Raw genomic sequence first — 48,011 nt, 5'->3', positions numbered from 1 at the left:
GGGCAACCGGCCCGCCCCGGCGGGGCTCCCCCCGCCCCGGCCGCGCTTGGGCGCGCGGCGCCCTGCCCGTTTCTGATCCATCGACATGGCGCCCCCCGGCACGCTGCATCGAATTCATGGAACCACAATCGATCAACGGCGTCATGACGACATGACGTCCAACTGGCGCATCCGGCGTTTGTGGTGCCGGTTTCGGGCGTAGATGGCGCCGATGACGCAGGCCCAGCCGGCGCCGAGCATGACGTAGGACAGGGTGAAGGCCCAGTCGCCCAGGCCCGGCGTCCCCTGACGGGTCAGCAAAATCAGCATGGCCGCGCCGACCACCAGCGCGAGCCCGCCCGCGCGCAGGGGCCGTGCGACAAGGCGCAGCTCCTTGCGGTACGCGGCGCGGCCTTCGTCGCTGTCGAGGTCGGGCGCAGGCATCAGGCGGGGGCCTTCTCGACCGGCGCCGGGTCGCTGTTGGGCAGTTTGGCGATCGGCTGGGCGGCCGAACCGTCGTACAGTTTCGGATCCAGCAGGGTCTTGGCCCCGCCGGCCGGCTCGGACGTGGCGCGCCCCTGATAGGAGCCCGGCTTGGGCGTCTTGCCGGCGGCGAAGTCGTCGATGATCTGGGCCAGGGACTCGGGCGTCAGGTCCTCGAAATAATAGTCGTTGATCTGGGCCATGGGCGCGTTCGAACAGGCGCCCAGGCATTCGACTTCCTGCCAGGTGAAGCGGCCGTCGGCGGACAGATGGTCCTTGGGACCGATCTTCTCCTTGCAGACCTTCATCAGCTCATTGGCGCCGCGCAGCATGCAGGGCGTCGTGCCGCACACCTGGATCAGGGCGGTCTTGCCGACCGGCTCCAGCATGAACATGGTGTAGAAGGTCGCGACCTCCAGCACCCGGATGAAGGGCATGCCCAGCAGTTCGCCGATGGCGCGGATGGCGGGCTCGGAGACCCAGCCTTCCTGCTTCTGGACCAGCCACAGGATCGGGATCACCGCCGACTGGCGACGGCTTTCCGGATACTTCTTGATCCACCATTCAGCCTTGGCCGTCGTATCGGCCGAGAAGGCGAACGAGGCCGGTTGTTCCTTGGCGAGACGACGAACGCTCATCGGTCCACTTCTCCGAAAACGATGTCGAGCGAGCCCAGGATGGCGGAGACGTCGGCCAGCTGGTGGCCGCTGTTGATCCAGTCCATCGCCTGCAGGTGACGGAAGCCCGGCGCCGAGATCTTGACGCGATAGGGTTTGTTGGTGCCGTCAGACACCAGATAGATGCCGAACTCGCCCTTGGGCGCCTCGACCGAGGCATAGACCTCGCCCTCAGGCGTCTTGAAGCCTTCGGTATACAGTTTGAAGTGATGGATCAGGGATTCCATCGACCGCTTCATCTCGCCGCGACGCGGCGGAACGATCTTGTTGTCCTCGAGCATCACCGGTTCGCCGGGGCAGTTGCGCAGCTTGTGGATGCACTGCTCCATGATCCGCACCGACTGCTTCATCTCCTCGATGCGGCAGAGGTACCGATCCCAGCAGTCGCCGTTCTTGCCGACCGGAATATCGAACTCCAGCTCGGCGTAGCACTCATAGGGCTGCGACTTGCGAAGATCCCAGGCGATGTCGGAGCCGCGCAGCATGACGCCGGTGAAGCCCCAGGCCAGGGCCTGTTCCTTGGACACCACGCCGATGTCGACGTTGCGCTGCTTGAAGATGCGGTTTTCGGTGACCAGGCTCTCGATATCGGTCAGGGCCTTGGGGAATTCGTGGCACCAGCGACCGATGTCGTCGATCAGGTCCATCGGCAGATCCTGGTGGACGCCGCCGGGACGGAAATAGTTGGCGTGGAGACGCGCCCCGCTGGCGCGCTCGTAGAAGACCATCAGCTTTTCGCGCTCTTCGTGGCCCCACAGCGGGGGCGTCAGGGCGCCGACGTCCATGGCCTGCATGGTCGCGTTCAGCAGGTGGTTCCCGATCCGGCCGATTTCCGAATAGAGCACCCGGATCAGCTGGGCCCGGTAGGGAACCTCAACGCCGAGCAGCTTCTCGATGGCCAGGCAGAAGGCGTGTTCCTGGTTCATCGGCGCGACATAGTCGAGCCGGTCCAGATAGGGCACGTTCTGCAGATAGGTGCGGGCCTCCATCAGCTTCTCGGTGCCGCGGTGCAGCAGGCCGATGTGCGGATCGACGCGTTCGACGATCTCGCCGTCCAGCTCCAGCACCAGCCGCAGCACGCCGTGCGCGGCCGGGTGTTGCGGGCCGAAGTTGATGGTGAACTTGCGGTCGTCCATGTCCTTGGCGTGCGCGGTGCGGTGATCGACCGGCATGTCCTCGAACGGATCGACAGCGCCGTTCACGGGCGCGGTTACGGGGGCTCCGTCAGCCATCAGCCCTTCACTCCAGCCTTTTCGTCGCCGGGAAGCACGGGCGCCGGGTAGTCGGCGCCTTCCCACGGCGACAGGAAGTCGAACGTCCGGAATTCCTGCGTCAGCTTGACCGGCTCATAGACGACCCGCTTCTGCTCTTCGTCGTAGCGGACCTCGACATAGCCCGTCATCGGGAAGTCCTTGCGCAGCGGATGGCCTTCGAAGCCATAGTCCGTCAGCAGACGGCGCATGTCCGGATGCCCCGAGAAGATCACGCCGTACATGTCGTAGGCTTCGCGCTCGAACCAGCCGGCCGACGGATAGACCCCGGTCACGGTGGCGACGGGCTGGACCTCGTCGGTCACGACCTTGACGCGGACCCGGGCGTTCCGGGTCATCGACAGCAGGTGATAGACGACCTCGAACCGCTCCTCGCGATCCGGATAGTCGGCGCCGCACAGATCCAGCAGCTGCTGGAAGCCGAACTGGTCGCGCAGCGCCGTCATGACCTCGACGATCCGTTCGCGCGGCGCCAGCAGGGTCAGTTCGCCGAAGGCGACCTGCGCCTCGACGCCCAGAGCCCCGACCATCTCGGCGCCCATCGGCGTCAAAGCGGCCTCGAACCGTTCTTGAACAGCCAGCGAGCTCATCGGTCGATGGTCCCCGTGCGGCGGATCTTCTTCTGCAGCTGCAGCAGGCCGTACAGCAGGGCCTCGGCCGTCGGCGGGCAACCCGGGACATAGACGTCCACCGGCACCACGCGGTCGCAACCGCGAACGACGCTGTAGCTGTAGTGATAATAGCCGCCGCCGTTGGCGCAGCTGCCCATGGACACGACATAGCGCGGGTCGGGCATCTGGTCGTAGACCTTGCGGATGGCCGGGGCCATCTTGTTGGTCAGGGTGCCGGCCACGATCATCAGGTCCGAGTGACGCGGGCTGCCGCGCGGAGCCATGCCGAAGCGTTCGACGTCGAAGCGCGGCATCGACATCTGGATCATCTCGACGGCGCAGCAGGCCAGGCCGAAGGTCATCCACATCAGCGAGCCGGTGCGCGCCCAGGTGATGACGTCGTCCAGCGAGGCGGTCAGGAAGCCGCGCTCGCCCAGCTCCATGTTGACCGACTCGAAGAACTTGTCGTGGATCTTGGGGTCATACCCCTCGACCATCGAACGCGCGGCCGAATTGGCGGGAACCAGGGGCCCCGCCGAAACGCCGGGCAGCGGCGAGGAAGGCGCGACTATTCCCATTCCAGGGCTCCCTTCTTCCATTCGTAGATGAAGCCGATGGTCAGTACGCCCAGGAAGACCATCATCGACCAGAAGGCGAAGATCATTCCGGCGTGCGACAGGTCGAACATCGACACCGCCCACGGGAACAGGAAGGCGACTTCCAGATCGAAGATGATGAACAGGATCGACACCAGATAGAAGCGCACGTCGAACTTCATCCGGGCGTCGTCGAAGGCGTTGAACCCGCACTCATAGGCGGACAGCTTCTCTGAATCGGGGCTCTTGGGCGCCAACAGCATCGGCAGGGCGATGAAGAGCACGCCGATGAAGGCGGCGATGCCGGCGAAGATAATGACCGGCAGATATTCGAGCAGAAATGCGTTCATTCAAAGAACCTCGGCCGCCGGGGAGAGGCGGGATTCGGCGCTTCTTAGACCCAACGTTCGCGAGGTTCAAACCCCTGCGTCCATTGGTTTTTTGTTGAGAACGGATCGCAAGTTCCCGGGCCATATGTCGCAGCCCCGACGCTTGCGGTTCTGGCCCCTTCCCGGCCCTACTGCCGCCTTGAAATCCCAACCGAAAGTCATCCGCATGAGCCTGGGCGCCCGTGTCCTGAACACCGTCGAGCGGGTCGGGAATCGCCTGCCCGATCCTGTCTTCCTGTTTCTGTGGCTGATCGCGGGCCTGATCGCGCTGAGTCTGGTCGGGGCCGGACTGGGCTGGTCGGCGGTCAATCCGGTGACGGGGGACCGTCTGGTCGCGCAAAGCCTGCTGTCGCCCGAAAATCTGGAGCGGCTGATCATCGGCATGCCGCGCACCCTGGCGGACTTCCCGCCGCTGGGGATCGTCATCACCATCATCTACGGCGCGGCGGTGGCCGAAAGGACCGGGATGTTCTCCACGGCGATTCGCGGCGCGCTTCTGAATGCGCCCCGCGCCATATTGACGCCGGTCGTCGTGATCACCGGCATGGTGTCGCACCATGCATCCGACGCCTCCTATGTGGTGGTGATTCCCTTGGCGGCGGTGATTTTCGCGGCGGCGGGGCGTCATCCCCTGGCCGGCCTGGCTGCAGGCTTCGCCGCCGTGTCGGGCGGTTACGCCGGCAATCTGTTCCCCGGCGCCAGCGACGCCCTGATCCTGGGCATCACCGAGCCCGCCGCCCACCTGATCGATCCGTCCTATTCGGTGAACATCGCCGGCAACTGGTTCTTCATCGTCGGGGTGGTGTTCGTCTTCACGCCCATCGTCTGGTTCCTGACCGACCGGGTGATCGAGCCCCGGCTGGGCAAATGGACCCCGTCCGAAGGCGTCGCCGCCCCCGCGACCTCGGAAAAGGAGCCTCTGACCGCGGCCCAGAGACGCGGTCTCCAATTCGCCGGCCTGGCCCTCCTGGCCATGATCGGTCTGTGGACCCTGATCACCCTGCTGCCGGGCTCGCCCTTCGTGGACCCCGACGCCGACCCGGAGCAGAGGTTCAATCCCCTGTACCGTTCGCTGGTCGCCTTCTTCGCCGTGGTCTTCTTTGTCACGGGCGCGGCCTTTGGGGCGGGATCCGGCTCGATACGGTCCCATCGCGACCTGGTGCGGATGATGCGTGACGGCATCGCCCAGCTGGCGCCCTATATCGTCCTGGCCTTCTTCGCCGCCCATTTCGTGGCCATGTTCAACTGGTCGGGCCTGGGGCCGATCCTGGCGGTCAACGCGGCCGCCGAGCTGAAGAGCCTGGCCCTGCCCGCGCCCCTGCTTCTGATCTGCGTCGTCCTGGTGTCCTGCTTCTTTGACCTGTTCATCGGCTCGGCCTCGGCCAAATGGTCGGCCCTGGCCCCCATCGTCGTGCCGATGTTCATGCTGCTGGGCATTTCGCCGGAGATGACGACGGCCGCCTATCGCATGGGCGATTCGGTGACGAACATCGCCACGCCGCTGATGAGCTATTTCCCGCTGATCCTGACCTTCGCCCAGCGCTGGGATCCGCGCTTCGGCCTGGGCTCCCTGATGGCGACCATGTTGCCTTACGCCGGGGCCTTCCTGGTGGCCGGCCTGACCATGGTGGCGGCCTGGGTGGCCTTCGACCTGCCGGTGGGGCCCGGCGTGGGCGTTCATTACGAGCCGCCCGCCCCGGCCGTCGCCGCTCAGGAGCCCGCCACGGGCGGCCTGTCGGGCCCGCACAGCCCGCCCCAGGCGGCCGCAGTCCCTCCGTCCACGCCCCTTCCGCGCTGAGGCGGGTCTTTCTCGGAAAAGGCCGCTTGACGCGCTGGGTCAGCCCGCCTAAACGACGCCCCTCGCCGGGGCGCACAGCCGCTTCGGCCGGGAAACGCGGGTGTAGCTCAGTTGGTTAGAGTGCCGGCCTGTCACGCCGGAGGTCGCGGGTTCGAGCCCCGTCACTCGCGCCACTCTTTCTAGAAATAGACAGAGTGGCGCTACCGCCTTCCCTTCATAGTTTTCGAAACAACTCAAAAGTTTCGACCTGATACGCGGGTGTAGCTCAGTTGGTTAGAGTGCCGGCCTGTCACGCCGGAGGTCGCGGGTTCGAGCCCCGTCACTCGCGCCACTTCTTCCAGACGAAGAAGTGGCGCGCCGCCCCTCATTTCCCGACTATCTTCAGACCTGACGCGACGGCCCGGATATTCGCGTCCAGATATCGACCCGAAATCACGACGTAACGCGTCAGTGAACGGCGAACGCCTCTTCGGGCTGAACAAAGGCGGCCTCGCCCGTCAGTTCGCCGTAAACCATGCACAGGTCCTCGAACACGCGGCTCCAGGCGAACTGGCTGACGGCCTTTTCGCGGGCGGCGCGGCCGATGGCCTCGATGTCGCGCGCAAACAGGGCCTCGACCGCCTGGGCGTAGGCGTCGGCGTCGGCGCTGGTCGCCAGCTGGCCGACCGTGTCATCCACAGTCTCGGCCACGCCCCCGGCGTTGACGCCCACGACCGGGCGGCCACAGGCCATGGCCTCCAGCACGATCAGACCGAAGGGCTCCTTGTCATTGGCGTGGACGAAGGCGTCGCAGCTGGCGATGATCCGCGCCACCGCGCGCGGATCCTTCTCATAGGGCATGGAGATCACCCGGTCCTCGGCGGGCATGCCTGAACCCGCCCCGACCAGGACCAGATGATAGGGCGCGCCCAGTTTCTGGACCGCCTCGATGAGAATATCGACATTCTTCTCCTTGGCGGGACGGCCGGCGAAGCACAGCAGGCGGGCGTCCTCGCCCAGGCCCAGTTCTCCCAACAGCCATTTCCGATCCCGGCGTTCGGGTCGGAAGGTGTCGATCTCCACCCCCAGGGGCCGGATGACGATATTGTCGACGCCCGCCTCTTCCAGTCGACGGGCGATGAAACGGCTGGGCGAGATGACGCGGTCGAACTGGGAAAACAGGCGCGCCCAGCGTTTCTCAACCGGCTTCTTGGCCCATTCGCCGAAATGCAGCGCCGCCAGCCCGGCGGGATCCGAGTGACAGAAGCCGACGACCGGACACCCGACCCGCTGGCCGGCCTCCAGCGCGCCCTGACCCGGCGTGTAGGGGTCGCCGGCCTCGATGATCGACGGCTTCATCGCCGCGACCCAGGCGCTCCAGCGCTTGACCGAACTGGGCCAACGATAGCCATCGCCGAACGGCAGTTTTGTCGCCCGCAGTTGCACGATCCCGTCGGCCCGCGCCTTGTGCCGCGCGCCCGGCACGATAAGCGAATGGCTGACGCCCGACCGATTCTCCTCGATCCAGGCCTTCTTCGACAGAAGATAGCGCTTCACCCCGCCCGAGCGCGGCGCATACAGCATGGTGGTGTCCACCAGCCTGGGCCGGTCGTCCATCGACGCCAGCTTCAGCGCTCTCAATGTGTCGGCGACCTCGACGTCCAACCCCGGAATCAGCCGGAGTTCGCTTTCGTGAACGTCGAGGTCGGTCAGTGTCATGAAGAGGTTCTCGCCGGGTCTGGGCTAACCAACGCCGGGGGGCGTGGGTTGGATGCGTCGCGGTGAAACGCGGTGGACCGTTCTTCCGCCCGTAAACCCCGCCGTCGGAAACCTCAATACCTCTGAGCCAAAACCTTCCGCACCCCACCTAATAGACCGCGAAATCAGCCCCTTATCCAAGCTACGGTTGCGACACGCTCTTGCAACAGACTGGACACGGCCTTGCATTCGCCTCAAATTCGATAAACTTGGGCACGGTTAGCGTCGATCCTGTAAAGGACCGTCTGCTTCGTGATCGCGTGACCATCAGGGGTTTTCTTCCGAATGCGTATTCTACTCGCGACCGCCGTAGCGATCGCCCCCTTGCTGGCTGTTACGGGCGTTCAGGCCGAGGTCGTCGTCTCGACAGCCCGCACCACGCCGATCCAGACGTCCAACGCCACCGGCACCGCGGCTGACAATGTCCGCATCGCCAGCGGCGGCTCGATCGCCGTCACCTCCGGCGCAGCGATGACGCTAGATTCGAACAATACGGTCGATATCGACAGCGGCGGCTCCATCACCATGGCCAAGGCGGCCGACGGCGCCACGGGCGTCCTAGTGAACGGCGGCAATACCGGCTCCGTCACAATGGGCGGAACGATCAACATCACGGACAGCCAGGAAACGGCGGACATCAAGGACACGGACGGCGACGGCGACCTTGACGGGCCGTTCGCCACCGGGACCGGCCGCTACGGCGTTCGGGTCACGGGCGCCTCGCCCTTCGTCGGCAATGTCCTGGTCGAATCCAGCGGCTCGATCTCCGTGGAAGGCAACAACTCCTACGGCCTCGCGGTCGAAGCGCCCCTGACCGGCAAGCTGCAGAGCCTCGGTACTGTGCGCGTCGTCGGCGACAACAGCGTCGGCATCCGCACGACCGGCCCGATCTCGGGCAATGTCGACCTTGCGGGCTCGGTGTCCGCGACCGGAGCCGGCGCCTCGGGCGTGTCGATCGAAGGGGACGTCGGCGGCGCCCTGAAAATCCATTCGGCCGTGACGACCACGGGCTACCGATACACCTCCCCGCCCCCCGTCCGCCCGACGACGGGCACCTACGACAACGCCTCGACCATATTCCTGGACGAACTGGACGCCGACGATCTGTTGCAGGGCGGTCCGGCTGTGCGCGTGGCCGCCAATGTGGCCGGCGGCGTCCTGCTGGATACGGGCCCGGCCTATTCCTCGGCCGGGATCGACGGCGACGACGACAAGGACGGCGTCAAGAACGGCGACGAGGATGACGACGGCGACGGCGTCAAGAACCGCGACGATGCGGATCGCGACGGCGACGGCGTGCCGGACGCCAGCGAAACGACCGCCTCCCTGACATCGGTAGGCGGCGCGCCCGCCCTGCTCATCGGCTCCGCGACCAATGCGGTGACCCTCGGCGCCGTAGGCGCCGGCGACGCCGCCTATGGCCTGATCAACCGCGGCTCCATCACCGGGACCGGCGTCTATTCCGGCGTCGAATCGCGCGCCCTGCAGCTGGGCGTGGCCGGCGGCCAGACCGTCACCGTCGCGGGCGGGGTGCGCAACGAAGGCGGAATCGCCTCCACGGCCGTGGACGCCAACGCCACCGCCATCTGGATCGGCTCCGGCGTCACCGCCCCGGCCATCTCGAACACGGGCAACATCCAGGCCGTCGCCTCCGGCAAACAGGCCCACACGGCCACGGGCGTGCTCATCGGCGCCGGCGCCAATGTCGGTTCGCTGACGAACACCGGCAATATCGTGGCCTCGTTCGGCGGAAACCACGGCGCCGCGACGGTCATCCGCGACCAGTCCGGCACCCTGACCCAATTGAGCAACGCCGGTTCCATCATCGGCTCGCTGTCGGCGGACTCCACCGACACTACGGCGATCGACGGCACGGTGACCGCCATCGACCTGACGGCCAACACCAGCGGCGTCACGGTTCGTCAGTACGGCATCCCGGCCGCCGCCGGCAGCACGGCGACCGATACGGACAAGGACGGGGTCCCTGACGCCAGCGAACCCGTCATCGTCGGCGCGGTGAAATTCGGTTCGGGGGCGGATGCCTTCAACGTCGAGAACGGCACGGTCATCGGCGACATGTCCTTCGGCGCCGGCGCCGACCGCCTGTCCATCAGCGGCGGCGCGGCGGTGAGCGGCGCTGTCACCGACAGCGACGGGGCTCTGGACATCAACGTCTCCAAGGGGACGCTGAACGCGACCCAGACGACCGCTACTTCCATTTCCAGCCTGAACGTCGGGGCCGAGGGCGTCCTGATCGTCGCCGTCGACCCTCAAGGCGATCGCGCCGGCGGATTCAACGTCAGCGGCGCCGCAACCCTGGCCACGGGCGCGCAACTGGGCGTCCGCTTCTCGTCCCTTCTGGAGTCGCCGGAGCGGTTCAGCGTGATCAAGGCCGGCGCCCTGAACGTCGGGGACATCAACCAGAGCCTGCTGACCGATAATTCCCCCTATCTTTACGTCGTTCAGGCGGGTGTCGATCAGGCCGCAGGGGAAGTCTACGTCGACGCCCGTCGCCGCACCGCCCAGGAGGCCGATCTGATCCCCGTCGAGGCCTCGGCCTTCGACGCCGTCTATGCCGCCCTGGGCAGCAATGAGACGATCCGGAACCTGTTCCTGAGCCAGACGACCCGGGACGGCTTCATCGACGCCTATGAGCAGATGCTGCCGGACCACTCGGGCGGGCCTCTGATGTCCCTGTCGGCCGGCGTCGACGCGGTGACCCGCGCCCTGACCGGCCGCAACGCCTCCGCCGCCCCCGGCGAGACCAGCGCCTGGGTGCAGGAGATCAACTTCTACGCCGACAAGGACAAGACCGATTCCTACGGCTTCCGCTCTGAAGGCTTCGGCGTCGCGGGCGGCGTCGAAAAGGGCACCGGCGCGGGCGCCTTCGGCCTGACCGCCGCCTTCACCTCGTCGGACATCAAGGACCCCGAGTCCGAGGCCGAGGAAGTTCTGTCGGCCAACCTGCTGGAGCTGGGCCTCTACTGGCGTGCGCAGGGCCAGTACTGGACCACCTGGGCGCGCGCGGCCGGCGGCTACGCCAGCTTCAACGCCGACCGGTCACTGGTCGCCAACGGCGTCTATCTGAACAACAAATCCGACTGGCACGGCTGGACTGCAGCCGCAGCCGGCGGCGCCTCCTACGAGCGCAACTACGGTCGCCTGAACGTCCGTCCCGAGGTGTACGCCGAGTACTTCCGCCTGTCGGAAGGCGCCCGCTCCGAATCGGGCGGCGGCAGCGGCTTCGATCTGGATATCGACTCGCGCGACAGCCACATCTTCTCGGCCGTTGCGGCGATGAACGTCGGCTACGGCTTCGGCAAGGACGGCTGGATCCGTCCGGAACTGCGCATCGGCTATCGCCAGAACCTGTCCGTCGACGCCGGCGAGACCATCGCCCGCTTCGCCAGCGGCGGCCCGGACTTCGTCCTGTCGCCGGACGGGGTCGAGGGCGGCGGCCTGATCCTGGGCTTCCGCATGAACCTGGGCAACGACCTGGGCATGCTGTCCCTGACGGGCGACGCGGAACTGCTTGAGGATTACGTCCGCTATTCGCTGCTGCTGCGGGCCAGCTTCCGGTTCTGACCGGGGCGATCGCCAAAAGACAAAGGCCGCCGGATCGCTCCGGCGGCCTTTTTGTTTGGTAGGCGGCGACGGGTTCGAACCGCCGACCCTCTCGGTGTAAACGAGATGCTCTGACCAGCTGAGCTAGCCGCCCAAGAAACCGAAGTGGAAACCGGAGCGGGGCTTATGCCCGTTGGGCTTCAACCGTTCAAGGCGCTTTTCAAGCCTTCGCCGGGGCGAAAGCGCGCGGTGCGGGAGGCGGGCCGGGCCACGGCCTGACCTGTCTGGGGGTTGCGGGCGACGCCGGCCTTGCGATCGACAGGGGTGAAACTGCCGAAGCCGATCAGCTTGACGTCCCGACCCTGGGTCAGGGCTTCCACCACGCCGTCGGTGAAGGCTTCGAGCGCCGTCTTGGCCTGATCGCGGCTGATGTTCGCGGCCGTCGCCATACGGCCGATAAGTTCGGCTTTCGTCATGTCATCCTCCCAAGCGAACCAGTAAAGGGCGGATCGGCGGTTGCGTCAAAAGCGAAAACGCCGCCGACAGGCGTGTCGGCGGCGTTTCGTCTGCGACCTAGGTCGCGGTTCAGTGACTGACGGTCGCTGCAGCGCCGTCAAGCGGAGGCACGGGCGCGGGCAGAGGATCCGTCGCCTCATCCCATTCGACCGGTGTCAGGGGACCGGTCAGGGCCCAGTGCAGGGCCTCGTCCGCCGTGGAGATCGGCACGATTTCGAGCGCCGATTTGACGTTGTCCGGCACGTCCGCCAGGTCCTTCTCGTTCTCCTGCGGGATCAGCACCGTCTTGACGCCGGACCGCAGGGCCGCGAGCAGCTTCTCCTTCAGACCGCCGATGGCGGTGACCCGGCCGCGCAGGGTGATCTCGCCGGTCATGGCGATGTCCTTGCGGATCGGGATGCCGGTCAGGACCGAGACCATGGCCACGGTCATGGCGGCGCCGGCGGACGGGCCGTCCTTGGGCGTCGCGCCGTCCGGCACATGGACGTGGATGTCGGTCTTCTCGAACACCGGCGGCTTGACGCCGAAGGCCAGGGCCCGCGACCGCACATAGGAGGCCGCCGCCGAAATCGACTCCTTCATCACGTCCTTCAGGTTGCCGGTCACGGTCATGCGGCCGCGGCCCGGCATCTTGATGGCCTCGATGGTCAGGATGTCGCCGCCGAACTCGGTCCAGGCCAGACCGGTGACGATGCCGACCTGATCCTCCTCGTCCGTCTCGCCATAGCGGAACTTCCGGACGCCGGCGTATTCAGCCAGCTTCTCGGCGTCCACCGTGATCGACGTGACCTTGGTCTTGGCCATCTCGCGCACGGCCTTGCGAGCCAGGCCGCCCAGGGCGCGTTCCAGCGACCGCACCCCGGCCTCGCGGGTGTAGTAACGGATCAGGTCGCGGATCGTGTCTTCCGGCACGATCAGTTCGTCGGCCTTCAGCCCATGGTCCGTCAGCTGTTTGGGCAGGACGTGACGCTTGGCGATCTCGACCTTTTCGTCCTCGGTGTAGCCCGAAACCCGGATGATCTCCATCCGGTCCATCAGCGGCTGCGGCATGTTCAGGCTGTTCGCGGTCGTCACGAACATGACCTGGGACAGGTCGTAGTCCACCTCCAGATAGTGGTCGCCGAAGGTCGAGTTCTGGGCCGGGTCCAGCACCTCGAGCAGGGCCGAGGACGGGTCGCCGCGCCAGTCGGACCCCAGTTTGTCGATCTCGTCCAGCAGGACGAAGGCGTTGGTGGTCTTGGCCTTCTTCATCGACTGGATGATCTTGCCGGGCATGGAGCCGATATAGGTCCGGCGGTGGCCGCGGATCTCGCTTTCGTCGCGCACGCCGCCCAGCGACATGCGGACATATTCACGCCCGGTCGCCTTGGCGATGGACTTGGCCAGCGAGGTCTTGCCGACGCCGGGAGGGCCGACGAGGCACAGGATCGGCCCCTTCAGGCTGCCGGTGCGGGCCTGGACCGCCAGATATTCGATGATCCGTTCCTTGACCTTCTCCAGGCCGAAGTGGTCCTCCTCTAGGATCTCCTCCGCCTTGACCAGATCGATCGGCTTCTGCTTGGCCTTGCCCCACGGCACGGACAGCAGCCAGTCGAGATAGTTCCGGACCACGGTCGATTCCGCCGACATCGGCGACATGTTGCGCAGCTTCTTGACCTCGGCCTCGGCCTTGGTGCGAGCTTCCTTGGACAGGCGCGTCTTACGGATGCGCTTCTCCAGGTCCATGATCTCGTCGCGCGCGTCGTCGGTCTCGCCCAGCTCGCGCTGGATCGCCTTCATCTGCTCGTTCAGATAATATTCGCGCTGGGTCTTCTCCATCTGGCGCTTCACGCGCGAGCGGATCTTCTTCTCGACCTGCAGGACCGAGATTTCACCCTCCATCAGGCCATAGACCTTCTCCAGCCGCTTGGGCACGTCGAAGGTTTCCAGCAGGCCCTGTTTGTCGATGATCTTGACCGACAGGTGGGCGGCCACCGAGTCCGCCAGCTTGGAGGCGTCGGTGATCTGGGGGATGGAGCTGAGGGCCTCGGGCGGGACCTTCTTGTTCAGCTTCACATAGTTTTCGAACTGTTCGACCACGGCGCGCAGCATGGCCTCGGTCTGGGAGGCGTCGCCCGGCTCGTCCTCGATCTCGACGGCCTCGGCCTCGAAATAGTCCTCGCGGTCGGTGAAGCGGGTCAGGCGCGCCCGGCCCTTGCCCTCGACCAGAACCTTGACGGTGCCGTCGGGCAGTTTCAGCAGCTGCAGCACGCTGGCCAGCACGCCGATCGGATAGATGGCGTCGGGCGACGGATCGTCGTCGACGCTGTTCTTCTGGGTCGCCAGAAGGATCTGCTTTTCGCCCTTCATGATCTCGTCGAGGGCCTTCACCGATTTCTCGCGGCCGACGAAGAGCGGCACGACCATATGCGGGAAGACGACGATGTCTCTCAGCGGCAGGACGGGCAGGATCTTTGTTTCAGTCATGATGCGTACTCCTGGGCCATTGATGATCTCCGGCCCGCCGCCACGGTCGCCCGGACAAGAGGTCCGACCAGCGCATGACAGCCCGTCGATTCCGACGGCGTTCGGATGAGTATGTGGTTTGAAAGAGCCGTGGTTCAAGCGTGGCTGGCGAACGGCCCACACCTGCGTGGTTTGGACGCCGCACGCACATGCGGAATTGGCCTTGTCCTCGCCGTTCTCACGGCGAAGTTCGGGGAGGGCGTGGGACGCCGGGTCTGCACCCGGTGTTTTGGATTTTAAGTACCGTTTCGGCGCAGTCGTCGTCCCACGCGGTCGTTTTCCACACGCGCTCCGGCTGGCGGCCCTATTCTTCGAGCCTTGCCGGATCGGCGGGCCGCCTTGCGACGGCTTCGCCGGGGCGGACATGCCGACAAGGATCGACAGCGGCCCGCTTTCCTAGGCGTGCGGCGAGCAGGAGGCGGCATCCATCGCCGCCCCTAAGGACCCCGGCGGTCTCCTCCCCACCGGCTTCATCGCTCGACCACAGCCCCGCCGCCGTCAGGGCGCTGGATCCGACGCCCTCCCCATCGGCGGGGATGAGAGGATGATACGGGCGCCGGCGGGTATGGCGGGGAAGTTGGGGTGAGAATCTTTTAGGGCGTTGAAATCGTTCGATTCAGACCAGCGTCATTGTGACAGTTGGCCTAGGTTGTCGATCATCACTTTCGTCATTCCGGGCGGAGGGCCGCTTGGCCCGCAGACCCGGAACCCAGCGGCGCGCGAGAGCGCGAACCTGTCGCGGATTAGGTCGTCCGGCATTGTGCGGCGGATGGATTTCGCCTTTGGCGCCGCTGGGTTCCGGGTCTCCGCTGCGCTTCGCCCGGAATGACGAAAGAGGGAGGGCGGCGAGGTGAATGTAGCGCTTTACGTCCGCATTACGCCGGCCCGCGCTTTCGACATGGCGGCTTTACGGGGTTTGGGCGTCTTCTGGTCGGCGAAGGAGAGACCATGAGCCGTTCACATCTACTGGTGGAGTCGCTGAAACGATCCGCCGACAAACCGTCCACACTGAAGATGGCCTGGACCGTCATCGGCGCTCTGTTCGGTGCGCCGATTCACCGGGGGCCGTCGCGATGATGCAGGGCCATCTGGAAGGCGGGGCCGCCGAGCCGGTCCCGCCGCGACGATACAGGGTCGTGGCACGCGCGGCCGGATGGGCCGTCGCGGTCAACGGCGTGGCGACCCGTCCCCTGCCTGATCGGGCCGCAGCCGAACGGCTTGCGGCGCGGCTGCAGGCCGAGGCCGATCGGTTGAACCGCGACCAGCACAGGCGGGCGCAATGATCGCCGCCCCTCCCCCTTCGCCGCCCGCTGTCGAAACCTTGACGATCCAGCCCGCGAACGGCCGCTGGCTTGTCACCTCGAGCGACGGTTTGTTCGAGGGCGTCTTCACCGACGCCAAGAGCGCCGTTCAGTGCGCCCGGGCCGAGGCGGAAGCCCATCCCGGTCATATGCTGGTGCTGGGCGGCTGATCAGATCTTCCCCCGCTTGCGGGGGAAGTGTCGCGTCGTGGCGCGAAGCGACACGCGTGACGATGGGGGAAGTCTTCTTCCAGCAAGCCAGCCTCCCCTCTCCGACCCTGGTCCGCTGCGCGGACGCCGGGCCACCTCTCCCGCAAGCGGGAGAGGGTCTGAGCGGAGACAGAAAAAGGGCCGGAGCGTTGTCGCTCCGGCCCTTCATTTCAGTGCGAAGGCGATGCCCGATCAGGCGGCGCCGTCGGCCTTCTTCTTGGAGGCTTCGGAATAGATCAGCAGGGGCTGGGCCTTGCCGTCGATGACCTCGGCGTTGACCACCACTTCCTCGACGCCTTCGAAGGTCGGCAGTTCGAACATGGTTTCCAGCAGAATGCCCTCCAGGATCGAACGCAGGCCCCGCGCGCCGGTCTTGCGGGTGATGGCCTTCTTGGCGACGGCGATCAGGGCGTCGTCGGTGAAGGTCAGTTCGACATTCTCCATCTCGAACAGGCGCTTGTACTGTTTGACCAGGGCGTTCTTGGGCTCGGTCAGGATGGTGACCAGGGCCGTTTCGTCCAGGTCTTCCAGGGTCGCCAGAACGGGCAGACGGCCGATGAACTCGGGGATCAGACCGAACCGCATCAGGTCGTCGGGCTCGACGCCCTTGAGGATGTCGCCGGTGCGACGCTCGTCGATTTCCTTGACCTGGGCGCCGAAGCCGATCGAGGCCCCTGCCCCGCGCGCCGAGATCACCTTCTCCAGCCCGGCGAAGGCGCCGCCGACGATGAAGAGGATGTTGGCGGTGTCGACCTGCAGGAACTCCTGCTGCGGATGCTTGCGGCCGCCTTGCGGAGGCACGGAGGCGACGGTGCCTTCCATGATCTTCAGCAGGGCCTGCTGCACGCCCTCGCCCGAGACGTCACGGGTGATGGAGGGGTTGTCCGACTTGCGGCTGATCTTGTCGATTTCATCGATATAGACGATGCCGCGCTGGGCCCGTTCGACATTGTAGTCGGAGGCCTGAAGCAGCTTCAGGATGATGTTCTCGACGTCTTCGCCCACATAGCCGGCTTCGGTCAGGGTGGTGGCGTCGGCCATGGTGAAGGGCACGTCGATGATGCGCGCCAGGGTCTGGGCCAGCAGCGTCTTGCCCGACCCGGTCGGGCCGATCAGCATGATGTTCGACTTGGCCAGTTCGACGTCGTTGTTCTTCGTCGCGTGGTTCAGACGCTTGTAGTGATTGTGGACCGCGACCGAGAGGACCTTCTTGGCGTGCGACTGGCCGATGACGTAGTCATCCAGGACGTCGCGGATCTCCTTCGGCGTGGGGACGCCGTCGGTGGTCTTCTTGAACCCGATCTTGTGCTCTTCACGGATGATGTCCATGCACAGTTCGACGCATTCATCGCAGATGAATACGGTCGGGCCCGCAATCAGTTTGCGGACCTCGTGCTGGCTCTTTCCGCAGAACGAGCAGTACAGGGTGCTTTTGGCGTCAGAGCCGGCTGCTTTGGTCATAGACCCTTATCTCACTCCCGCGGAGCGGACCGAAATGGCCCGAAACGCGCTTCCTCCACGTTGATTCCAGCACTCTGGACGCAAAGGTCTTCAAAAAATGACAATCACCCATCCCACGTTCAACGACAACCCCGAAGGCGGCAGGGGAATGTTGCAAGGCGGGGATGGATCAGTGTCGGTGGGGATCAAGGCGAATGTCTGACATGGGGAGCTTGCAGGATTTGCGCCAGTCCCGGACGAAGTCGGGAGACGCGCCGGACCGGGGCGCGGCGCCCATCGTGGCCTTTGATTTCGACGGCACCCTGACTATTCGCGACAGTTTCACCGAATTCCTGCGCTGGCGGGCCGGTCCGGGCGGCTGGGCCCTGGGCCTGGTCAAGCTGGCGCCCGCCCTGGCCGTCTATGCGCGGGACCGGGATCGGGGTCGGATCAAGGCCGCTTCGGTGAAGGAATTCCTGGCCGGCGAGACGAAGACGGCCCTGGAGGCCGAGGCGACGCAATTCGCAGACACCGTCTGGGATCGCTTCATACGGCCCGACGCGCTGAAGGTCTGGAACGAGTGGGGCGAACGCGGCGCCCATCGCGTGATTGTGACCGCCTCGCCCGAGACCACGGTGGCGCCCTTTGCACTCAGACTGGGCGCCGAGGCCTTGCTGGGCACCCCGCTGGTGTTCGATTCGGAACAGAGGGTGACGGGCGCCTTTGCTGGGCCGAATTGTCGCGGGCTGGAAAAGGTGCGGCGTCTGAAGGCCGCCTATGGCGAGGACATGGTGCTGACCGCCGCCTATGGCGACACCTCGGGCGACCGCGAGATGCTGGCCATGGCGCAGCAGCCCGGATTCAGGGTGTTCCGCCAGAAGCCGTGACAGTCAGGCGCCGTCCGCGTCAACATCAAACACGACCGCCTTGCCGCGCGAGGTCGGGTCCCATCCCGCCTCAATGGCCGAGGCGACGGCGTTGCGGACCGCATCGACATTGACGCGCTGCTTCTCGACGTCGGGCCGGCCGTTGGGGCGCAAGGGCGGCGGAAACTGCACGATGGCTTCGCGCTTGAAATCGACGTGGCGCAAAGACACGGCCATGCCCTCCCAGACGTTGCCGCCCTTGGGTTGAGGCTGGCGACGGATTTCCCAAACATAGGTCTCGCCGTCGACCTCGACCGTGCCGCTGGGATCTCGTGTGAACTGCATGACGGTTCCGATAGCACAAAATGAAAAGGGCGCGCCGCGACGGCGCGCCCTTTCGCCATATCATCCGGCGGTTTAGTGGCCGGGCGTCTTGACGCCGTCGGCGTCGGCCTGTTCGCGCTTGTCGTAGACGTGGTCGACGATGCCCCAGGCCTTGGCCTCTTCGGCCGACATGAAGTGGTCGCGGTCCAGGGTCTTTTCGACTTCTTCGTAGGTCCGGCCGGTGTGGTGGACGTAGATCTCGTTCAGACGCTTCTTGGTGTAGCGGATGTCGGCGGCGTGCAGCTCGATGTCCGAGGCCTGGCCGCGGAAGCCGCCCGAGGGCTGGTGCACCATGATGCGGGCGTTCGGCAGGGCGATGCGCTGGCCCGCGGCGCCGGCCGTCAGGATCAGCGAGCCGGCCGAGGCCGCCATGCCCATGACCACGGTCGAGACCGGGCTCTTGATATATTGCATGGTGTCGTAGATCGCGAGCGCCGAGGACACCTGTCCGCCGGGGCTGTTGATGTACATGGAGATCTCCTTCTTGGGGTTCTCCGATTCCAGGAACAGCAGCTGGGCGCAGATCAGCGAGGCCATCGTGTCCTCGAAGGGCCCCGTCAGGAAGATGATCCGCTCGCGCAGCAGGCGCGAGAAGATGTCGAAGGAGCGCTCGCCCCGGCTGGACTGCTCGACCACCATGGGGACGAGGTTCATGTTCATCAGTTCGATCGGATCGCGCATATGGCCTTCTCGATAATGCGGGGGGACGGGCGAATCAGTGATCGCACGCCTTGTTAGTCTGCATATCGCGTCATGAAGACCTCCTTACAAGGCCGGCCCTGGACACGAAAAAAGCGGAGGCCTTGCGGCCCCCGCCTTTTGGAACATCAAACTCGGGGAGCGATCAGCCCTCTTCGTCTTCCTTCAGAAGCTCTTCCTTGGTGATCGGCTTGTCGGTGACTTCGGCCAGGCCGACGATCAGGTCGACGACCTTTTCCTCGTAGATCGGGGCGCGCATCTGGGCGGCGGCGTTGGGGTTCTGGCGGTAGAAGTTCAGGACGGCCTGTTCCTGGCCCGGATAGTTGCGCGCTTCCTGCAGCAGGGCGGCGTTCAGTTCCTGGTCGGTGACCTGGACGTTGTTGGCGCGGCCGATCTCGGCCAGGACCAGACCCAGGCGCACGCGGCGCTCGGCGATCTTGCGGTATTCGGCCTTCAGGTCTTCGTCGGACTTGGCGGCGTCTTCTTCCGGCAGGCGGCCGGCGGCCTTGTCGGCCTCGACCTGCTGCCAGATGCCGTCGAACTCGGCCTCGACCATCTTCGGCGGCAGCGGGAAGTCATGGGCCGTGTCCAGCTGGTCCAGCAGGGCGCGCTTCAGCTTGAAGCGGGCGGCGCCGGCGTATTGCTGGTTCAGGTTCTGGCCCAGCAGTTCCTTCAGCTTGTCCAGCGACTCCAGACCGATGCGCTTGGCGAAGTCCTCGTCGACCTTGGCTTCGACCTCGGCCTTGATGGCCTTCACCTTGACGTCGAAGGTGGCCAGTTTGCCGGCCAGGTGGGCGGCCTGATAGTTTTCCGGGAAGGTGACTTCGATGGTCTTTTCCTCACCGACCTTGGCGCCGGTCAGTTGTTCTTCGAAGCCGGGGATGAAACGGCCCGAGCCGATCACCAGGTCCGCGTCCTCGGCGGCGCCGCCGTCGAAGGGCTCGCCGTCCAGCTTGCCCAGGAAGTCGATGGTCAGTTGGTCGCCTTCGGCGGCCTTGACGGTCTTGCCCTTCTTGTCCTCGTAGGACTTGGCCTGGCCGGCCAGCTCCGTCAGGGCTTCGTCCAGATCGGCGTCCGAGGCTTCATAGGTCGGGCGTTCCAGCTTCAGGGTCTTGGGATCGACCGGGGTGAAGTCCGGCATGATCTCCAGGGCCATCTCATAGGCCAGGTCTTCCTGACCGGCCATGACCTTGTCCATGTCGGAGGTCAGCTTCATCTCGGCCGGGGCGGCCGGACGGATCTTGGCTTCTTCCAGCGCCTTCTGGCTGGTTTCGTTCAGCTCGGCGTTGATGATCTCGCCCATGAACTCGCGGCCGAAGGTCTTCTTGACGTGGGCGACCGGCACCTTGCCCGGACGGAAGCCCTTCAGCTTCACCTGCGGGGCGACTTCCTTGACGCGGGCTTCGAGCTTCTCGTTCAGCTCCGCGACGGGAATGGTGACCGCGAACACGCGGCTGAGGCCTTCGTTCGACTTTTCGACGACTTGCATGGTCGGGATTTCTGACGCTCTGGGGCGCATGGACCGTCGAGACGGCCGGCGCGGAATGGATAAAGCAAGAAGGCCGCCCCGCCCCAGTTCGTGGGAGGGAGCGGCGCCTCGAAGCCCGCCCTTATGTCGAGAAGGGCTCCAAAGGTCAACGTGAGCGTGGCCTCGGACGGTGGTTTCACGCCGCATCGGGGGTTATGTTGGCCGAATGAGCCAGCCCGCCTCCCCCATCGGCGTCTTCGTCACGCCCGTCACCCCGCTTCAGCAGAACTGCACCACCGTCTGGTGCACCGCGACCAATAAGGCGGCGGTGATCGATCCGGGCGGTTCGGTGGATGCAGTTCTGGGCGAGGTGGCGCGACGGGGGCTGACCCTGGACCAGATCTGGATCACCCACGGCCACCTGGATCACGCCGGCGGCGCGGCCGAAATGCAGGAGAAGAGCGGGGTCCAGATCACCGGGCCGCAGAAGGCCGATCAGTTCTGGATCGACCGGATCGTGGAAAGCGGCCGGATGTACGGCCTGCCCGATGCTCGGCCCTTCACCCCCGACCGCTGGCTGGAGGACGGCGACACGGTCAGCCTGGGCGAGACGACCTGGGAGGTGCGGCATTGCCCCGGCCATACGCCGGGCCATGTGATCTTCTTCAATCGCGCGGCGCGATTCGCCCAGGTCGGCGACGTGCTGTTCAAGGGGTCGGTGGGCCGCACCGACTTCCCGATGAGCGATCCGCCCGCCCTGATCCGCGCCGTGGTCGAGAAGCTGTGGCCGCTGGGCGACGACGTGACCTTCGTGCCGGGGCACGGGCCGATCTCGACCTTCGGCGAGGAGCGACGGACCAATCCCTTCGTGTCGGATGCGGCGCTGCAAAGGGCGCCGATCCAGCGGGAACCGGTGGGGCCGGCCTAGATCAGCGGCGCAGAAGCATGCCGATGATGACGCCGACGCCCAGGGCGTAGAGGGTGGTCTTCATCGGCTGGTCGCGGATGCCGTCACGGGCGGTTTCGACCCGGCCGACAACCTTGCTGCGGATCAGTTCGGCGTCGTCGCGCAGGGCCTGACGCAGGGACGTCGTGTCTTCAAAGCTGCGGCGCTCGCCTTCGGCCAGGATGGCGTCGGCCTGACGGTCGAGGCGCTGGGTCAAGGTGTCGTCTTCCCGGCCGCTGTCGTCGGGCGCTGCGGGGGTGCTGGGGGTCTGGGTCATGGGGCTCTCCGGGGTTCGGCCACTGAACCGGCGCGCCCCGATCCAGTTCCAACCCCGCCGTGAACATTGCGGGTCGCGTGGCGTTCTTTCAGCGTCAAAGGAGAAGACCATGACCTATGTCGAACCCACGCCCCCCGGAACGCCGCAACCCGAGATCCAGCCGGACCCGACGCCCCAGCCCGAAATCGATCCGTCCGACACGCCCGACGAAATGCCGCCGATGGAGCCCGGCGGCGGCGGCGAAGGCGATTCCCGCCCCTACGGAGCCGATTGAAGTCAAACCACAAAGACGTTCAGAGGCGGGACAGTAAAACGAAGTTCCGCACGGAACCGTCACCGAGTCACAGGGTTCACTTCGGCAAGCGCAACCGCAGCACTGAAAGGAACACCGATGGACAGCCAACCCACGCGACCCTCCGGCGTTTCCAAGCGAGGCTTCGCCTCGATGGATCCGGAACGGCAGCGCGAGATCGCGCGCAAAGGGGGCGCCAGCGTCCCCAGCGAAAAGAGAAGCTTCTCTCAAGACCGCAGTCTGGCGGCCCAGGCCGGACGCAAGGGCGGCGAGGCCTCGCATGGCCCGAAGAAGGACGCTTCGAACGAAGCCGAGTGATACGGCTTCAGTGAAATTCTGCAGGGCGGCGCGTCAAAGATGCGCCGCCCTTTTTCTGGTCCCCGTCATCCTCGGACAAGCCAGGAAAGACGAGGACACCGACACCGGCAAAGGGCCGGACGGCGCCGTCGCCGAAAGCGGACGTGGTGATCGTCTGTTTGGGGTGGGAAGGCGACATCGCCATCGTGCGAGATTAGGTTTCGAACATGCCGACACCCCCCGCCAATATCGCTCGCCTGATCGCCGGTGAGTTGTCATTCCTAACCGACCAGAAAGTAAAGCAAGCCGTTCTTGATGGGCTTGTCGATCCGGGCCCGATCACCCTCGATTGGGACTACGGCCCTCCCGGGCAGCAGTTTGATGGGTGGATCGTGTTCGACCACGAGACGGAGTCGGATACTCTGATTGTCTACTGCGAGCATGGTTTCGGCCCCATGTCGCCGTGGGGCTTGGTATTTGCCACGCCACGTGAAGGGATACGGTCGATGGGAATGGACAGCGGGTGGTTTCGATCATTCATGGACGCGTTTTGGGACTCTCACGCCGCCACGCCCCTTACGCAAAGCGGACCTTCCGAAAGTCGCTAACGGGTCGATTTCGGTCCTGGTCTTCGAAGCCGAAACCGGACGTTGGCCTCCAGGCCGGAATGCGGTCGCGGTCGACGTCTGTTCGGGGTGGGAAGCAGACATCAGGCAGCGCGTGAGCTAAGCTTGAGGGATGACAACAACTCTTTTCGATGAAGACGGCGTTGTGCTCATAAAGCGCGATGATCGCTATTACGTCCGATATGACGCAGGGACTCATATGGTGCTGCTGCGTGAAGACGAAGTCACATCAGAGGACGCGAAACGCTTGATGCGGGGCGACCCTTACGCCACCGAGGTTCTGTTCGATTTGCAGCGTCGTTTGCTGGCGGCGGGTGAAGACCCCTATGTGTCGAACATCGCTTGAGTGGCCGCAAGGGGTCGATTTCAGTCCTGGGCTTGACCGCCGAAAGCGGACGTTCGTCTCGAGGCCGGCAAGCACTCGCGGCCGACGGCCGCTGGGGATCGAAAGCGTACGCTTCCTATCTGCCCACTGGCCCGGATAAACAGTGGCATGGAAGAAGATTCAAGTTGCCCTCGCGGCCATATGGCAGATCACCCGCAGAATGACTGGGGGATGGTTCGCTACGATCCACGCTTCGACGTCTACTGGACGCCGGCAGGCGGAGCCAAGCAGCAGTTGTTCTTTTGTCCTTGGTGCGGCGAACGGCTTCCGCCATCTCAACGTGATCGCTGGTTTGATGAGTTGGAAGCTCTAGGGATTGATCCAAACATCGACCCCATTCCCAGTGAATACCAAAGTGGCGCATGGCGAGGTGCCATCGATAAAGCCGGCACTCCGAGACAAGGGGGCGCCATTGAAGGAAGATATATCGATTTCTTCGACATTCCTCCCGACGAGGATGAGGAGCCAATGCCTGATTAGGGTCGAATTGCGAAGTTGGCATCCTGCCAAGAACCGGACATTGGGCTGATCGCCCCGAAGCTGACGTTCCGAATTGCCGTTTAGGGTGGCTATCGGTCGTAGCCCGCACCGACAGTGAAGCCGTCTGGCATCAATCCCAGTCGCTCACATTGCTCTGCGTGAAGAGCCTCTAAACGCAGTCTGGCCTTCGACCGACGACGCCAGTCACCCTTTGCAGTCAGGAAGGGCATCGCAACTGCTCGTCCCTCAACATCTGTTGGGTCCAGGTCGGTGGAGATAAAAAGTCGCGGCTGTTCCCCGGGATATAAGAGAAGCCCGCACACTGTCGTTCGGCCTGCACTGAAGCGAAGCCCGGCCACCCGAGCTTCAGGGTATGCGTAGGCCAGATGGGACACCCTCTGCTGAATATACGAAGTGATGTCGTCCTCGGAATTCGCTGATCTCGGCGAAACAGCGGTGTCCTTCTGTTCGGGGTCTGAACACCCGACTGCGCACGCGAGCAATCCACACAAGAACAACGCTTTTACGTTCATGACCAAACATCGCCCGAAGTCTGAATGTCCGCAATGGGTCGCAAACCGAAATAGACCCGCCGTCAGAAAGCCGACCTTCAGATCGCGATTGCAGGAAACTGTCGTCCTGGGTCAACGCTCGCCCGAGGTGACGGGTGTGGGGGCGTTACGCCCCCACAGGGTCTCAACCTCGCAACAAGGCCAGGGCCACGCTGGGTTCGGGCGAAACCTCGAAACCGGCCATGGACCAGCCGGACTCCTTGGCCAGTGCGGCGACCGAATCCCGCGTGAACTTGCGCGAGCTTTCGGTGTGGATGGTCTCGCCGGCCATGAAGCTGAAGGCGCTGTCGCCGACGCGGGCGGCGGTTTGGCGCGCGGCCTGGAGGTGCATCTCCATTCTGGACTGATCCGGGTTCCAGACGGCGCGGTGGGCGAAGGCGTCGAGGTCGAAATCGGCGTCGAGGTCGGCGTTGGCGCGGGCCAGGAGGTTCAGGTTGAAGGCGGCGGTGACGCCCCGACTGTCGTCGTAGGCGGCGACCAGGATGGCGGGATCCTTGACCAGATCGACGCCGAGAATGAACAGCGCCCCCTCCCCCAGCATCCGCCGGGCCGAGGCGAGGAACCGCACCGCCTCGTCCGGCTCCAGATTGCCTATGGTCGAGCCGGGGAAGAAACCGATGCGCCGTCCGTGCGGCAAATCGTCCGGCAGGGGCGACAGGTGTTCGAAATCGCCCAGCAGCGGCTGCACCCGCAGACCGGGATAGTCGGCGCGAATGCGGGTGGCCGCATCCAGCAGGGCCGACTCGCTGATGTCCAGCGGCACATAGGCGCCGAGGTCGGGCGCGGCGTCCAGCAGGAGACGGGTCTTCTCGCTGGCGCCCGATCCGAACTCAACCAGGACGGCGTCGGGGCCGAAGTCGGCGGTCAGGGCGGCGGCGCGGTCACGCAACAGGGCCGTCTCCTGACGGGTCGGATAATATTCCGGCAGGGCGGTGATGTCCTCGAACAGGCGCGAGCCCTCGGCGTCGTAGAACCATTTGGGCGGCACGGCCTTCTGGCCGCGCGACAGGCCCTGGACCAGGTCACGCCGGAAGGCGGCGGTCTGGGTGTCGTCCTCGGGGGAAACCTTGCGCTCGCGCGGAGCGTCTTCGGCCAGTCTCAGACCCATGAAGGCCCACCTCTGTTGGGGGTAGAAGAAGTTGCGATAGGTGATGCGGGCGTGGCCGGGGGGCGTCGCGAAGGCGCCGCCGCGCAGCACCATCTGATTGGCCATGAACTTGCCATTGTACTCGGCCGCCGTGCCCGGCGTCGGCTGGAAGCCGGGGTATGGGGCGTAGGCGCTGGACGTCCACTGCCAGACCTCGCCCGACAGGTTGGACAAGGCGTCGGGGGCCGTGGTCGCGGCGTGCTCCCATTCCGCCTCGGACGGCAGGCGTTTGCCGGCCCAGCGGGCGTAGGCGTCGGCCTCGTAGAAGCTGACATGACGCACCGGGGCGGCCGGGTCGACGGGAACGCGGCCGGTCAGGCTCATGACCGTCCAGTCGTCGCCGTCGCGGCGCCAGTAGAGGGGCGCGGTCCAGACCTCGGCCTTGACTGTCGCCCAGCCGTCGGACAGCCACAGCTCGGGTCGGGCGTAGCCGCCGTCGGCGATGAAACCCAGCCAGTCGCCGTTGGTCACGAGATCGGCGGCCAGAGCGAAGGGCTCCAGCCAGACCCGGTGCGAGGGCCCCTCGTTGTCGAAGGCGAAGCCGGGGCCGTCGTGACCGATTGAGACCAGGCCGCCGTCGAAGGCGACGACGCCGCCGCGCGGGGCCTCCAGCGGCGCCTGACGCGGCTCGACCCCATAGGCGGCCGGGTCCAGCGGCGAGCGGGACATCAGGTTCAGCAGGTCCATCAGGAACAGCTCCTGATGCTGCTGGTCGTGGTGCAGGCCCAGCTCGAACAGATAGAGTTGCTGACCGCCGGACGGACCCGAGGCCAGCCAGGCGGCCATGCGGCGATCGATCTCGCGCCGATAGGCCAGGACCTCGTCCACCGAGGGGCGGGTCATCAGGCCGCGCTGGGGCCGGGGCACCCGTTCGCCCAGGGCCTCGTAGTAGGAGTTGAACAACTGTTGGAAGCGCGGATCGACCGGCTGGTAGCCCGGATCGGCCGACAGGATCATCGCCTCGAAGAACCAGCTGGTGTGGGCCAGGTGCCATTTGCCGGGACTGCAATCCGGCATGGACTGGGCCGACAGGTCCTCGGGCGAAAGGCCGTCGGCCAGGGCGGGCATGGCGGCCCGGGTCTCCCTGAAACGCGCCACATCCGACGCCGCCCGCGTATCGGGCTCGAAGCGAGCATTCATGTCAGCCGTTCCGTCCCGCCTCAGCCCCGAAGCCCCGGCGGGCGTCGCGTCGTCCAAGCAGAACGAACGTCACGCCTCAGCCGGAGTTCCCCTGATCTAGGAAGCGTAACGGTGAATTCAACGCACCGGCTTGCCGCCGTGTTTGGCGTATTCCAGCCGGGCGATGCTGCGGTTGTGAACCTCGTCCGGGCCGTCGGCGATCCGCAGGGTGCGCACCGTCGCATAGAGTTCGGCCAGGGGCGTGTCGCCCGAGACGCCGGCGCCGCCGAAGGCCTGGATGGCGTCGTCGATGACCTGAAGCGCCATGCGGGGGGCGGCGACCTTGATCTGGGCGATTTCGGAGCGGGCGTTCTTGGCCCCCGCCTCGTCCATCATCCAGGCGGCCTTCAGCACCAGCAGGCGGCACATCTCGATATTGGTGCGGGCGTCGGCGACCCGCTGCTCCCAGACTGAATGTTCGGCCAGCTGTTTCCTGAAGGCGGTGCGGTTCAAGAGGCGCTTCACCATCAGCTCCAGCGCCCGCTCGGCCGCGCCGATCACGCGCATGCAGTGGTGGATACGGCCGGGGCCGAGGCGGCCTTGCGCGATCTCGAACCCCCGGCCCTCGCCGGCGATCAGGTTCGAGGCGGGGACGCGGACGTTCTCCAGCACCACCTCGGCGTGGCCGATGGGGCGTTCGTCATAGCCGAAGACCGACAGCATCCGCTCGACGCGGAAGCCGGGCGTGTCCACGGGGACGATGATCTGGGACTGCTGGGCGTGGGTGGCGGCGTCGGGGTCGGTCTTGCCCATGACGATGGTCACCGCGACGTTCGGGTGGGCCATATTGGTCGACCACCATTTGCGGCCGTTGATGACATAGTGGTCGCCGTCGCGCTCGATCCGGGTCTGGATATTGGTGGCGTCGGACGAGGCGACCTCGGGCTCGGTCATCAGGAAGGCCGAGCGGATCTCGCCCGCCATCAGCGGTTTCAGCCAGCGGTCCTGCTGGGCCGCGTCGCCGTACATGTGCAGGACTTCCATATTGCCGGTGTCGGGGGCGTTGCAGTTGAACACCTCCGACGACCACAGATGGGCGCCCATCATCTCGGCCAGAGGCGCGTAGTCGAGGTTGGTCAGGCCGGCGCCATGCTCGCCCGGCAGGAACATGTTCCACAGGCCCGCCTCGCGCGCGGCGGCCTTCATCGCCTCCATGGCCGGGGGCTGGCGATTCGGGTTCTCGCGCACCTGGGCGAAATATTCGGCCTCGCGCGGGATGACCTGTTCATCGAGGAAACGGCGCACGCGGGCGTGCCAGTCCAGGGCGCGGTCGGAATGTCTGAAGTCCATGTCGTTTCCTCGTTTTTCGTTCGCGTCTCTGACGGGCGCTGAAGACGAAAACGGCGCGGCCCCGAGGGGAGCCGCGCCGCAATCAACTGTTGCTCAGCCTGCCATCAGCGCTTCAGCAGCGGGGCCAGTTTCTGGGCGATCATCATGTCGCCGGCGATCTTCAGCTTGCCCTGCATGAAGGCCATCATCGGATCCAGCTTGCCTTCCGACAGGGCCATGAAGTCATCCCATTTCATCGAGATGGTGGCGTCGGCGGGCTTGTCTTCGTTGGTGACGGTGTTCGGCGCCGAGGCGCCGTCGATGAAGATCTTGCCCTCGTCGCCGAGGTCGAGCTTCACGGTCTTGCCGAGGCCGGAGTTGTCGCCGACGGCGCCGCGGATGTGTTCTGTGACTTGTGCGAGATCAGGCATTGGAGGCGTCTCCCTTGGACGTTGGAACACATGCCGTAACCCGCATCGCGCAGGGCGCCAAGATCACGTCGGGTAAAGCTGTCGTCACTTGTCGTCGGACGAGCGCGAATACAGACCGGCCAGGGCCAGCGCGGCCATGAAGAAGACGAAGGCCGCGACGATAGCGGCGACGAATGGAACTGCGTCCTGGGGCATGCGAAATCTCCTCCGCCCACGATTGCGCCGTCAGACAGGGTTCGCCTTGATCCGGATCAAACCGTCACGCTTCGGGATCGCCGTTCCGGAAGCGCCATTTCATCGCCAGGACCCCCGAAGCCATGACCAGGGCGCATGAGTTGGCGATGGTCACCGGCCAGGCCTGGGTCATGACGCCGTAGACGACCCACAGGGCGAAACAGGTCACGGTCAGGGAATAGGTCTTCAGACTGACCGACGAGGCGTCGCGTTCCTTCCAGATCTTGATCGCCTGGGGCGCGAAACTGGTCACGGAGCAGACCGCTGCGGCCGAGCCGACGATATTGGCGATCAGGTCGCTCATGCCGCATTCCCAGCGGCCGCGACCGCCCGATGTCAGGGCCGGGATACAGGCGGCGGCCGCCGCGCCTGCGTCGCCTGTTCGAAGGCGTAACCAAGGGAAAGGATGCGCGCGTCATCCCATTTTCCACCGATAAAGCTGAGACCTACGGGCATATTCTGATCAAACCCCATCGGCACGGTCAGGTGGGGATAGCCGGCGACGGCGGCCAGACGGCTGGCGGCGCCCTGCATGTCGTCGTCGTCCTTGGGGTCATTGGTCCAGGCGCGCGAGGTGGTGGGGGCGACCAGGGCGGACAGGCTGTGCGCCCGCATCAGCCGGTCGATCCCTTCCTCCCCCGCCAGTCGCAGCGAGGTGGCGCGGGCCTGGATATAGGCGGGGTCGTCCAGCCCGCCCATGGCCTGGGCCTGTTCGAAGACGTCCTGGCCGAACAGCACGGTCTCGCGCGGCTCGGCGGCGTTGAAGGCGATGACCTGGGCCAGGGTGCGTGTCCTGACCTGGGTCGGGTCGGTCGAGGCCAGATAGGCGTTCAGATCGTGCTTCAGTTCGTACAGCAGCACCTTGAACTCAGCCTCGCCCAGGGTGCGGCCGTCAGGCCCCTCCGGCAGATCGACCAGGACGGCGCCGGCGTCGCGCATAGCTTGGAGGTTCTGTTCGAACACCGCCTGGGTCTCGGGCGAATAGCCCTTGAGGAAACGCATCACGCCGATGCGCGCGCCGCGCAGCGACCCGGCGTCGAGGGCGGCGACATAGTCGGTCCTGCGGACGTCGGCCTCGGCGGTGGCGGCGTCGGCAGGGTCCGAACCGGCGATGACGGTCAGCACCCGCGCGGCGTCGCGAACGGTCGCCGCCATGGGGCCGGCGGTGTCCTGGGAATGGCTGATCGGCACGATGTGGGTGCGCGAGACCAGGCCGACCGTGGGCTTGAACCCGACGATCCCGTTGACCGAGGCCGGACAGGTGATCGAACCGTCCGTCTCTGTGCCTATGGCCGCCGGCGTCAGGCCCAGGGCCACCGCCGCGCCGCTGCCGGACGAGGAGCCGCAGGGGGTGCGGGCGAGATCATAGGGGTTCAGGGTCTGGCCGCCGACCGCGCTCCAGCCGCTGATCGAGTCCGACGAGCGGATATTGGCCCATTCCGACAGATTGGTCTTGCCGACGATGACCGCGCCACCGGCGCGCAGACGGGCGACCAGGGGCGCGTCGCGGCCCGGCGCATTGTTCGCCAGAGCCAGAGACCCGGCCGTGGTCGGCATGTCCGTCGTCTCGATATTGTCCTTCAGCAGGATCGGCATTCCGGACACGGCGGACACGCCGCGGCCGGTCGGCGAAGAGTCACTCCAGCGCAGGACGGCGTGGGCGCTGTCGTTCAGGCGGCCGGCCACAACCACCGCTGCGGCGGACGGATATTCCCCGGCCTGACCGCCCGCCCCGGCCGCGCATCCCGCCAGGGACAGCGCGACCGCAGCCGCGAGGATCAGTCGGCGGCCGGTTCCGCCCGCTTGCCGATCATGCGGTCCAGGAAGTCGAGATAGGTGCGCCATTGCTGAAGTTGCCTCGGTTCGCCGCGGACGCCGTGTCTCTGGCCGGGATAGAGCATCATCTCGAACGGCGTGCTCTTGGCCTGAAGGGCGTCGATCACGCGGGTGGCGTTGCCGAATATGACATTGTCGTCGGCCATGCCGTGGAGGATCAGCAGCCGGCCGGTCAGGTCGTCGAGGCGCGGCAGGACGTCGGTGGCGGCGTAGCCTTCGGGGTTGTCCTGCGGCGTGGACATGTAGCGTTCGGTATAATGGGTGTCGTAGAGGCTCCATTCCGTCGGCGCCGCGCCGGCCAGGGCGGCCGCCAGGTCCGCATTCTTGTCGGTCAGGGTCAGCAGGCTGAGGAAGCCGCCGAAGCTCCAGCCCATGACCGCGATATGGTCAGGATCGACATAGGGCAGCGTCTTCAACCATTTGGCGGCCAAGGCCTGATCCTCGACCGCAGGAAGACCCAGGCGGCGATAGAGGCTGGTTTCGAAGGCCTGGGACCGGTCGCCCTCGCCGCGGTTATCGACGCGGAAGACGATATAGCCGGCCTCGGTCAGCAGTTGGTTGGTCAGGGGCTGCCAGCTCTTCTGCACGCCCGCGCCGGTGCCGGGGCCGCCATAGACCTGCATCACCACCGGATATTTCTTCGACGGATCGAAGTCCGGCGGGGTGGTCATGCGCCAGACCAGGGTTTCGCCGTGGCTCTGGATCGTGCCGAACTCGGGCGTGCGCAGCCGCGAGACATAGGGGGCGAAGGCGTGGTCAGCGTCGAGCCTGTTCTCCTCGATCCAGCGCACGCGCGTGCCGTCGATCCGGTACAGGGCCGACTGGGGCGGGGTCTTCGGATCGGAATAGTTGCCGACATAGGCCGTCGCCGGCCCGTTGACCGACACGTTCCACCAGCCGCCGGCCGGGGTCACCGCCACCGGATCGACGGTGCGGTTCAGGCTGGCGCGGAACATCTGCTGTTCGATCGGCAGTTCCTTGCCGTCGCGCATCGAGGCGGTGAAATAGACCTCGCCGGTCTGTTCGTTGACGCCGTCCAGATGTTTGACCGGATAGTCGCCCCGCGTGATGGCGCGTAGCTGACGGCCGTTACGGTCGTACAGATACAGGTGGCGCCAGCCGCTGTCCTCGTTCGACCAGATGAAACGGCCGTCCGCCAGGACATGGAAGTCGTTGTTCAGATCGACCCAGGCCTGGGCCTTCTGGCTGAGGATCACGCGAGAGGCGCCGGTGGCCGGATCGACGCTGAGCAGATCCAGCGTCTTCTGGTCGCGCGACTGGCGCTGGACGTACAGGGTCTTGCCGTCGTCGGCCCAGTCGACCCGCGCCAGATAGATGTCGGTGTTGGACCCCAGGTCCACCTTGACCCGTGCGCCGGTCTGCTGATCCCGGACATAGAGTTCGACCAGGGCGTTGGGGCGGCCGGCGCGGGGATAGCGCTGCTCGACCATGGTGGCGCCGGCGCCGGTGATCTCGAAGCGCGGCACGATGTCCACCGGGCTTTCGTCCACACGGGTCAGGGCGATGTAGCGTTCATCGGGGCTCCACCAATAGCCGGTGTCGCGGTCCATCTCTTCTTGGGCGATGAACTCGGCCGTGGCCCAGGCGATCAAGCCTGCGCCGTCGTCGGTGATCGGGGTCTCCTGGCCGGTCGCCAGATCATAGATGACCAGGTTCTGGTCGCGGACCCAGGAGACATAATTGCCCTTGGGCGAGACCTTGGCGTCGATCTCGTCGGCGGCGGTCTCGGTCAGGCGGCGCACCTTGCCGTCGGCGCGGCTGGCCAGGAAGATGTCGCCTTCCAGCGGCGCCAGGATGTAGCGGCCCTGCTGGTCCCAGGAATAGTCGACCACGCCACGGGCGCTGATCCGCATCCGCTCGCGCCGGGCCTTTTCTGCCTCGGACAGTTCGCCGGCGTCGGGGACCAGGGCGCGGGCGTCGATCAGCTTGTATGGTTCGCCCTCGCCGGTCGGGGCGGCCCACAGGTCCTGGACGTCCACATTGTCCTCGCGAGAGCGCAGGAAGGCCACCAGCTGGCCGTCGGGCGACAGGCTGACCCCCTTGGCCACCGGGCCGTTCAGGCTGGGGCTGGAGAAGACCCGCTCGGGCGTCAGGATATTGGAGGGCGACTCCTGGGCGACCGCTGAACCGGCCGAGAGGAGGATGGTCGAGGCGAGAAGAATTGTGCGCATGGTCGGCGACGCTAGCGGCGCTTCTGCAAGCCGTCACGAGGAAAAGTCGCCGTTGGGACGATGGCTTTTCCTTCCCTGCGAGCGGGTCTCAGATTAGAGAGGCGTACGATGACCGACGCCGCCCTCTCCCCCGCTCCCGTCAAAGCCAGCCCGTTCAACGAACTGGAGGTTCTGTGGGTCCGCCACTGGACCGACAGCCTGTTCAGCTTCGGCGTGAAACGGCCCGAGGACTTCCGCTTCCGTTCGGGCGAGTTCGTGATGATCGGCCTGCCGGGCGAAGACGGCGGCAAGCCGGTGCTGCGCGCCTATTCCATCGCCAGCCCCTGCTGGGCCGAGGAGCTGGAGTTCTTCTCGATCAAGGTCGCCGACGGTCCCCTGACCTCGCGGCTGCAGAAGATCGTGGCCGGGGACACAGTGCTGATGGGCAAGAAGCCCACCGGCACCCTGGTCCTGGACGCCCTGACCGGCGGCGAGCGGCTGTTCCTGATCGGCACGGGCACGGGCCTGGCCCCCTGGCTGAGCGTGGCGCGCGATCCGGAGACCTATTCCCGCTTCGGCCATGTCTATGTGATCCACACGGTGCGCAGCGTCGCCGACCTAGCTTACCGCGACTTCTTCACCCGCGAGATCCACGACGATCCCTTGATCGGCGACGAGGCCAGGGCGCAGCTGACCTATTATCCGACGGTCACGCGCGAGGAATTCGTGACCCCCGGCCGGATCACCGACCGCATCAAGTCGGGCGACTTCTTCCGCGACCTGGGCCTGCCCGAAGGCTTCGACCCCGCCCGCGACCGCGCCATGCTGTGCGGCTCAATGGCCATGATCAAGGAAGCGGGCGAACTGCTGGAGACCTATGGGCTCAAGGAAGGCTCCAACGCCGAGCCTGCCGACTATGTGCTGGAACGCGCCTTCGTCGGCTAGGGGTTGAAAAGTCCGCCCATCCCGGCGAAAGCCGGGGCCATGCACCACCCTGCCCTTGTCGCCGTCGACGCCCGCGTCGATCCCGCCGAATGCCAGTCGATGGCCGAGGTCCGCCAGGGCGTCGACGCCCTGGACCGCGCCCTGGTCGCCCTGCTGGCCGAACGCCAGCGCTATATGGAGGCGGCCGCCCGCATCAAGCCCGACCGCGACGCCGTCTTCGACCAGGCCCGCATCGACGACGTCGTGGCCAAGGTCCTGACCGCCGCCGAAGCCCACGACCTGGCGCCCGAGATCGCCGAACCGGTCTGGCGCCTGCTGATCGACCGCTGCATCGCCCACGAGTTCGCGGTCTACGACCGGACTCGGAGCTAACGCCTTACAGTGGTATTCTCCTGACATGGCGCATCAGGAACCTTCTATCTTCAGCCAGCCTGACCCCGAGGCGGACGCCCGATCCCTGGAAGAGGCGGAGGCCGATTTCGCGGCCGGTCGGGTCGTGCCTCATGAAGAGGTCTCGAAGTGGCTTCTGACCTGGGGCACGCCCGAGGAAGGACCGCCGCCCGCATCCTGGGGCCTGGATGACTAGGGTGATCTGGACGGTCCGGTCTCTTCGGAACCTCCGTTCGATCCAAGCCTATATTTCCGACTTTAACCCGCTGGCCAGTCAGCGGATTTCCAGGCGCCTGAAGACGGCGGGCGACAGTCTGTCCGAGTTTCCGGAGCGCGGCGCGCCGATCAGCGGCGGGCGTCGCCAGCTGACCCATATTCCGCCGTATCTGATCCGCTATCGCGTGGCGAACGACCTGGTCGTCATCCTCGACATTCGCCACGCCGCACAGGATTTGGACTAACCCCGCAACCCCCTCAGCATCAGCTCGTGCCGATAGGCGGCGACGTCGGCCAGGGCGGCGTCCAGCGCCGTCCGGACCCGGTCCAGCGCCGGCGCCGCCAAGGCCTGTTCCGAAGCTTCCGCCTCGGCGCAGATCGACGCCAGGTCGCCGGCCCCGATCCCTGCCGCCGCGCCCCGAATGGTGTGCACCCCGTCGCGCCAACCGTCGGCCTTGGGGTTCAGCAGAACGGACCAGAGGGCGGCCTGTTCGACGAACAGGCCCAGCACCTCTTCCGAAATCGACGCGTCGCCGCCGGTCATGCCCTCCAGGACGCTGAAGTCGACGGCGCCGGTCAGGTCGCGGCGCGCCATCAGGCGGCTTCTTCCTCGCCCTTGGCCAGACGCGAGTTCTTCGACGACCACAGCAGATAGATGGCCACGCCGATCAGGTTCCAGACGACGAAGCCCACCTGGGTGACGGGTTTCAGGCTCAGGAAGAAGACGATGCAGCCGATCACGCTGATCGCGCCGACCAGGGGCCACAGCGGCGCCTTGAACACCCGTTTGCGATTCGGCTCGCGAATCCGCAGCACGACCAGGCACACCCCCACCGAACAGAAGGCCGCCAGGGTGCCGGCGTTGGCCAGGGAGGCCAGTTCGTCCAGCGGCAGCAGGCCGGCCAGGATCGCCACCACCACAGCCGTAAAGACCGTCACCACCGCCGGCACGCCGCGCGCCGACACCTTGGCCAGGCGGCGCGGCAGCAGGCCGTCGCGCGCCATGCCCAGGAAGATGCGGCTCTGGCCGAACAGGAAGGCCAGCAGCACGGTCGGAAGCGCGATCACCGCCGCCGCCGCGATCCACTGGGCCGCCGTCCCCTGCCCCATCTGGCGCAGGATCAGGGCCAGGGGCTCGGGGCTGTCGGCGAAGTCCGCCACCGGCCGGGCGCCGATGGCCGCAGCCGCCACCACCAGATACAGGGCCGTGCAGATCAACATGGAGCCGACGATGCCGATGGCCAGGTCGCGCTCGGGCTTCTTGGTCTCCTCGGCCGCCGTCGAAATGGCGTCGAACCCATAGAAGGCGAAGAAGATGATGGCCGCCGCCGCCATCACCCCGGTCTGGACGAAGGGGGCGCCGAAGCCATTGGGCATGAAGGGGGTGAAGTTCTCGGGCTTGAAGGCCGGCAGGGCGATGGCGACGAAGACCACCAGGGCGGCGATCTTGATCACCACCAGCACGGCGTTCAGCGTCGCGCTCTCCTTGGTGCCCAGCAGCAGCAGGCCCGTCACCACCCCGATGATGGCCACGGCCGGCAGGTTGATGATCCCGCCGGCGTGGGGCCCGGCGACCAGGGCGGCCGGCAGATCGACGCCCAGACCGCTGAGGAAGCCGACGGCGTAACCGGACCAGCCCACCGCCACGGCGCTGACCACCAGCGAATATTCCAGGATCAGGCTCCAGCCCACGACCCAGGCGATCATCTCGCCCAGGACGGCGTAGGAATAGGTATAGGCGCTGCCCGCCGCCGGCATCATGGTCGACAGTTCGGCATAGGCCAGGGCGGCGCAGGCGCAGACCAGGCCGGCCAGACCGAAGCTGATCAGCACCGCCGGCCCCGCCAGCCCCGCTCCGACCCCGATCAGGGTCAGAATGCCGGTGCCGACGATGGCACCCACGCCCAGGGCCAGCAGGTGCGGCCAGCTGAGCGTCGGTTTCAGCCGCGGTCCGTCGTGCGGCGCCGTCATGACGTCGATCGAACGACGCCGGTTCCAGAAGGCCATGATGCTTGCTCCCCCGCCGCCCCACGCGACCGATTCCGTGCGGACCATGCCCGTCAAAGAAAGTTTGCGAAAGCGCTTGCCAACCCCCCAAGGGCTGGGTAGTAGGAGCGCCCTTCGGCAAGGCCTCTCGCCCCCGAAGATGAAGACGACCGGTCGGGTGATTAGCTCAGTTGGTAGAGCAGCTGACTCTTAATCAGCGGGTCGTAGGTTCGAACCCTACATCACCCACCATCGTCTTTCCCTTCAGAAATCAGAAAATTCAGCCGTTCTCCGGAACGAGACGGCTGTCGAACCGACTGCGAAATCACGGTTCCGCGGCGTCGCTGGGTTGAGAGTCAGCAACTCGCATTTCGCCCTGAACCGTCTTCGCCCGCCAGCGTCTTGGCTGGCGGGCGTCGCATCCGGCCTCCCCCCTAGCGGTAGAGGGCCCGCTCTCGCGAGATGTCTTCACTGCTGTAGGGTTGAGCATCGCTGTCGAACCGGCTCCAACCGGAGGCGCGATAGGCTTCGCCCCGCGACACGGCGTCAAAGCCCTGGCGGCCGTTCAGGATGGCCTCGACCCGGCTTTCATCGTCACCGTCTGACTTGACGCTGACCAGGGTTCCGCCGCGCCGGACCCCTTCGGCGTAGACATTGGCGTCTTCGTCCGAGTGGCCGGCCTCCTTCAGGGCGCCGAGCAGGCCGCCTGTAGCGCCCCCGGCCGCCGCGCCTATGGCGGCGCCGACCGCCGTCGAGGCGAGCCAGCCTGCCGCCACGACCGGCCCAAGCCCGGGGATGGCCAACATTCCCAGACCGGCCAGGAGACCGGCCCCGGCCCCGGCCAGGCCGCCGGTCGCCGCGCCCGTGCCGGCTCCGTCGGCGACATCATTCTCTCCGTCGCCGTTGCGGTCGCCGAGCGGGCCCGCGCCGTCCTTGTGGGGATGCGAATGGCCGGCGTGCCAGTTGTCGGCGTTGTTGGACACGATGCTGATGTCGTCAGGCTTGAAGCCGGCGGCTTCCAGGTCTGACACGGCCTGCAGGGCCTGGGTGTGGCTGTCGAAGAGACGGGTGACGGTCGCCATTGGGCGCTCCTGAATCTGATGGTTTGAAAATCTGGGAAGACGCGCGCGCCTATTGCGCGGTGACGACGCCCTTGTAGTCGACCGAGACGGTGGCTTGAGCGCCGTCCTTCATGGCCGTGGCGGACCAGACGCCGTTCTCGTTTTGCATCAGCGGTCCGACGTCCGTGTAGCCTTGCTTCTCGATCGCTTCCCGGGCCTGGCCTTCGGTGAAGGAATTGGCGCCGGGCGTCAGCGCCGTGGTCTGGGTGGTGTCGTCCATATCCACCGCAGGATTGCGGGGCGTTTCCGACGTGGAGACCGCCGGACCTTCGACCGGTCGGGTCGTCTCGGCATTGTCGCCGCAAGCGGCCAGCAGAGCGCTGGCGGCGACGAGCGCGAAGATGGGCTTGATCATGATGCGTGTCCTTTCGAGATACAGATTTGAAGTGGCCGCCGCCTCAAATCGTTCCGAAAGAAACGCCAATTAGGGCCATCATCCGCGCAATAGAGTCGTAACGACCGCCTGCACTACGACAACGGCGGCGGCCTTTACTGCAACGCTTTGCAATTGGCTGATCGCTCGGCAGATATGAGTAAATCATCTGGTTCAACGCTACTGAAGCCAGACGCACTCGACCTATTTCCAGGCCGAAGTCTTTACGCCGGAAGGCCCCGTTCGGCGAGGGCTTGCCCCGACCCGGTCAAAGCCGCGTCGCGGTCTCACCCGCGGCAAGGCGCTAGACCTTGGCGATGCGCCCCCCTCCGGTCTCTATCGCATCCAGCAAGTCCATGACGGCGTCGAGGGTGTCCGCCTCGCGTGCGGGCTTGTCCCAGCGGATGCGGCTGACGCGGGGAAAACGCATCGCCACGCCCGACTTGTGCCGGGTCGAACGCTGAAGCCCCTCGAAGGCGATCTCCAGCACCAGGCCGAAATCCCGCTCGGCCCGCACCGACCGCACCGGGCCGAACCGGTCCACCGTGTGGTCGCGCACGAACTTGTCGAGCTGTTTCAGTTCTTCGTCGGTGAAGCCGAAATAGGCCTTGCCCACGGGGGTCAGCGCCCCCTCCTCCGTCCAGACCCCGAAGGTATAGTCGGAATAGAAGCTGGACCGTTTGCCGTGCCCGCGCTGGGCGTACATCAGGACGGCGTCGATGACGTGAGGATCCCGCTTCCACTTGAACCACGGCCCCTTGGGGCGGCCCGCCACATAGGGGCTGTCCCACCGCTTGAGCATCAGCCCCTCGGCCGCCGCCCCGACCGGCGGATCGGCCCGCAGCCGGGCCAGGCTGTCCCAGTCCGCATACTCGACCAGGGGCGACAGATGCAGCCGCCCGCCCCCATGGCCCTGGACCAGGGTCTCCAGTCGCGCCCGCCGCTCACGCAGCGACAGGCTTCGCAGATCCGTCGCGCCGTCCGCCAGCAGATCATAGGCGACCACCGCCGCCGGAAAGGCCGCCATGGTCTTGGCGTCCACCGTCTTGCGGTTCAGCCGTTGCTGCAGGTCGCCGAAGGGGGCGATGGCGCTGTCGCGCCAGACCACCAGTTCGCCGTCCAGCGCGCCCTCGAACGCCAGGGCCTCCATCACATCGGGGAAGGCGCCTGAAATCTCGTCCCCGGTGCGGGACCACAGTTTGCGGACCGCGCCCTCGACCACCGCCTGAACCCGGATGCCGTCCCACTTCCATTCGGCGGCGTAGTCGGCCGGGTCCATCTTGGGAAAATCGACCGCCTCGTCGACAGCGACAGCCAGCATCACCGGGCGGAACCGCCCTGGCGCATCCGGGCTGGGCCGTTCGGCCCGTCCCTCCAGCCAGGCGAACAGATCGCCATAGGGGGGCGGGACCGCGTGCCAGACCTCCTCGATGGCCGAGACGTCCACCGGCTCAAGCGGCGTAATCGTCTCCGCCCCGTCCGGTGAAGGAGGCGTCAGACGCGTCTCGGGCCGCATCATCGCCGCCGCCGTCTTGGCCAGCCGGCCCGACAGCCCAACCCGCAACCCGCCGGTCATCAGCTTCAACAAGGCCCAGCGTCCCTTGGGCTCCAGGGCGTCCAGCCAGCCCTCCAGCAGGCCCTTGACCTCGGCGCGGGTCGCGGTCCGCAACCCCTCGATCACCTCGCCCAGTTCGGGCTCGCGATTGGGCCGGCGGTCGGACGGCGCCGGCCAGATCAGGGCGACCGTCTCGGCCAGGTCGCCGACATAGTCATAGGACCAGCCGAACAGCACCCCGTCCACCCGCGCCTCGACCGCCTTGCGGATCATGGCGGGCTTGGCCGCATCGAAGGTCAGGTCGCCGGTCAGGGCCGCCAGGGCCCAGCCCCGATCCGGATCGGGCGTCGTCTTCAGATAGTCCCGCACCAGCACCAGCTTGGCGTTCCGCGAGGCGGTCAGCGACAGGCGGTCCAGAAGTTCGGCGAAGGCGCGCATGGGCATCCATATGGGGCGCTCGAGACGTCGCCGTCAGCCCAGAACGAAAAACGCCCCGGAGGTTTCCCTCCGGGGCGCAGATCGGATCACGCGATGATCAGTTGAACAGTCCGGCGATGACGGCGGTGATCAGACCGCCCGCGACCGCCGCCAGCACCACGTCATTGCCGCTCCGGACATACTGATAGCCGCGCGGCGGCGCGCGCAGGCCGTAGCGGCCGTAGTCGTTCACCACATAACCGTTGCTGCGGTAATAGGACGGCATGCGCTGGCCATAGCTCCAGGTGCGAACCGCATAGCCGCGCGGGGCGACATAGCGCGGCGCATGATAGCGACGCTGGGCCTGCTGCCAGCGGCCGTACTGCCGTTGATCCTGGCGATACTCCTGGCGATCCTGACGCTGGTCCCGACGGAAGTCGCGGCGATCATCCCGGCGGTCGTGGCGGTCATCGCGTCTTTCGTCACGCCCGTCATGGCGATTGTGCTGGCGGTTGTCCTGGCGCTGTTCGTAGCGGCGGTCGTCACGAGACTGGGCCGAGGCGGCTCCGGCGGCGCCCACGGCGGTGGCGGCCAGGACCGCGGCCATCGTGGCGGTGAGAATCTTCTTCATGGGATGTCTCCATCTGCGGCCGAACCATTCGACTGCCCACACTATGGAGACCGGCGGCTGAGGCGGGTCTGAACCGGCGCGGTCGCCTGCCGTTCAGACCAGGACCGCCTTTCAGCCTCAATCAGGCGGCGACCGACTGTTCCGCAGGCGACATGGCGCGGCCCACGGCCTCGCGTCCGCCCGGAACACGGCTCATCATCTCGGCCAGGGCCCCGAAATCGATGGGTTTGGTCAGATAGGCGTCCGCGCCCGCGTCCAGGCCGGCCTGATGATCTTCACTGCGCGCCGAGGCGGACAGCACGACGATGGGCGTGTCGGCGTTGAGCCCCTGGCCTTCGCGGATCCTGCGGGTGGCGGTCAGGCCGTCCATCACCGGCATGTTGACGTCCATGATGATCAGGTCGAACTGCTGCTCGCTCGCCGCCTCCAGGGACAGTTGCCCGTTCTCGGCCGTGGCGGTGACATGCGAGGCCGTGCTCATCCAGGCCTCCAGAATCATGCGGTTCACCGGATGGTCCTCGACCACCAGCACCCGCAGGCTTTCACAGCATTCTATCTCGGTCTCGACCCGTTCGATCGAGACACGGCGGCTCCATTCCACCACCTCGGCTTCGACGGTCAGGGTGAAGCTCGACCCGCGGCCCACGGAGGAATCGACGCTGATGTCGCCGCCCATGATGTTGGCCATGCGTCGCGCGATGGTCAGCCCCAGGCCCGTGCCGCCGAACCGGCGCGTCGAGGAGGCGTCCACCTGGGTGAAGGGCTGGAACAACCGCTCGAGATCGGTCGGAGAAATGCCGGCTCCGCTGTCGGTGACGCAGAACTCGAACCCGACCCTGCGGTCGGAAATACGTCGGCCGCGCACGACATAGCGGATTTCGCCGACGTCGGTGAACTTGACCGCGTTCGAGAGCAGGTTCTGCACGACCTGGCAGACCCGTAGCGGATCCCCGCGCACCACGGCCGGAATGTCCCCTTCCAGTTCGGACACGAAGGTCAGCCCCTTGGCCTCGGCCTGGGCCTCGAAGGGTCCGGAAATCCGGCGCTGCAGGTCATCGACGACGACATCGACGACTTCGAAGGTCATCTTTCCCGCCTCGATCTTGGTCATGTCGAGGATGTCGTTCAGCAGGGACAGAAGATTGTCCCCGGAATTGCGGATGATCGACAGATATTCGCGCTGGGCCCCTTCAAGTCGCGTCGCACTGAGCAGCTGGGCCGCCCCGAGGACGCCGTTCATCGGCGTGCGAAGCTCGTGCGAGATGACGCCCAGGAAGTTCGACTTGGCGTCGTTGGCGGCGTCCGCCTTGTCGCGTGCAGCCTCCAGCTCCTCGATCAGATGGGCCTGATGCGCCTGGAAGGCGTCGATCCGACGCTCGCGCAGCATGGTCATGGTGACCAGGACGAACAGACAGGCCATGGTGAACGGCAGGACGGCCAACATCGACCAGAACTGCGGCGTCCCCCACAGGCTGAACAGGATAATACAGGCGGCGACGCCATAGGGCGAAGAGATGATGACGGCCTGCCGCGGCGAATTGCGCAACTGGGCGAAGACCAGCACATAGCCCGAAATGATCAGGGCGACGGCCAGGGTCTGACCGAACGCCGAATTCGAGAACCAGGCCATCAGCGGCGCAGCGGCCCATGCGGCGGTGGTGACGGTCGCCACGGCGGGGAAAACCATGCCCCAACCGACATCGACGCGGTGGCTGAGCTTGTGTTCGACGACGCCGCGGATGGAACCGGCCGCCAAAGTGACCACGAACCATATCATGGCCTGCCACCAAGCCACCGTGCCCAGCAGACCCAGGGCCCAGCTGGCGATGATCAGGTACCGCAGATATTGGGTCTGCAGGATGGCCGTCAGGGCCTGAGCAGGATCGCCCGCGCGCCGGTCGCCCGCAAAGGCCTTCGCGACGCCGTCAGATTCCACCATGTTCCAGCCGTCCCCACGTTCTGTTTGGTCGCGTGACGCTAGGACGAAGGTTCTAAGACGGAGTGAACGCTGGTTTTCTTCGCAATCAGGCGCTGTGGGAATCTTCGACGGGGGTGAGAGCCCGGATCGACAGGGCGTGAATCGGGCCCGACAGCTCCTGTTTCAGCACCCCGTTGACCGTCCTCTGCCGCTCCAGCCGCGACTGTCCTTCGAACGCCGCAGAAACGACCACCAGATTGAAGTGGCTTTCGCCGCCGGGCTTTGCGTCCATGCCGCCTTCGTGGTGGTGGCCGGCGTGCCGTCCGCTGTCGTCTTCGATCTCCAGCCGTTGCGGCGAAAGCGCGGCGTTCAGTTTTTCACGGATAATCGTCGCCACAGGGCCGTCTGACATGATCGTTTCCTTGAAGAGGTCCAATTCCACACTACACTTCGGGCGATGTCCGCTTCCTTTCAATACAAGCCGCGCTTCACCGACATTCGGGTCAAGCCGCCGAAGCCCGAGGAGGAAGCCGCCAAGGCGGACGTCCTGCACCTGAAGCCGGGCGAAAAACCGTGCCAATGGCCCGACTGCCGCAAGGCCGCGACCGCCAGGGCGCCCAAGTCGCGCGAGCGGCTGAACGACTTCTACGAGTTCTGCCAGGGGCATGCGGGCGAATACAACAAGGGCTGGAACTTCTACGCCGGAATGAGCGAAGGCCAGGTCCGCGCCGTCCAGGAGAACGAGGCCATGACCGGCGGTCGTCCGACCTGGGAGATGAAGGCCGGCAAGTTCACGCGCGAGGCCGCCGCCTTCTCCGCCAAGATGGGCACAGCGAACAACACCGGCGCCGGCTCCTGGCGTGACAGTTTCGGCCTGTTCGGCCGTCGCGGCGACCAGGCCCCGCAGTCCCCGACCGAGGACCGCCGAATCGGCAAGCTGGAACGCGCCGCCCTGGCCGATCTGGATCTCGATCCCGGCGCCGAGAAGGCCAAGATCAAGTCTCAGTACCACGACCTTCTGAAACGCTTCCATCCGGACACCAACGGCGGCGACCGCGGCGCCGAGGCCAAGCTGCAACGCGTCATCAAGGCCTGGAAGACACTGAAAAAGGCGGGCTTGGCCTAAACCAGGCTGGCGGATCCGCGCCTTCAGTCGGCGTAGATCATCTTGCGGGTCATGCCGCCGTCCACCGTCAGCACCTGTCCGGTGACGAATCCGGCCTCGACGAGATAGAGGACGGCCTCGGCGATGTCCTCGGCGCGTCCGACACGCCCCACGGGATGCTGGGCGTGATCGCTTTCACTCAGACCTTCCGGCGCGGCGATCCAGCCCGGCGCGATCGCATTGACCCTGATCTTCGGCCCCAGACTGATCGCCATCGCATGGGTCAGGGCGGACAGCGCGCCCTTGGCCGCAGCATAGGCCTCGGTCTGGGGCTCAGACATGATCGCCCGGGTCGAGGTCATGTGAATGATGCTGGCCCCTTCCCGCAGCATCGGGATGGCGGCGCGAGACATCAGGAAGGCGCCCGTCAGGTGGCTGTCCACCGTCCGGCGCCAGGCCTCCAGCGACAGGTCGGCCAGGGGGCCGTTGGTCGGATCAGCGACGCCGGCGTTGCTGACCAGAAGATCCAGCTCCGACCATCCCAGTTCGACAAAGGCCGCCGCGACCGAGGCTTCGTCGCCGACGTCGCAGAGAACCGACCGCGCGCCGGACGAGGCGGGCTTGAGGTCAAAGGCGGCGACCTCCCAGCCCCGATCCGTCAGGGCCTGACAAAGTCCGGCGCCGATCAGGCCTGCGCCCCCGGTGATGATCGCTCTCTTTTTCATAGTCACGCAAACCGCTGAGCCGAAGCCTGGTTGCAGCCGAAGTCAGGGCTGCCCGGCTCCATCAGTCGACGCCGTCATCAACGGGGCCGTCGGCTCCCGGAAATAGCGGTCGATGCCGTCCGCGACCGACTTCATCAAACGGCGACGCGCGCGTTCGTCGGTCAGCAGACGCTCGTCCTCGGGATTGGTGATGAAGCCCATCTCCAGCAGCACGGCCGGCACATCGGGCGCCAGCAGCACGGCCAGGCCGGCGTCACGGTGGCTGCGGCGCAGCAGCGGATGGTCGGAGCCTTCCAGATGGGTCAGCAGGACGCGGGCGAACTGGGCCGAACGGTTCTGGGTGGCGCGCTGGGTCATGTCCAGCAGGATACGGTCCACCGACGGGTCCCGCCCCGGCAGGTGCAGTTCGCGGTGCCAATTGTCGGTCCGCGTGAACTCGCGCACGGCCCGTCCGGCGCCCTGTTCCGACAGGGTATAGACGCTGGCGCCGCGCAGGGCCGGATCGGACCCGGCGTCGGCGTGCAGCGAGATGAACAGATCGGCGTCCGACTGGCGGGCGATGGAAACGCGGCGATACAGATCGACATAGGTGTCATCGGCCCGCGTCAGGCGAACCCGATAGCGGCCGGTGCGCTCCAGCTCGGTCTTTAGAACCAGGGCGGCGGCCAGGGTGACCTGTTTCTCACGGGTCAGGGCTCCGCTGGCGCCCGGGTCCTTGCCGCCGTGCCCCGCGTCGATGACGATCAGCGGGCGTTCGGCGCGACGCGGCGCCGGCGTCGTCCGCGGCGCGGGTCGTGACGCGGCTATAGCTCCACCGACAGCCTTCAGATCGACGACATAGCGATAATGGGCCACCCCGTCGCCGGGGGGCAGCAGAAAGCGGCGCTCGATCTCGCTGCCGCGCGCCAGCTCCAGCTCAATCCGTGACGCCCCGCCCGAGGCGCTGACCTGATAGGAGCGGACCAGGCCCGAACCGCCGCCGTTCAGGCCGCGGCCGGGCGCGACGCCGTTCAGGGCCAGGGTGACCCGGCCCGCGGCGCCTGTATCGATGACGCGCCCCTGTGTCGACTTGTCCAGATCGATGACCACGCGGGTCCGGTCGCCGTCCGCACCGAAGCGCACGCCCAGGACATCCCCCTGGGCACCCCAGGCGAAACCCCGCGTCGAAAACAGGGCGACCGTGCAGATGACGACGAAGGCCAAGGCGGTCATCGCCCATTCCCTCGCGCCCCAGCGCTCTACACCTGTCAAAACACGACCGCCCATAACGACGTCGAACCCAATCCTACTGGAACCTGGTCGCCATGATGCCAGATGCTCGTATTCAGGGGGTTAAGGCCGAACACCTTTTAATTCGCGTCCGGCGTGACTATGATGTGACTGCTCGCGAACCGATCGCGCCTTCTTCGCCTCAGCGGAACCCGGCGCGCCCTCCTCGCGGCGCTGACTTTTCACCAATCCGAGAACCGCGCCGGCGTCGCCGGTGGTTCGAAGAGCGGACCAGTGTCGCGGCCTTACCCGTTCCAACGGATTGGCGCGCACGGTTCAGGACCGACGACCTCCATGGGCCTTTCCGCCTGCGTCCCCCTACGGCTTGACCAAGCCCGCTTCGCCGTTTTCGGCGAGGGGATTTCGCGCGCCCCGGCCCCTCCCCCCATTCGGCGAGCCGCCGTGACCCTGTCCAGAGTTCTGGAAGGGCCGGCCCGTGCGCGCCAGAGAGAGACTTTCCATGTCAAAGACAATGCTGATCGACGCGGCCCACCCGGAGGAAACCCGGGTCGCCATCGTGGACGGACGCCAGATTGAGGAATTCGATTTCGAATCCCGTGCGAAGCGCCAGCTTCGCGGCAACATCTACCTGGCCAAGGTCACCCGCGTAGAGCCCAGCCTGCAGGCTGCGTTCATTGAATACGGCGGCAACCGCCACGGCTTCCTGGCCTTCAACGAAATCCACCCGGACTACTACCAGATTCCGGTCGCCGACCGCGAAGCCATCATGGCCGAAGCGCATGACGACGACGATGACGACGATCTGGGCCGCGAATCCGACGACGACGCCGATCCCGAAGCCGCCCTGGCCGACGAGGAGCGGCTGAAGCGCCGCCTGATGCGCCGCTACAAGATCCAGGACGTCATCAAGCGCCGCCAGATCCTGCTGGTCCAGGTCGTCAAGGACGAGCGTGGCGCCAAGGGCGCGGCCCTGACCACCTGGCTGTCGCTGGCCGGCCGCTACTGCGTCCTGATGCCCAATACGGGCAAGGGCGGCGGCATCAGCCGCAAGATCACCAACACCTCCGACCGTCGCCGCCTGAAGAGCGCCGTCTCGGCCCTGGAAGTGCCCAAGGGCATGGGCCTGATCATCCGCACGGCCGGCGCCAAGCGCACCAAGGCCGAAATCAAGCGCGATTATCAATATCTGCTGCGGCTGTGGGAGACGATCCGCGAGACCACCCTCGCCTCCCACGCCCCCTCGGTCATCTACGAGGAAGAAAACCTGGTCCGCCGCGCCGTGCGCGACATGTTCGACAAGGATTTCGACGGCATCCAGGTGGAGGGCGTCGAGGGCTTCAAGGAGGCGCGCGACTTCATGCGCGTGCTGATGCCGTCGCAGGCCAAGAAGGTTCACCTGTATCGCGGCTCGCGCCCCCTGTTCGCGGCCAACGGCATCGAAGAACTGCTGACCCAGATCCACCAGCCGGTCGTGCCGCTGAAGTCCGGCGGCTATCTGGTCATCAACCAGACCGAGGCCCTGGTGGCCATTGACGTCAACTCGGGCCGCGCCACCAAGGAACGCAACGTCGAACAGACGGCGTTCAAGACCAATATGGAAGCGGCGGAAGAAGCGGCCCGCCAGCTGCGCCTGCGCGACCTCGCCGGCCTGGTCGTGATCGACTTCATCGACATGGATGAGGGCAAGAACAACCGCACGGTCGAGCGCGTGCTGAAGGACGCCCTGTCGTCCGACCGCGCCCGCATCCAGATGGGCCGCATCTCGCCCTTCGGCCTGATGGAGATCAGCCGCCAGCGCCGTCGCCTGGGCGTGATCGAGGGCGCGACCGAGGCCTGCCCGCACTGCCAGGGCACCGGCCGCATCCGCTCCGCCGAATCCGCAGCCCTGATGACGCTGCGCGCGGTCGATATCGAGGCCGGCAAGAACGGCGCGGGCGTCGTGGTGCTGAAGGTCTGCACCGCCGTCGGCCTGTACATCCTGAACCACAAGCGCGCCTATCTGCAGTCGCTGCTGGAGCGGCGCGGCCTGAACGTCATCGTCCAGATCGACGACAGCCTGGGCCAGGGCGAGCACAATATCGAACGGACCGAGACGAACGAGGACTTCGTCGCGCCCGAGATCGAGATGCCCAACCTCGACGACGACTTCGACGCCTCGCTGTACGAAGACGAGGATGAGGACGACGACGAGGAAATCGTCGGCGACGACGAGGACGAGGAAGACGTCGAGGCGCTGGACCGCGAGGACAGCGACGACGACGAGCCGCGCGAACGCGCTGAACGCGCCGAGTCCGGCGGTCGTGACCGGGGTCGGGGCCGCAACCGCCGCCGTCGCGGCGGTCGTCGGGACGAAGAGACCGCCGAGGTCTCCGACACCTCAGAAGCCGCTGATACGCTGAACATCGACGACGCCTCGGACGACGAAGAGGACGAGAACGGCCGTCGCCGTCGCCGGGGTCGCCGTGGCGGCCGCCGCGTCCGCGAGGACGGCGAGCGTGACGTCTACACCTGGGTCCGCGGCCGCACCCCGTCGCTGGACGATCCTTATGTCTGGTTCGACCCGCTGAACCCTGGCCGTCCCGAGGCGCGCGCCGAACGTCCGGATCGCGCCGAGCGTCCCCAGGCCGCACAGGCCGAGGTCGAAGGTCTGGACGCCGTGGCGTCAGAGGGCTCGGGCGAGGAAGGCGGCCGTTCGCGTCGCCGTCGTCGTCGTGGCCGGGGTCGGGGCGGCGACGCCATCGGCCAGGAGATCAAGGTCGAGAAC

General features: G+C 66.2%; 48 protein-coding genes and 4 tRNA genes. 21 read left to right on the top strand and 31 right to left on the bottom strand.

What is annotated here, in order from left to right; all coding sequences use genetic code 11:
* Nucleotides 1-141 precede the first annotated feature (141 nt).
* The 6 genes from ER13_RS02830 to ER13_RS02805 are packed head-to-tail and all read right to left on the bottom strand — an operon-like array spanning nucleotide 142 to nucleotide 3,967.
* Nucleotides 142-423, bottom strand: a complete 282-nt coding sequence (locus tag ER13_RS02830; RefSeq protein WP_008263388.1) for a hypothetical protein — start codon at nucleotides 421-423, stop codon at nucleotides 142-144.
* On the bottom strand, nucleotides 423-1,100 hold the full coding sequence (gene nuoE, locus ER13_RS02825) for an NADH-quinone oxidoreductase subunit NuoE (protein ID WP_008263733.1): 678 nt from the start codon (nucleotides 1,098-1,100) through the stop codon (nucleotides 423-425). The genes ER13_RS02830 and nuoE overlap by 1 nt, the downstream gene beginning before the upstream one ends.
* Nucleotides 1,097-2,371 carry an NADH-quinone oxidoreductase subunit D gene (locus ER13_RS02820; RefSeq protein ID WP_035306242.1) on the bottom strand — a complete coding sequence of 425 codons (1,275 nt, stop codon included), beginning with the start codon at nucleotides 2,369-2,371 and terminating at the stop codon, nucleotides 1,097-1,099. The genes nuoE and ER13_RS02820 overlap by 4 nt, the downstream gene beginning before the upstream one ends.
* Nucleotides 2,371-3,000: an NADH-quinone oxidoreductase subunit C gene (locus ER13_RS02815; protein WP_008260708.1), complete on the bottom strand. Its 630-nt coding sequence runs from the start codon at nucleotides 2,998-3,000 to the stop codon at nucleotides 2,371-2,373. The genes ER13_RS02820 and ER13_RS02815 overlap by 1 nt, the downstream gene beginning before the upstream one ends.
* Complete coding sequence (locus ER13_RS02810) at nucleotides 2,997-3,620, bottom strand: NADH-quinone oxidoreductase subunit B family protein (RefSeq protein ID WP_154725271.1); 624 nt, start codon at nucleotides 3,618-3,620, stop codon at nucleotides 2,997-2,999. The genes ER13_RS02815 and ER13_RS02810 overlap by 4 nt, the downstream gene beginning before the upstream one ends.
* The gene (locus tag ER13_RS02805; protein WP_008262515.1) at nucleotides 3,590-3,967 is read right to left on the bottom strand and encodes an NADH-quinone oxidoreductase subunit A; all 378 of its coding nucleotides are present in this window, start codon (nucleotides 3,965-3,967) and stop codon (nucleotides 3,590-3,592) included. The genes ER13_RS02810 and ER13_RS02805 overlap by 31 nt, the downstream gene beginning before the upstream one ends.
* A 205-nt stretch (nucleotides 3,968-4,172) precedes the next feature.
* Here ER13_RS02805 and ER13_RS02800 point away from each other — a divergent pair, with 205 nt between their 5' ends.
* The 3 genes from ER13_RS02800 to ER13_RS02790 all read left to right on the top strand — a co-directional run bounded on the left by ER13_RS02800 (nucleotide 4,173) and on the right by ER13_RS02790 (nucleotide 6,135).
* Nucleotides 4,173-5,804 carry an AbgT family transporter gene (locus ER13_RS02800; protein WP_035306238.1) on the top strand — a complete coding sequence of 544 codons (1,632 nt, stop codon included), beginning with the start codon at nucleotides 4,173-4,175 and terminating at the stop codon, nucleotides 5,802-5,804.
* 96 nt (nucleotides 5,805-5,900) lie between these two features.
* Nucleotides 5,901-5,977 (top strand) — tRNA-Asp (locus tag ER13_RS02795).
* An 81-nt stretch (nucleotides 5,978-6,058) separates the two neighbouring features.
* Nucleotides 6,059-6,135: transfer RNA gene (locus ER13_RS02790), tRNA-Asp, on the top strand.
* A gap of 116 nt (nucleotides 6,136-6,251) precedes the next feature.
* On the opposite strand, the gene ER13_RS02785 is transcribed toward ER13_RS02790, so the two are convergent.
* Nucleotides 6,252-7,502 (bottom strand): glycosyltransferase, encoded by a 1,251-nt coding sequence (locus ER13_RS02785; RefSeq protein ID WP_035306236.1) that lies wholly within the window; start codon nucleotides 7,500-7,502, stop codon nucleotides 6,252-6,254.
* Nucleotides 7,503-7,826: 324 nt separating this feature from the next.
* Between ER13_RS02785 and ER13_RS02780 the strand changes: the two genes are divergently transcribed.
* Nucleotides 7,827-11,126, top strand: a complete 3,300-nt coding sequence (locus ER13_RS02780; protein ID WP_035306234.1) for an autotransporter domain-containing protein — start codon at nucleotides 7,827-7,829, stop codon at nucleotides 11,124-11,126.
* A gap of 56 nt (nucleotides 11,127-11,182) precedes the next feature.
* Here the strand turns inward: ER13_RS02780 and ER13_RS02775 are convergent.
* From ER13_RS02775 to lon, 3 genes are all read right to left on the bottom strand, one after another.
* Nucleotides 11,183-11,259 (bottom strand) — tRNA-Val (locus ER13_RS02775).
* A 46-nt stretch (nucleotides 11,260-11,305) separates the two neighbouring features.
* Nucleotides 11,306-11,581, bottom strand: coding sequence for an HU family DNA-binding protein (locus ER13_RS02770; protein WP_008260193.1), 276 nt, complete (start codon nucleotides 11,579-11,581; stop codon nucleotides 11,306-11,308).
* 109 nt (nucleotides 11,582-11,690) lie between these two features.
* Nucleotides 11,691-14,087 (bottom strand): endopeptidase La, encoded by a 2,397-nt coding sequence (gene lon / locus ER13_RS02765; protein WP_035306232.1) that lies wholly within the window; start codon nucleotides 14,085-14,087, stop codon nucleotides 11,691-11,693.
* A gap of 987 nt (nucleotides 14,088-15,074) precedes the next feature.
* Between lon and ER13_RS19165 the strand changes: the two genes are divergently transcribed.
* From ER13_RS19165 to ER13_RS02755, 3 genes are read left to right on the top strand one after another with little or no spacing between them, the layout of a single operon-like run.
* Entirely contained in the window at nucleotides 15,075-15,203 is a 129-nt protein-coding gene (locus tag ER13_RS19165) for a hypothetical protein (protein ID WP_255347080.1), read from the top strand.
* Nucleotides 15,200-15,409, top strand: a complete 210-nt coding sequence (locus tag ER13_RS02760; protein ID WP_154725339.1) for a hypothetical protein — start codon at nucleotides 15,200-15,202, stop codon at nucleotides 15,407-15,409. Before ER13_RS19165 ends, ER13_RS02760 begins: the two co-directional genes overlap by 4 nt.
* Entirely contained in the window at nucleotides 15,406-15,597 is a 192-nt protein-coding gene (locus ER13_RS02755) for a hypothetical protein (protein ID WP_035306228.1), read from the top strand. Before ER13_RS02760 ends, ER13_RS02755 begins: the two co-directional genes overlap by 4 nt.
* Nucleotides 15,598-15,828: 231 nt before the next feature.
* On the opposite strand, the gene clpX is transcribed toward ER13_RS02755, so the two are convergent.
* Complete coding sequence (clpX, locus tag ER13_RS02750) at nucleotides 15,829-17,097, bottom strand: ATP-dependent Clp protease ATP-binding subunit ClpX (RefSeq protein WP_008260240.1); 1,269 nt, start codon at nucleotides 17,095-17,097, stop codon at nucleotides 15,829-15,831.
* A 194-nt stretch (nucleotides 17,098-17,291) separates the two neighbouring features.
* Here clpX and ER13_RS02745 point away from each other — a divergent pair, with 194 nt between their 5' ends.
* A complete protein-coding gene (locus ER13_RS02745; RefSeq protein WP_035306226.1) occupies nucleotides 17,292-17,963 on the top strand; it encodes an HAD-IB family hydrolase in 672 nt (223 codons plus the stop codon).
* A 3-nt stretch (nucleotides 17,964-17,966) separates the two neighbouring features.
* Here the strand turns inward: ER13_RS02745 and ER13_RS02740 are convergent, their stop codons facing one another.
* The 3 genes from ER13_RS02740 to tig form a co-directional block, all read right to left on the bottom strand.
* A complete protein-coding gene (locus tag ER13_RS02740) occupies nucleotides 17,967-18,287 on the bottom strand; it encodes a hypothetical protein (RefSeq protein ID WP_008260378.1) in 321 nt (106 codons plus the stop codon).
* 72 nt (nucleotides 18,288-18,359) lie between these two features.
* Nucleotides 18,360-19,007, bottom strand: coding sequence for an ATP-dependent Clp protease proteolytic subunit (locus tag ER13_RS02735; RefSeq protein ID WP_008264353.1), 648 nt, complete (start codon nucleotides 19,005-19,007; stop codon nucleotides 18,360-18,362).
* Between the two features lie 163 nt (nucleotides 19,008-19,170).
* Entirely contained in the window at nucleotides 19,171-20,514 is a 1,344-nt protein-coding gene (tig, locus tag ER13_RS02730; protein WP_035306224.1) for a trigger factor, read from the bottom strand.
* Between the two features lie 205 nt (nucleotides 20,515-20,719).
* On the opposite strand from tig, the gene ER13_RS02725 reads away from it, so the two are divergent.
* Nucleotides 20,720-21,421: an MBL fold metallo-hydrolase gene (locus ER13_RS02725; protein WP_035306222.1), complete on the top strand. Its 702-nt coding sequence runs from the start codon at nucleotides 20,720-20,722 to the stop codon at nucleotides 21,419-21,421.
* A gap of 1 nt (nucleotide 21,422) precedes the next feature.
* Here ER13_RS02725 and ER13_RS02720 read toward each other — a convergent pair whose 3' ends face one another.
* On the bottom strand, nucleotides 21,423-21,716 hold the full coding sequence (locus tag ER13_RS02720; RefSeq protein WP_231492454.1) for a DUF883 C-terminal domain-containing protein: 294 nt from the start codon (nucleotides 21,714-21,716) through the stop codon (nucleotides 21,423-21,425).
* Nucleotides 21,717-21,825: 109 nt separating this feature from the next.
* Here ER13_RS02720 and ER13_RS18575 point away from each other — a divergent pair, with 109 nt between their 5' ends.
* The 5 genes from ER13_RS18575 to ER13_RS17875 all read left to right on the top strand — a co-directional run bounded on the left by ER13_RS18575 (nucleotide 21,826) and on the right by ER13_RS17875 (nucleotide 23,796).
* Complete coding sequence (locus ER13_RS18575) at nucleotides 21,826-21,990, top strand: hypothetical protein (RefSeq protein ID WP_197019705.1); 165 nt, start codon at nucleotides 21,826-21,828, stop codon at nucleotides 21,988-21,990.
* A gap of 117 nt (nucleotides 21,991-22,107) precedes the next feature.
* Nucleotides 22,108-22,326 carry a general stress protein gene (locus tag ER13_RS02715; RefSeq protein WP_035306217.1) on the top strand — a complete coding sequence of 73 codons (219 nt, stop codon included), beginning with the start codon at nucleotides 22,108-22,110 and terminating at the stop codon, nucleotides 22,324-22,326.
* Between the two features lie 206 nt (nucleotides 22,327-22,532).
* On the top strand, nucleotides 22,533-22,913 hold the full coding sequence (locus ER13_RS02710; RefSeq protein WP_035306215.1) for a hypothetical protein: 381 nt from the start codon (nucleotides 22,533-22,535) through the stop codon (nucleotides 22,911-22,913).
* Nucleotides 22,914-23,043: 130 nt separating this feature from the next.
* Nucleotides 23,044-23,277 carry a hypothetical protein gene (locus ER13_RS18240; RefSeq protein WP_155988059.1) on the top strand — a complete coding sequence of 78 codons (234 nt, stop codon included), beginning with the start codon at nucleotides 23,044-23,046 and terminating at the stop codon, nucleotides 23,275-23,277.
* A 210-nt stretch (nucleotides 23,278-23,487) separates the two neighbouring features.
* The gene (locus ER13_RS17875) at nucleotides 23,488-23,796 is read left to right on the top strand and encodes a hypothetical protein (RefSeq protein ID WP_155988058.1); all 309 of its coding nucleotides are present in this window, start codon (nucleotides 23,488-23,490) and stop codon (nucleotides 23,794-23,796) included.
* A gap of 696 nt (nucleotides 23,797-24,492) precedes the next feature.
* On the opposite strand, the gene egtB is transcribed toward ER13_RS17875, so the two are convergent.
* The 6 genes from egtB to ER13_RS02680 form a co-directional block, all read right to left on the bottom strand.
* A complete protein-coding gene (gene egtB / locus ER13_RS02705; protein WP_035306213.1) occupies nucleotides 24,493-26,655 on the bottom strand; it encodes an ergothioneine biosynthesis protein EgtB in 2,163 nt (720 codons plus the stop codon).
* A gap of 117 nt (nucleotides 26,656-26,772) precedes the next feature.
* Nucleotides 26,773-27,984 (bottom strand): acyl-CoA dehydrogenase family protein, encoded by a 1,212-nt coding sequence (locus tag ER13_RS02700; RefSeq protein ID WP_035306211.1) that lies wholly within the window; start codon nucleotides 27,982-27,984, stop codon nucleotides 26,773-26,775.
* Nucleotides 27,985-28,088: 104 nt separating this feature from the next.
* Nucleotides 28,089-28,394, bottom strand: coding sequence for an SCP2 sterol-binding domain-containing protein (locus tag ER13_RS02695; RefSeq protein ID WP_035306210.1), 306 nt, complete (start codon nucleotides 28,392-28,394; stop codon nucleotides 28,089-28,091).
* A 259-nt stretch (nucleotides 28,395-28,653) separates the two neighbouring features.
* Nucleotides 28,654-28,932, bottom strand: coding sequence for a SemiSWEET family sugar transporter (locus ER13_RS02690; protein ID WP_008259199.1), 279 nt, complete (start codon nucleotides 28,930-28,932; stop codon nucleotides 28,654-28,656).
* A 32-nt stretch (nucleotides 28,933-28,964) separates the two neighbouring features.
* A complete protein-coding gene (locus tag ER13_RS02685; RefSeq protein ID WP_081836101.1) occupies nucleotides 28,965-30,473 on the bottom strand; it encodes an amidase in 1,509 nt (502 codons plus the stop codon).
* Nucleotides 30,407-32,656, bottom strand: coding sequence for a S9 family peptidase (locus tag ER13_RS02680; protein WP_008262801.1), 2,250 nt, complete (start codon nucleotides 32,654-32,656; stop codon nucleotides 30,407-30,409). Before ER13_RS02680 ends, ER13_RS02685 begins: the two co-directional genes overlap by 67 nt.
* 108 nt (nucleotides 32,657-32,764) lie before the next feature.
* On the opposite strand from ER13_RS02680, the gene ER13_RS02675 reads away from it, so the two are divergent.
* Genes ER13_RS02675 through ER13_RS02660 form a run of 4 tightly spaced genes read left to right on the top strand, consistent with a single transcriptional unit; the run spans nucleotide 32,765 to nucleotide 34,431 of the window.
* Complete coding sequence (locus ER13_RS02675) at nucleotides 32,765-33,580, top strand: ferredoxin--NADP reductase (protein WP_008259687.1); 816 nt, start codon at nucleotides 32,765-32,767, stop codon at nucleotides 33,578-33,580.
* A 39-nt stretch (nucleotides 33,581-33,619) separates the two neighbouring features.
* On the top strand, nucleotides 33,620-33,952 hold the full coding sequence (locus tag ER13_RS02670; RefSeq protein WP_035306208.1) for a chorismate mutase: 333 nt from the start codon (nucleotides 33,620-33,622) through the stop codon (nucleotides 33,950-33,952).
* Nucleotides 33,953-33,977: 25 nt separating this feature from the next.
* Nucleotides 33,978-34,166, top strand: coding sequence for an antitoxin (locus ER13_RS02665; protein ID WP_035306205.1), 189 nt, complete (start codon nucleotides 33,978-33,980; stop codon nucleotides 34,164-34,166).
* Complete coding sequence (locus ER13_RS02660; RefSeq protein WP_035306202.1) at nucleotides 34,159-34,431, top strand: type II toxin-antitoxin system RelE/ParE family toxin; 273 nt, start codon at nucleotides 34,159-34,161, stop codon at nucleotides 34,429-34,431. Before ER13_RS02665 ends, ER13_RS02660 begins: the two co-directional genes overlap by 8 nt.
* On the opposite strand, the gene ER13_RS02655 is transcribed toward ER13_RS02660, so the two are convergent.
* A complete protein-coding gene (locus ER13_RS02655) occupies nucleotides 34,428-34,781 on the bottom strand; it encodes an Hpt domain-containing protein (protein ID WP_035306200.1) in 354 nt (117 codons plus the stop codon). The two genes, ER13_RS02660 and ER13_RS02655, sit on opposite strands and share 4 nt — an antisense overlap.
* Nucleotides 34,781-36,193, bottom strand: a complete 1,413-nt coding sequence (locus ER13_RS02650) for an amino acid permease (protein ID WP_035306198.1) — start codon at nucleotides 36,191-36,193, stop codon at nucleotides 34,781-34,783. The genes ER13_RS02655 and ER13_RS02650 overlap by 1 nt, the downstream gene beginning before the upstream one ends.
* A 155-nt stretch (nucleotides 36,194-36,348) precedes the next feature.
* Here ER13_RS02650 and ER13_RS02645 point away from each other — a divergent pair.
* Nucleotides 36,349-36,424: transfer RNA gene (locus tag ER13_RS02645), tRNA-Lys, on the top strand.
* A 182-nt stretch (nucleotides 36,425-36,606) separates the two neighbouring features.
* Here the strand turns inward: ER13_RS02645 and ER13_RS02640 are convergent.
* The 6 genes from ER13_RS02640 to ER13_RS02615 all read right to left on the bottom strand — a co-directional run bounded on the left by ER13_RS02640 (nucleotide 36,607) and on the right by ER13_RS02615 (nucleotide 42,599).
* Nucleotides 36,607-37,254, bottom strand: a complete 648-nt coding sequence (locus ER13_RS02640; protein ID WP_035306196.1) for a hypothetical protein — start codon at nucleotides 37,252-37,254, stop codon at nucleotides 36,607-36,609.
* Nucleotides 37,255-37,303: 49 nt separating this feature from the next.
* Nucleotides 37,304-37,648 (bottom strand): hypothetical protein, encoded by a 345-nt coding sequence (locus ER13_RS02635; protein ID WP_035306194.1) that lies wholly within the window; start codon nucleotides 37,646-37,648, stop codon nucleotides 37,304-37,306.
* Between the two features lie 322 nt (nucleotides 37,649-37,970).
* Nucleotides 37,971-39,665 carry a cisplatin damage response ATP-dependent DNA ligase gene (locus ER13_RS02630; protein ID WP_035306191.1) on the bottom strand — a complete coding sequence of 565 codons (1,695 nt, stop codon included), beginning with the start codon at nucleotides 39,663-39,665 and terminating at the stop codon, nucleotides 37,971-37,973.
* A 91-nt stretch (nucleotides 39,666-39,756) separates the two neighbouring features.
* Complete coding sequence (locus ER13_RS02625) at nucleotides 39,757-40,269, bottom strand: RcnB family protein (protein ID WP_008262246.1); 513 nt, start codon at nucleotides 40,267-40,269, stop codon at nucleotides 39,757-39,759.
* A gap of 121 nt (nucleotides 40,270-40,390) precedes the next feature.
* The gene (locus tag ER13_RS02620; RefSeq protein ID WP_008263581.1) at nucleotides 40,391-42,208 is read right to left on the bottom strand and encodes a response regulator; all 1,818 of its coding nucleotides are present in this window, start codon (nucleotides 42,206-42,208) and stop codon (nucleotides 40,391-40,393) included.
* An 85-nt stretch (nucleotides 42,209-42,293) separates the two neighbouring features.
* On the bottom strand, nucleotides 42,294-42,599 hold the full coding sequence (locus ER13_RS02615; RefSeq protein WP_035306246.1) for a BolA family transcriptional regulator: 306 nt from the start codon (nucleotides 42,597-42,599) through the stop codon (nucleotides 42,294-42,296).
* Between the two features lie 45 nt (nucleotides 42,600-42,644).
* Between ER13_RS02615 and ER13_RS02610 the strand changes: the two genes are divergently transcribed.
* Complete coding sequence (locus ER13_RS02610; protein ID WP_008261316.1) at nucleotides 42,645-43,313, top strand: J domain-containing protein; 669 nt, start codon at nucleotides 42,645-42,647, stop codon at nucleotides 43,311-43,313.
* 23 nt (nucleotides 43,314-43,336) lie between these two features.
* Here the strand turns inward: ER13_RS02610 and ER13_RS02605 are convergent, their stop codons facing one another.
* Both ER13_RS02605 and ER13_RS02600 read right to left on the bottom strand, forming a co-directional pair.
* Nucleotides 43,337-44,017 carry an SDR family oxidoreductase gene (locus ER13_RS02605; RefSeq protein ID WP_035306188.1) on the bottom strand — a complete coding sequence of 227 codons (681 nt, stop codon included), beginning with the start codon at nucleotides 44,015-44,017 and terminating at the stop codon, nucleotides 43,337-43,339.
* Nucleotides 44,018-44,059: 42 nt separating this feature from the next.
* Nucleotides 44,060-45,229, bottom strand: coding sequence for an N-acetylmuramoyl-L-alanine amidase (locus tag ER13_RS02600; RefSeq protein WP_008258855.1), 1,170 nt, complete (start codon nucleotides 45,227-45,229; stop codon nucleotides 44,060-44,062).
* A gap of 517 nt (nucleotides 45,230-45,746) precedes the next feature.
* Between ER13_RS02600 and ER13_RS02595 the strand changes: the two genes are divergently transcribed.
* On the top strand, nucleotides 45,747-48,011 hold a 2,265-nt coding region (locus ER13_RS02595), incomplete at its 3' end, for a ribonuclease E/G (protein WP_035306244.1).

The sequence above is a fragment of the Brevundimonas sp. EAKA genome (assembly GCF_000698025.1).
In the GTDB taxonomy this organism is placed as follows: Bacteria; Pseudomonadota; Alphaproteobacteria; order Caulobacterales; family Caulobacteraceae; genus Brevundimonas; species Brevundimonas mediterranea_A.
The sequence above is the reverse complement of the archived record's forward strand: the minus strand, read 5'-3'. Positions and strand labels throughout refer to the sequence as shown.

Bases quoted from the DNA above. Each gene is read 5' to 3' on its own strand.
- ER13_RS02830 (WP_008263388.1), bottom strand. From the start codon at position 423: ATGCCTGCGCCCGACCTCGACAGCGACGAAGGCCGCGCCGCGTACCGC.
- nuoE (WP_008263733.1), bottom strand. From the start codon at position 1,100: ATGAGCGTTCGTCGTCTCGCCAAGGAACAACCGGCCTCGTTCGCCTTC.
- ER13_RS02820 (WP_035306242.1), bottom strand. From the start codon at position 2,371: ATGGCTGACGGAGCCCCCGTAACCGCGCCCGTGAACGGCGCTGTCGAT.
- ER13_RS02815 (WP_008260708.1), bottom strand. From the start codon at position 3,000: ATGAGCTCGCTGGCTGTTCAAGAACGGTTCGAGGCCGCTTTGACGCCG.
- ER13_RS02810 (WP_154725271.1), bottom strand. From the start codon at position 3,620: ATGGAAGAAGGGAGCCCTGGAATGGGAATAGTCGCGCCTTCCTCGCCG.
- ER13_RS02805 (WP_008262515.1), bottom strand. From the start codon at position 3,967: ATGAACGCATTTCTGCTCGAATATCTGCCGGTCATTATCTTCGCCGGC.
- ER13_RS02800 (WP_035306238.1), top strand. From the start codon at position 4,173: ATGAGCCTGGGCGCCCGTGTCCTGAACACCGTCGAGCGGGTCGGGAAT.
- ER13_RS02785 (WP_035306236.1), bottom strand. From the start codon at position 7,502: ATGACACTGACCGACCTCGACGTTCACGAAAGCGAACTCCGGCTGATT.
- ER13_RS02780 (WP_035306234.1), top strand. From the start codon at position 7,827: ATGCGTATTCTACTCGCGACCGCCGTAGCGATCGCCCCCTTGCTGGCT.
- ER13_RS02770 (WP_008260193.1), bottom strand. From the start codon at position 11,581: ATGACGAAAGCCGAACTTATCGGCCGTATGGCGACGGCCGCGAACATC.
- lon (WP_035306232.1), bottom strand. From the start codon at position 14,087: ATGACTGAAACAAAGATCCTGCCCGTCCTGCCGCTGAGAGACATCGTC.
- ER13_RS19165 (WP_255347080.1), top strand. From the start codon at position 15,075: ATGAGCCGTTCACATCTACTGGTGGAGTCGCTGAAACGATCCGCCGAC.
- ER13_RS02760 (WP_154725339.1), top strand. From the start codon at position 15,200: ATGATGCAGGGCCATCTGGAAGGCGGGGCCGCCGAGCCGGTCCCGCCG.
- ER13_RS02755 (WP_035306228.1), top strand. From the start codon at position 15,406: ATGATCGCCGCCCCTCCCCCTTCGCCGCCCGCTGTCGAAACCTTGACG.
- clpX (WP_008260240.1), bottom strand. From the start codon at position 17,097: ATGACCAAAGCAGCCGGCTCTGACGCCAAAAGCACCCTGTACTGCTCG.
- ER13_RS02745 (WP_035306226.1), top strand. From the start codon at position 17,292: ATGTCTGACATGGGGAGCTTGCAGGATTTGCGCCAGTCCCGGACGAAG.
- ER13_RS02740 (WP_008260378.1), bottom strand. From the start codon at position 18,287: ATGCAGTTCACACGAGATCCCAGCGGCACGGTCGAGGTCGACGGCGAG.
- ER13_RS02735 (WP_008264353.1), bottom strand. From the start codon at position 19,007: ATGCGCGATCCGATCGAACTGATGAACATGAACCTCGTCCCCATGGTG.
- tig (WP_035306224.1), bottom strand. From the start codon at position 20,514: ATGCAAGTCGTCGAAAAGTCGAACGAAGGCCTCAGCCGCGTGTTCGCG.
- ER13_RS02725 (WP_035306222.1), top strand. From the start codon at position 20,720: ATGAGCCAGCCCGCCTCCCCCATCGGCGTCTTCGTCACGCCCGTCACC.
- ER13_RS02720 (WP_231492454.1), bottom strand. From the start codon at position 21,716: ATGACCCAGACCCCCAGCACCCCCGCAGCGCCCGACGACAGCGGCCGG.
- ER13_RS18575 (WP_197019705.1), top strand. From the start codon at position 21,826: ATGACCTATGTCGAACCCACGCCCCCCGGAACGCCGCAACCCGAGATC.
- ER13_RS02715 (WP_035306217.1), top strand. From the start codon at position 22,108: ATGGACAGCCAACCCACGCGACCCTCCGGCGTTTCCAAGCGAGGCTTC.
- ER13_RS02710 (WP_035306215.1), top strand. From the start codon at position 22,533: ATGCCGACACCCCCCGCCAATATCGCTCGCCTGATCGCCGGTGAGTTG.
- ER13_RS18240 (WP_155988059.1), top strand. From the start codon at position 23,044: ATGACAACAACTCTTTTCGATGAAGACGGCGTTGTGCTCATAAAGCGC.
- ER13_RS17875 (WP_155988058.1), top strand. From the start codon at position 23,488: ATGGTTCGCTACGATCCACGCTTCGACGTCTACTGGACGCCGGCAGGC.
- egtB (WP_035306213.1), bottom strand. From the start codon at position 26,655: ATGAATGCTCGCTTCGAGCCCGATACGCGGGCGGCGTCGGATGTGGCG.
- ER13_RS02700 (WP_035306211.1), bottom strand. From the start codon at position 27,984: ATGGACTTCAGACATTCCGACCGCGCCCTGGACTGGCACGCCCGCGTG.
- ER13_RS02695 (WP_035306210.1), bottom strand. From the start codon at position 28,394: ATGCCTGATCTCGCACAAGTCACAGAACACATCCGCGGCGCCGTCGGC.
- ER13_RS02690 (WP_008259199.1), bottom strand. From the start codon at position 28,932: ATGAGCGACCTGATCGCCAATATCGTCGGCTCGGCCGCAGCGGTCTGC.
- ER13_RS02685 (WP_081836101.1), bottom strand. From the start codon at position 30,473: ATGGCGCACCTATCTCGACTTCCTGGACCGCATGATCGGCAAGCGGGC.
- ER13_RS02680 (WP_008262801.1), bottom strand. From the start codon at position 32,656: ATGCGCACAATTCTTCTCGCCTCGACCATCCTCCTCTCGGCCGGTTCA.
- ER13_RS02675 (WP_008259687.1), top strand. From the start codon at position 32,765: ATGACCGACGCCGCCCTCTCCCCCGCTCCCGTCAAAGCCAGCCCGTTC.
- ER13_RS02670 (WP_035306208.1), top strand. From the start codon at position 33,620: ATGCACCACCCTGCCCTTGTCGCCGTCGACGCCCGCGTCGATCCCGCC.
- ER13_RS02665 (WP_035306205.1), top strand. From the start codon at position 33,978: ATGGCGCATCAGGAACCTTCTATCTTCAGCCAGCCTGACCCCGAGGCG.
- ER13_RS02660 (WP_035306202.1), top strand. From the start codon at position 34,159: ATGACTAGGGTGATCTGGACGGTCCGGTCTCTTCGGAACCTCCGTTCG.
- ER13_RS02655 (WP_035306200.1), bottom strand. From the start codon at position 34,781: ATGGCGCGCCGCGACCTGACCGGCGCCGTCGACTTCAGCGTCCTGGAG.
- ER13_RS02650 (WP_035306198.1), bottom strand. From the start codon at position 36,193: ATGGCCTTCTGGAACCGGCGTCGTTCGATCGACGTCATGACGGCGCCG.
- ER13_RS02640 (WP_035306196.1), bottom strand. From the start codon at position 37,254: ATGGCGACCGTCACCCGTCTCTTCGACAGCCACACCCAGGCCCTGCAG.
- ER13_RS02635 (WP_035306194.1), bottom strand. From the start codon at position 37,648: ATGATCAAGCCCATCTTCGCGCTCGTCGCCGCCAGCGCTCTGCTGGCC.
- ER13_RS02630 (WP_035306191.1), bottom strand. From the start codon at position 39,665: ATGCCCATGCGCGCCTTCGCCGAACTTCTGGACCGCCTGTCGCTGACC.
- ER13_RS02625 (WP_008262246.1), bottom strand. From the start codon at position 40,269: ATGAAGAAGATTCTCACCGCCACGATGGCCGCGGTCCTGGCCGCCACC.
- ER13_RS02620 (WP_008263581.1), bottom strand. From the start codon at position 42,208: ATGGTGGAATCTGACGGCGTCGCGAAGGCCTTTGCGGGCGACCGGCGC.
- ER13_RS02615 (WP_035306246.1), bottom strand. From the start codon at position 42,599: ATGTCAGACGGCCCTGTGGCGACGATTATCCGTGAAAAACTGAACGCC.
- ER13_RS02610 (WP_008261316.1), top strand. From the start codon at position 42,645: ATGTCCGCTTCCTTTCAATACAAGCCGCGCTTCACCGACATTCGGGTC.
- ER13_RS02605 (WP_035306188.1), bottom strand. From the start codon at position 44,017: ATGAAAAAGAGAGCGATCATCACCGGGGGCGCAGGCCTGATCGGCGCC.
- ER13_RS02600 (WP_008258855.1), bottom strand. From the start codon at position 45,229: ATGACCGCCTTGGCCTTCGTCGTCATCTGCACGGTCGCCCTGTTTTCG.